A 57,671-nucleotide genomic window follows, 5' to 3' on the forward strand; every position below is an offset into this window, starting at 1 on the left:
GAATGTGTTGCTCAATCAGCAACTCAACGCCGATGCAGCGGGTCTGCTTGCACGTAACCTGCAGGGAAGGGGTCTCGAACTTCGACTCAATGCCGAAACCGTATCGCTCTACGGCAGCGAGCGCGTCGAAGGCGTGGTCTTGGCCGATGGCAGCCGCATCAAAGCAGACCTCGTGGTGATGGCAGTCGGCGTTCGCCCGGATATCGTTCTTGCGAAATCGAGCGGTCTGCATTGCGAAAGCGGCATCGTGGTCGACGATACCTTGCAAACCTACGATCCGCACATCTACGCCGTGGGCGAATGCGTACAGCATCGCCGCGTCACGTTCGGACTGGTGGCGCCGGTGTGGGAACAGGCACGCGTGTGCGCATCGCATCTTGCGCGCTTCGGTCATCGGCGTTATCGCTCATCGCAGACAGCTACCAAGCTCAAGGTCACGGGCATCGATCTGTATTCGGCGGGCGATTTCATCGGTGGTGCCGGCACGGACGACCTGGTGTTGCGCGATCCTCGCCGCGGTGTCTACAAGCGACTGGTGCTGAAGGGCAATCGGGTCGTCGGCGCGGTGCTGTACGGAGACGCCAAGGATGGCGGATGGTATTTCGAACTCATCCGCAGTGCAGCGGATATCACGCCGATTCGCGATCGCCTGTTGTTCGGCCAGGACTACTGCCAACCCGCTCTCGACCCGGCGAGGGCGACAGCATGAGCACCGCAACCACCTGTCCCTATTGCGGAGTGGGTTGTGGCGTACTTGCGCGTGTCGATGCCGACGGCGCGGTGCATGTGCAAGGTGATCCGACGCACGCCTCCAATTTCGGTCGTCTATGCGTGAAAGGGGCCGCGCTTGGCGAAACCGTCGACCTGCAAGGGCGATTGCTTCACCCCATGTTGCGCGGATCCGACGGCAGGTTGCAGCGCGTCGAATGGGGCGATGCGCTGGATCGGGTAGCCCGCGAATTTCGGCGGATCATCGACGAACACGGTCCGGACGCGGTGGCTTTCTACGTGTCCGGCCAGCTTCTCATCGAGGATTACTACGTCGTCAACAAGCTCGCCAAGGGTTATATCGGCACCGCCAATATCGATACCAACTCCCGCCTGTGCATGTCGTCCGCCGTGGCAGGCCACAAGCGTGCGTTTGGCGAAGATGTCGTGCCAGGCTGTTACGAGGACCTGGAGCAGGCCGAACTAGTCGTGCTGGTCGGTTCGAACACGGCCTGGTGCCATCCCATCGTGTTCCAGCGCATAGCCAAGACGCGAGAAGCCGGTGCGATCAAGCATGTCGTCGTGATCGACCCACGTCATACCGCCACGTGCGAATCAGCCGACCTGCATCTGCCGGTCAAGCCCGGGACCGACGTGTGGCTGTTCAACGGCCTGCTGGCATTCTTGTTCCAGCATGGGGCCATGGACGCACGCTTCGTCGATACGCATACCGAGGGATTTGCGAAGGCGTTGGCGGTGGCTGAAGCGGAGGCCGGCGATCCTGCGGAAGTGGCTCGCATCTGCGGCCTGCAGATGTCGGATCTGCTGACCTTCTATCGCTGGTTTGCGCGTTGCGAGCGAACGGTCAGCCTGTTTTCGCAGGGCGTGAATCAATCGTCGAGCGGCACCGACAAGGTCAACAGCATCATCAACTGTCATCTGCTGACCGGACGCATCGGCAAGCCCGGGATGGGACCCTTCTCGATCACCGGTCAACCCAATGCGATGGGAGGGCGTGAAGTCGGTGGGCTCGCCACTATGTTGGCGGCGCACATGGAGCTGGATAAACCGGTCCACCGCGACATCGTGCAGTCGTTCTGGGGCTCACCCTGTATGGCGCATCGTCCAGGCTTGAAAGCGGTCGATTTGTTCGACGCCATCGGCGAGGGCAGGGTGAAAGCCGTGTGGATCATGGCAACCAATCCGGTGGTCAGCATGCCGGATGCCGATTGCGTCAAGCATGCGTTGGCGCGCTGCGAGTGGGTGGTGAGTTCCGACATCATGACTCACACGGACACCAACGCGTATGCGCACGCATTGCTTCCCGCGCTGGGCTGGGGCGAGAAAGACGGCACGGTCACCAACTCGGAGCGGTGCATCTCGCGTCAACGTGCGTTTCTTCCGGCACCGGGCGAGGCGAGGGCGGACTGGCGTGTCGTGTGCGACGTCGCGCGGCGTATGGGATACGCACAGGGTTTTCAGTTCAGCGCGCCACACGAGATCTTTCTTGAACATGCGCGGCTGACGGCTTTCCGTAATGGTGATATCGAAGCGGACGGCGTGCCAGTCGCGCGTCGAATGCTCAATCTCGACGGATTGACCCATCTGAATCGCGAAGCCTACGACGCGATGACGCCCGTGCGATGGCCTGTGCTGGCTGATGGCCAGGGCACGACGCGGCTGTTTTCGGAAGGTCGCTATGCACACGCCGACGGCCGCGCGCGCTTCGTGACGGTTGCGAGTCGCATGCCTTTGCATGCAACGGATTGCGAATATCCGCTGGTTCTCAATACAGGCCGCGTGCGCGACCAGTGGCATACGATGACGCGCACCGGCAAGGCGCCACGATTGACCGGGCACACTCCCGAACCCTTCGTCGACATGCATCCGCACGATGCTTTGCGTTGTGGCGTGCGCGAAGGCGAACTCGCACGCGTATGTTCGCGTTGGGGTGCGATGGTGGCGCGTGTGACGCACGGCGGAGGCATTCTGGCCGGCAATGTGTTCGTGCCCATTCATTGGAACGATCAGTTTGCCTCCGATGCTCGGGTGGGTGGTGTGGTCAATCCGGTGGTAGACCCGATATCCGGCGAGCCCGAATTCAAGCACACGCCCGTAAGGGTGGAGCCGTTCCCGGTGCGCTGGTACGGCTTTTTGCTCAGCCGTCGCGCGCTGGCACCCATCGGAATCAGCTATTGGACATCCATTCAAGGAGACCGTTTTCGCCGTTACGAGATTGCCCATCGCGAACAACCTGCCGAATGCGGCGAGTGGGCGCGCAGGTGGCTTGGCGTGACAGATCCTGAAGCCGATTGGCTGGAATACGAGGACCGCAGTACGGGCGTTTACCGCGCCGCGCATCTCGTCGACGACCGCATCGAATCCTGCCTGTTCCTGGCTTCGCGTCCACACCTTCCATCAAGGCACTGGCTATCGAGCCTGTTTATGCAGGATCGACTCGAAGACGCCGATCGAATCGCGCTGCTGGTCGGCGAGCCCGCCGATCCCGAAGCGTCGACGGGCCACGTGGTCTGCTCGTGCTTCGGCGTGGGTCGCCGCACGATTTGCGACGCCATCCGCTCGCGCGACCTGGACACGCCGGCGAAGATCACCGCCCATTTACGCGCAGGCGGCAATTGCGGCTCATGCGTGCCGGAACTGCGGCAGCTCATCGCAGAGGTACGTTCGCAAGTGGAGGCTTCATGACACTCTATCCATTATTCGCAGATCTGACCGGCTTACCCGTCCTGGTAGTGGGCGGCGGTGCTGTCGCGGAACGCAAAATAGAGTCGCTGCTCGCAACCGGTGCACAAGTGCGGATAGGGGCGAAGGAACTTTGCGCAACGCTGAGGGAATGGGTTTCACAAGGGCGAATTGAACATATCGGCGAGTCATTCCAACCTGCCTGGCTGGACGATGCATGGCTGGTCATCGCCGCGACAGACGATACGGAACTCAACACCTGCATCGCTGCTCTGGCGTACGAACGACGCATCTTTGCGAATGTCGTGGACGATGCGACGCTTTCGCGCTTTCAGGTGCCAGCCGTGGTGGACCGTGCACCCTTGACCGTTGCCATCTCCACGGCAGGCGCTGCGCCTGCTTTGGCGCGCCGCGTACGCGAAATGCTGGAATCCCTGCTCGATCATGCGTGGGGATCGCTCATCGCGTTGGCTCAACGCCACCGTTCCCGCATCACCGCGCGCTGGCCGGATACGGCCGGGCGGCGCGCGTTCTACGACTGGCTGCACGATGGGCCGGTGATGTCGTTGCTGCGCACCGCGCAACCGGCCAAGGCCGAGCGAGCCATGCTGAATGCGTTGAACTCTCCGGCAGCGCCGTCGCGGAAAGGCTTGGTGCTACTGGTAGGTGCAGGCCCTGGAAATCCGGAATTGCTCACCTTGCGGGCGTTACGCGCCCTCAATCAGGCGGATGTGATTCTCTACGACCAACTGGTCGGCGCTGGCGTTCTGGCGCTTGCCCGTCGCGATGCGGAACGCATCGACGTAGGCAAACGTTGCGGCGGACGGCATACACAGCAGGAGCACATCCATCGACTCATGCTCGACCATGCGCGTGCCGGTCGTTGCGTCGTCCGGTTGAAGGGAGGCGATCCCTTTGTCTTTGGCCGCGGTGGTGAGGAAATGGCATTTCTGCGCAGACACGGCATCGCCTACGAAATCGTTCCAGGCATCACCGCAGCGCTGGCCTGTGCCGCCTATGCCGGGATTCCGTTGACGCATCGCGATCATGCACGTTCGGTGCACCTTCTCACCGGCCATGGCAAGGATTCGCTCGACGCGATGGACTGGCCGGCCCTGGCACAAGGCCGCCAGACCCTGGCGGTTTATATGAGCGTGTCCAGGCTCGATGAACTCACGCATCGGCTATTGGCGCACGGCCGGCATCCGGACACGCCATTTGCCATCGTGGAAAATGGCACGATGGCGCAACAGCGTGTATTGCACGGTGTCCTGCACAAGCTTCCGGAGAGCGCCAGACAACACGCCATACAGTCGCCGGCGTTGTTGATCATCGGAGAGGTAACGGCCATGGCCAGCGAGCACGCCTGGTTCGGCGAACGAATGCAGCGCGCGGAGGATGCCACCGAGCACGCGGCTTTGGAGCTCTGCGAACATGGTTGAAATCAGTGCCGATCATCCGTTGCGGGGAAAGTGCGTCGCACTTCCTGAGACGCGCGAACTGGATCTGTTCGCGGCGCTGCTCGAACGCCGCGGCGCTTCGGTGCTGCGTTGTCCATTGGTCGACATCCGCGATGCACCCGAGCCCGAAAAAGTACTGGCCTGGCTGCGCATGTTCTGCACCGAAGGATGCGACGATCTGCTCCTTTTTACCGGCGAAGGTTTGCGCAGGATGCTGAGTCTGCTCGAGCACCATCTGCCCGAATTGAGGCAAGGCTTTCTCGCACAACTTGCCAGCGTACGCATCATCGCGCGCGGCCCCAAGCCTGGACGCGTATTGCGCGAGCTTGGCATCAAGCCTGCACTGGTAGCCGATCCGGCCACCACGCCCGGCATGATTGCACTGCTGCGTACGCTGGACCTGAAGGGACGGCGGGTAGGTGTCCAGCTCTATGGCAGCGAACCCAACACACCGTTGATGGATTTCCTCGCCGAAGCCGGCGCGCAGGTACTGGCCGTGGCCCCTTATGTCTATGCCGATGCGGTCGCGGATGCCGACGTGCTGGCGTTGGTGGACACCATGCACCGTGGACTCGTCGATGCGATTGCTTTTACAAGCCTGCAGCAGGTGAGTCGCCTGTTTCGTCTTGCCGAAACATCACAAAAGCGCGATGTGCTGCTGCAGGCCCTGGCGCGCACGACGGTGGCGGCCATCGGCCCGGTCGTGGCGGAGGCACTGCGAGCTCACGGTGTAAAGCCACAGGTCGTTCCGGAAGGAAGTTTTCATTTGAAACCGCTGACGCAGGCCTTGATCGAAAAGCTGGTCGGTTGACCGCCATCCGATCTAATGATCAGCGCTGCGCAGGATGCCGCTCCACTGTCTGCTTTATGACTACGGAGCCGCGCTGTCAGGTGAAAGAGTGCCCGTAAATGTGGCATGGAAGAAGGTCGCGAGTGAACCGCCAGGCTTCGCGCCTGGCAGCTCACGAATCCGATCGCCGTTACTCCCGCGACATGGCGCCTTGCACTGTCACATGCGTCGGCATCATGTTGACATTGGCATTGTGCATGACCCATAGCGATCCTGCGACGACGATGGCTATGAGCAACCCCGTGCATGCGAAAACGGCGGTATTGGTGCGCTGGTCGGGATGGCTTCCAAGATGCAGGAAGTACACCAGTTGCACCAGCAGCTGCGCCACGCATAAGGCGACGATGCACACCAATCGCCACGGATGCGGTACGGCGTTCGACATGATGGTACCGAAGGCGGCTGCGGTGATGGCCAGGGAAAGCACGAAGCCAATCACATAGGACTTCATGCCGCTGTTCGTGTCTGGTTGCGTATGACTGGATGTGGCGCGCGGGAGAGATGTGTTCACAGAAATTCCCTCAAGTAGACGAATGTGAAAACACAGATCCAGACGAGATCGAGGAAATGCCAGAACAAGCTCAGGCAGTTCAGGCGCCGAAGCACGACCTCGTCCACCCCGTAATGGAACACCTGATGCATCATCACGCCGAGCCATAGGATGCCGAGCGTCACATGCAGGCCGTGCGTGCCCACCAGGGTGAAATACGCAGAGAGAAACGCGCTGACGCCGGGACCTGCGCCGTCATGGATCAGCGCGGCGAATTCATGCAGTTCCATGCCGACGAAGGCCGCGCCCAACAGCAAGGTCACGGCCAGCCACACAAGCAATGCATTGCGGCGGCCTGCCTTGGCGCTCAGCATGCCGGCGCCAAAAGTGAAGCTGCTGAGCAGCAGCAGAAGTGTCTCGCCAGCCACGTAACGCAGGTTGAAAATATCGCGACCTGCCGGGCCATCCGCCGTATTGCCGGCGAGCACGCCGAATGTCGCGAACAGCACGGCAAAGATGAGGCAATCGCTCATCAGGTAGATCCAGAACCCGAGCGTGGTCATGGATGACGTGTCATGCGAGGCATGATCGTGCATGACGGGAAGGGTGGTGCTGCTCATGGTCAGGCTGCTTCCTGATGACGGGACGATGGCTGGCTTATCCGCGTAACCGTGGCAAGACGCGCGTACCGTTCATTTTCGATGCGCGCCACTTCGTTGGCCGGTACGTAGTAGTCCGTGTCGCGGTTGTACGTACGCGCGATGAACGTCACCACGATGGCAGCCAGCGACACCAGGGCCAACGGCCAGATGTGCCACACCAGCGCGAAGCACAGCGGGAGAGACCACGCCGCCATGATGAAGCCGTCGCCGGTGTTGCGCGGCATGTGAATGGGCTCGTAGTGCTCCGGTTTCACATAGGCGCGACCGTGGACCTTGTTGTCCCAATGCTGTTCCAGCGACGTGATCGTCGGAATCGTCGCAAAGTTATAAAACGGCGCAGGCGAAGCGGTGGACCATTCAAGGCTGCGCGCGTTCCATGGATCGCCGGTGAGATCCCGGTTTTCATGACGATGACGAATGCTGACGAAGAACTGGATACCCGTGGAGAGGATGCCCATCGCGATCACCACCGCGCCAGCCAGCGCCACCACCAGCCAGGGATGCCAATCGGGATTGTCGTAGTGATTCATGCGACGCGTCATGCCATCGAAGCCAAGCACGTACAGCGGCATGAAGGCGAGATAGAACCCGATCTGCCAGCACCAGAACGAGACCTTGCCCCAGCGCTCGTCCAGCGTGAATCCGAACACCTTGGGGAACCAGAAATTGATGGCGGCCAGGCTGCCGAACACCACGCCGCCGATGATCACGTTGTGGAAATGCGCAACCAGAAACAGACTGTTGTGCAAGACGAAGTCGGCCCCCGGCACCGCCAGCAGCACACCCGTCATGCCGCCGACGGCGAAACACACCATGAAGCCCACTGTCCACAGCGCGGACGAGTGATAGCGCACGCGTCCGCGGAACATCGTGAACAGCCAGTTGAACAGCTTCACCCCCGTGGGGATCGAAATGATCGACGTCATGATGCCGAAGAAGGCATTGACGTTCGCGCCCGAACCCATGGTGAAGAAATGGTGCAGCCATACGAAGAACGACAACACGCCGATGGATGCCGTGGCGTACACCATCGACTTGTAGCCGAACAAAGGTTTGCCGGAAAAAGTCGGGATGATTTCCGAAAACGCACCAAAGCAGGGCAGGATCAGGATGTACACCTCCGGGTGGCCCCACACCCAGATCAGGTTGATGTACATCATCGCGTTGCCGCCCGCCTCGTTGGTGAAGAAGTGCATGCCGAGGTAGCGGTCGGCCGCGAGCATCGCCAGTGTGGCCGTAAGGACCGGGAACACGGCGACGATGAGCACGCAAGTGATCAGCGCCGTCCAGGTGAACACCGGCATCTTCATCAGGTTCATGCCCGGCGCACGCATGCGCAGGATGGTCACCATCAGGTTGACACCAGTAAGCAATGTGCCAAGACCCGATGCCTGTAACGACCATATGTAATAGTCCACGCCCACGGTCGGGCTGTAGCCCAGTTCGGATAGTGGTGGATACGCCACCCAACCCGTGGCGGCGAAATCACCCACGAACATCGACATCATGACCAGCACGACGCCCACGGCCGTGAGCCAGAAGCTGAATTGATTGAGGAATGGGAACGCCACGTCGCGCGCGCCGATCTGCAGCGGCACGATCACGTTCATCAGGCCGAGAATCAGCGGCGTGGCCACGAAGAAGATCATGATCACACCGTGGGCGGTGAAGATCTGGTCGTAATGATGAGGCGGCAGGTAGCCGGCGCTGCCGCTTGCGGCGATCGCCTGCTGCGCGCGCATCATGATGGCGTCGGCAAAGCCGCGCAGCAGCATGACCAAGGCGAGGATGATGTACATCACGCCGATGCGCTTGTGGTCCACCGACGTGAACCATTCGCTCCACAAATATCTCCACTTGCGGTAGTAAGTGATGGCGCCGAGCAAGGCCGCGCCAAGGAGGCACACCGCCAGCAGCGTGCCCATGATGATGGGCTCGTCGAAAGGAATGGCACTGAGGCTGAGTTTCCCGAACATGGTGATTACTCCTTGGCCCGGTTTGTCGCGTTGCGCATGCCCGGCATGCCGGACATCGATGGCATGTACTGATTCACCACTTCATCGAACAGGCCGCTGTCGACCGTCGCGTAGGTGGCAGGCGCGTTGTTGACGCTGGGGCGGGCAAGTGTCAGGTAGCTATCGTGAGTAAGCGTTCCGGAACCGTGCCTTGTGCTCGCGACCCAGGCGCGGAAATCCGCATCGCTGGTGGCTTTGACTTCGAAGCGCATGTCCGAAAAACCCGCGCCGCTGAAAGCGGACGACATGCCGCGATACGTGCCCGGTTCATCGGCGATCAGATGCAACTGCGTCTGCATGCCCGCCATGGCGTACACCTGACTGCCGAGGCTCGGTATGAAGAACGAGTTCATGATCGAGTCCGCCGTCAGCTGGAAATTGATCGGCGTCTTCGCAGGCACCACCAACTGGTTCACCGTGGCGATGCCGTAATCCGGGTAGATGAATAGCCACTTCCAGTTCAACGCAACCACCTGCACTCGAACGGGTTGCGCATTTGACGTCAGCGGGCGATAGGGATCGAGCGCATGCGTCGTTCCCCAGATCAACACGGAGAGGAAAACCACGATCACGCAAGGAATGCCCCACACCACGATCTCGATGCCGGTGGAGTGCGCCCACGTCGGGTCATAAGTCGCTTGCTTGTTGGTATCGCGATAGCGCCAGAAGAAAAACAGGGTCAATGCGATGACCGGAATCACCACGGCCAGCATGATTCCCAGCGCCACCACGATCAGGTGGCGTTCCTGCATGCCGATATCGCCGCGCGGGTCGAACAGGGCCAGATGGCAGCCGGCCAGCAGGACCGTGACTCCAAAGACGGCCAGCCGGGAAAGCATCCGCAGAGGGGAGCGCCTGCCTCGATGCGGCTGGTCTTCCATGATCCGTACAAGCTGGGTAACTCGATGGCGCATATGGCACACCTTGGGTAGGGAGTCGGTTACGCATCACCGCACCCGACCAGTCAGAGTTCCCTATGCATGGATCCATGTACGGTTTGCGCGCATACTAGGCTCAGACAAAATCCATACATTGACGGCAAAGTGACGCGGACAATATCCATACAAGAGGCCCCGCTCGAACTCTGGGCCGCTGCCACGGCCGGGCAGGGACCGCGGTATCTGCGCATCGTCGGCTTCATCGAGCGCGCCATCGCAGACGGTCGATTGCGGCCCGGCGATCGCGTGCCACCGCAACGGCAACTGGCCGGTTTGCTCGACATCGATCTCACCACCGTGACGCGTGCCTATGCGGAGGCGCAGGCGCGCCAACTCATTCATGCGCGTGGCGCTTATGGCACGTTCGTTTCGTCGCCCAAGGTGGAACTGGCACCGATCATCGACTTGGGGATGAACATTCCACCGCCACCCGGGCAGGTGGATTTGGGTGAGCTACTGAAACAATGCGTGGGGCAGGTGCTAACGCACACCGATGCCAACGCGCTCATGACGTATCACCCGAGTGGCGGGAGCAAGGCCGATCGGGTCGCCGGCACGCTTTGGCTCGCGCCGATGTTGGGCAAGGTGGACCCGCGTCTCGTTGCAACGTGTCCGGGTGCGCAATCGGCATTGACGGGTCTGATCCTCTCGCTCACGCAACCGGGCGATGGCATTGCCGTGGAACCGCTGGTGTATCCCGGCGTTTTAAGTGCCGCGCATCAACTCGGCCGCCATGTCGTGACAGTGGCCTGCGATGAACATGGCATGTTGCCCGACGCATTGATTCGCGCTTGCCGCGAGCAAGGCGCCAAGGTGATCTATCTCAATTCCACCTTGCAGAACCCGACGGCCCACACCATGCCCGCGCAGCGCCGCCGCGACATCGCCATGGCCGCACGCGAATGCAACGTGCATGTGATCGAAGACGATCCCTACTGGCGCCTGGCCCACAACGCGCCGCCACCGATCGCGCACTCCGCCCCCGAGCGCGTGCATTACGTATCCACGCTTTCCAAATGCCTGGCGCCCGGGCTGCGCACTGCCTATGTCGTGTCGCCCGACGAGAGCATGCAGTCGCGTTTTCTCAGCGCCTTGCATGCCATCACGCTGATGGCTGCGCCCCTGACGGCAGCGGTTACCACGCAATGGATGCACGACGGCACCGCTTTCCAATTGCTGGAAGAAGTCAAAGCCGAATCGCAGGCGCGACTACGGTTGGCGGAGCATCTGCTCGCGCGACGCGATCAAACGTGGCCAACGACCGGCATCCATGTCTGGTACACCTTGCCGGAGCCGTGGACGGCACGGCATTTGATGCGGGCTGCGCGTGCCGAAGGATTGGCCGTCACCGCATCGGATGCTTTTTCGGCGAGCGGCGAAGAGGTTCGCGCGATTCGTCTGTCATTGGGCGGCGCCAGGGAGCGCGCGCGGCTTACGCAAGGGTTGCAGAAGCTGGCCGCCGTTCTGGAGCGCGGCGAAGAGGAAGCGGGGCGGATCGTCGTGTGACGTCGTCACCCGATTGAAACGAGCACTTGCTGCCGGAACGGGGAAGGCCCGGACCGGGCGGGGACTTTAGAGCTTCCCGTATGCGGCCGATATCCGCTCATATGAATCAGGTCACCCGTACAACGGTTACATCCCACTTTCTTGGTGCACTGGCCGCCACCGTCAGCCATGCGCATACGCTGGAGGCGTTGACGCGGCCGCTCCTTGAGCTGCTGCAAACGGCCACCGGGATGGAATCGACGTATCTGGCCAGGCTGGACGAGCCGGCAGGTGTCCTGCACGTCCTGTATGCCCGCAATACCCATCGCCTGACTATTCCGGAAGGGTTGTCGGCACCTTGGGAGAGCAGCCTGGGCAAACGCGCGCTGGACGATGGCCGCCTCTATGCCGACGACATCGCGGGTCGCCCGGGCGACTGCGAAGTGGCCCGAACGCTGGGGCTGGCGACCTGCCGGGGCGCCCCGATCCGCGCCAAAGGCGGCGAGCTTTTCGGCACGCTTTGCGCGGCAAGCGACGAGCGCAAGCCACTCTTCGAAACGGCGACCCACGTCCTTGCGCTCTTTGCTCAATTGATCAGCCAGCAGGTCGAGAAGGAACGGCTGCTCGCAGCGTTGCACCAGGCCAACCATTCCCTGGCGATGACAGCCCTGACCGACACCATGACGCAATTACCCAACCGGCGGGCCTTGCTTGAAGAAATGCAGCGGCGTCTTGCATCCCATCAAGCCGATCAGGCACTGATCGTGGCGTTTATCGACCTGGATGACTTCAAGCCGATCAACGGCCGGTTTGGACACGAAGTAGGCGATCAGTTCCTGCAGACGGTGGCGAAGCGACTCGGACGGATGCTGCGCGACGGCGATATGGCCGCACGGATTGGCGGCGATGAATTCGTGGTGCTGGCCGTCGAACAGCGGGTGAAGGCCGACGAAGCCGCCGCCGCCTTGTCCCGGCGGTTGGAGAGCGCCACGCGGGGACGCTTCAGGCTGGACTCGGTGTTTATCGATTATGACGGCGCGAGCGTCGGTGTCGTCGTGGCCGAACCGGGTTGCTTCCACGCCCAGGCACTTCTGAATAGAGCCGATGCCGCGATGGACGCCATCAAGCGATCACGGAAGCACAATTTGGCATCATTGATGCCATCCGGCAGGAACATCGCTCGCTACGAATGGCCGGTCATCGACTGACTTTGCAAGAAATGTACGGCGCGCGCCCTATATTCGCCTTTCTCGCGATCTTGGGACAGCCGTGATGAGCCAACGATTCGATGCCGTAGTGGTAGGCGCAGGGCAGGCGGGACCTTCACTGGCCGCACGCCTGGGTGAGTCCGGCCGCAAGGTCGCCGTGATCGAGCGAAAATTCGTGGGCGGCACCTGCGTCAATACCGGCTGCATTCCCACCAAGGCCATGGTGGCGAGCGCATACGTCGCGCATATGTCACGACGCGCATCGGATTACGGTGTGGATAGCGGCGGTGACACAAAAGTGGATATAGACCGCGTGTGGAAACGCACGCGTGGCATTTCCGAGCGTTCGCGAAATAACGTGGAGAAATGGCTGGCGGGCATGCCGAATGTCAGCTTGATACGCGGACATGCCACCTTCGAATCGCCAAACACGTTGCGCGTGGGCGATATGCAAATCGAAGCCGGGGAGATCTTCCTCAACGTCGGAGGACGGGCCACCACGCCTGATTTCCCCGGCATCGACACCGTGCCGTATCTCACCAACGTCGGCATGATGGACTTGCGGGACATGCCGCGGCATCTGGTGATCGTCGGCGGCAGTTATATCGGCCTGGAATTCGGGCAGATGTTCCGCCGCTTCGGCGCACAGGTGAGCATTGTCGAGCGAAGCGAACGTCTGCTGCCGCGCGAGGATCCCGAAGTATCGGCCGCCGTGGTCGACATTCTCCAGGGCGAAGGCATTGCGTTTCACCTGGGTGCGGAATGCATTGAACTGAACGGCACGGCCGGCGACGTAGGTGTACTGGCACGATGCGCGCAACCGCGCATGGAGGTTCGCGGAACACATGTGTTGATAGCGGCCGGCCGTCGCCCCAACACCGACACGCTGGGCTTGGAAAAGGCGGGAGTCGCCACCGACAAACATGGCTACATCGTCGTCGACGACCAATGCCGCACGAACGTCGAAGGTATCTGGGCGATGGGCGATTGCAACGGCAAGGGTGCCTTTACCCATACCTCATATAACGACTACGAGATCGTTGCCGCGAATCTTCTGGACAGCGAACCCCGGCGCATCTCCGACCGCATCGAAGCCTACGCGCTCTTCATCGATCCTCCACTGGCACGCGTCGGACTCACCGAACAGGGTGCTTTGCAGAAAGGCTACAACGTACGTGTCGGCGTTCGCCCGATGGCGCGCGTTGGACGTGCCATCGAGCGCGGAGAAACCCACGGATTCATGAAAGTGATCGTCGACGGCGATACAGGGAAGCTGCTCGGTGCCGCGATCCTTGGCATCAACGGCGACGAAGCCATCCACAGTCTGCTGGACGTGATGTACGCCAAGGCGCCGTACAGCACCGTGACCCATGCCGTGCATATTCACCCAACCATCGCCGAGCTGCTGCCGACCACGCTGCAGGACCTTAAGGTCGCTGTGACGAGCTGAGACATAACAACGCGCGAACTTTGACTGCGGTTGTTGTCTCTGCTCAAGAGCTTCGTGGGCTTTCATAGCCAAGACGCTGCCGAAGCCGCGGCGTTACAAAGTCCAGGAAAGCACGCAGTTTCAACGGCACATGGCGCTGTCGCGGATACACCAGACTGGCGGGCATGGGCGTTGGTTCGAATGCTTGGAGTAGCCGAACCAACGCGCCCGATTCCAATGGCTCGACAACTTGGTCGGATAGGACGCGGGCAACGCCGGCGTCGGCGATGGCGGCGATGACTGCGGCTTCTGCCGAATTCACGATGAGGCGCGACGCCACTTGGACGACTTGAGAGTTACGCCCCAAGCCAAACTCCCATCTGTCTGCGGCGGAGTAGCCCTCGTACGTAATGCATTCGTGCGAGACAAGATCGTTTGGCTCTTTCGGCACACCGTGTGATGCGAGGTAGGCAGGGCTGGCACAAAGCACGCGGCTGATGAGTGCGATGCGTGTGGCGATGATCTCGCTATCCGGAAGTTCGCCCAGACGTACGGCGACATCCACCTGTTCTTCGAGCAAGTTGCTGACGCGATCGCTCAACTGAATGCGGGCACGGATTTTCGGATAAGCCTGCAGAAACTCGACCAGCACGGGGACGACATGATGGCGGCCGACGACCAGCGGTGCGCTGATGACGAGCTCTCCCTGAGGCGCACGATACTCGCCGGTTGCAGTGCGCTCGGCCTCCATGAGGTCTTCCAGGATGCGCCGGCACGAGGCGACGTAATCTCGACCCGCATCGGTCAGCGTTAGCTTTCGTGTGCCTCGCAGCAAAAGGCGGACACTGAGGTGTTCCTCCAATTCCAATACACGACGACTGACAGTGGCCAACGGAATGCGCAGTTGACGACTGGCTGCGGAAAGGCTGCCCGTATCCACCGCCGCGAGCAGGATTCTCATGGCTTCGAGTCGGTCCATGGCCTCTCATTTATGGAAGGGTTGCTACCAAATTTACCGGCTAGTCGGTGAATCTGGAAGGGTTTAATTTCTCCCGAGCCTGTTTTCCCCCAACCTTGGAGTCTCTTATGAAAATTGAGAACGCTACCGTCCTTGTCACCGGAGCCAATCGCGGGCTCGGTCTGGCATTCACACGCGAGTTGCTCGCCCGCGGCGCCCGCAAGGTTTACGCCGGTGCGCGCGACCCCGCCACCATCACGCAATCCGGTGTTGTGCCCCTGCGACTGGACGTCACCAACCCGGACGATGTGGCGGCAGCCGCAGAACTGGCGTCAGATGTGACACTTGTGATCAACAACGCCGGCATCGCTCAGACCGGGGGCTTTCTTGCACCGGACAGCGAAGACGTTACGCGACGCATTTTCGAGACCAACTTTTTCTCGATGTTGCGCATGAGCAAGGCCTTTGCGCCGATTCTCAAGGCCAACGGCGGTGGCGCGTTGCTCAATGTGTTGTCGGTCGTCTCATGGATAAACAGCGGTGCGATGGCCGCCTATGCGGCGAGCAAGTCCGCCGCGTGGTCGCTCACCAATGCCTTGCGCATCGAATTGGCGGCGCAGAAGACGCAGGTGCTGGCACTGCACATGGGCTTTGTCGATACCGACCTTGCGCGTGGATTCGATTCTCCGAAATCCAGCGCCGAGGAGATCGTCAAGCGCGCGCTCGACGGAGTCGAGTCGGGTCTGGATGAGGTGCTGGCCGATGAACGCAGCCTGCAAGTGAAGCAAGGCCTGACGGCAGCCAGACCCAGCTACCTGCCGCAGAACTCCTGAAGCCGGCATTCGATCGCACAAGTGCTGAAGATGCGCTCAAGGCAGGCCACGCCGATCTCATCGCTTTCGCGCGCTCGTTCCTCGCCAATCCCGACCTGGTGGAGCGCATGCGGACGAATGAGGTGCTCAATGCCGTAGACATGGCAACGTTCTACACCCCCGACCCAAAGGGTTACACCGACTATCCGACACGCGCGGCCTGATTGGCCGTTGCGTCGCGGAACGTCGCCCTTGCCAGGCGATTTATCGATCGATTCGCGTCACTATGAAGAGCCTGGTCCCTTTGCGAAAAGGCAGACTCCATGAGCCAAATTGGAAAACCTCCGTGCGAAGAAGGTGTCATCCTCAGCGGCCCGTCCGCAGTGCCTTGTGCGAGGTCATCGCGGCGTTGGACGCTCGTGGCAGCCATTCTTGGATCCAGCCTCGCCTTTATTGACGGCACCGTGGTCAATGTCGCGCTTCCTGCTATCCAGCGAGAGCTCGGTGCCACCACGTCCGATGCGCAGTGGGTGATGGAGTCCTATGCACTGTTCCTCGCTTCATTGCTTTTGGTAGGTGGCGCGCTGGGTGATCGCTTCGGTCGCAAACGCATTTTCATGATCGGTACCGGCATGTTCACGCTGGCTTCGATCGGTTGCTCTCTGTCGACGGCAGTCATGCCATTGATCGCAGCCCGGGCAGTGCAGGGCGTCGGCGCGGCGATGCTGATACCAGGCAGCCTGGCCTTGATCAGCGCGACCTTTCCAACCTCGGAGCGAGGTGGGGCCATTGGCACGTGGTCGGCATTCAGTGGCATCACGGCAGCCATCGGGCCAGTCATTGGAGGCTTTCTTGTAGAGCATTACTCATGGAATATGGCCTTTCTGGTCAATGCACCGATAGGTGTCGTGCTATGGGTGATATGCGCAGCCAAAGTGCCCGAGAGCAAAGGAGACCAGGGAACTGGTTCCTCCATCGATGTGCTCGGTGCCAGCTTGGTGACCGTCGGTTTGGCAGGGTTGGTATTCGCCTTCATCGAGGCGCCCGCGCGTGGCTGGAGCGCAACGCCTGTTTGGGTGGCTGTCGTTATCGGTCTCTTGGCGTTGGCGCTATTCGTGCGCGTCGAAGCACGCATCGCGTCTCCCATGCTGCCGTTGAAACTTTTTAGTGAGCGCGATTTTGCAGGCGCAAACATACTCACGGCGCTGCTTTACGCAGCACTGGGTGGCAGTCTGTTCTTTCTGCCGCTGAACCTGATTCAAGTGCAGGGGTATGGCGCTACCGTGGCGGGCGCTGCGTTGTTGCCGTTTATCGCGATCATGTTCGCGTTGTCGCGCTGGGCAGGGAGTCTGGTGGATCGATTTGGACCCCGGCTTCCGCTGGTAGTGGGGCCCTTCATCGCTTCGATCGGATTCGCCATGTTCGCTCTGGCATCTGCCGGTAGCGGTTACTGGACAGCGTTCTTCCCTGCCATTTGCGTTCTCGGGTTGGGCATGAGCATCACGGTGGCACCTCTCACCACCACCGTCATGAACAGTGTGGATAAGCAACTGGCAGGCACCGCGTCGGGCATCAATAACGCGGTGTCGCGCGCGGCGGCTCTGCTGGCCATCGCGTTGTTCGGCTTCTTGCTGACGTCGGTGTTCAATGCGATATTGAACGGCGAACTGGCTCGCCTGCATGCACCACCGGGGCTCGTTACGTCAGTCATCGTACAACGCGAGAAACTAGCGGGCATTGTGATTCCCGGAGGCTATGAGGAAGCGACCACAACGGTGCTAAGACATGCGATCAAAATGTCGTTTGTCGCCGGGTTCCGCTGGGTGATGGTCGTTGCGTCAGGGCTGGCGTTATTGAGTGCCATCAGTGCAGGGATCTTCATTCAAGAAAAGCTTGTAGTGCGGGCTCCGTCTGCAGAACGGCCTTAAGCGACAAGTGGCGTGTCGGTCGTCAAAACGGTAGCTGGCATTCTTTGTGCCATCTTCTCTTATCGACCAAAAAGGTGTGGGCCATTCGGCCAAACAGACCTAAATACCAGCTCACCTTTTCTGACCGACCCCAAAGCTCGGGCTACATTGCCAGGTTTTAGGACGCCTTTGTCGGCGTATAGTCGAACCGCTGCGCACAGCGAAGGCATCGAACGAGTTCTGCTTCTTGCAAAGGCTCTTCGATGTAACCAGGGCCCCACGCTCAATATCTGTTTCGGCCAACCGTTGATAGAGCTCTATAGCTGTCATGGAAGGCATATGGACGTCCGCGATCAGACAGGACGTGACCACAGACGCATTCGATGCAAGGAAGTCAGCGGCCGGAGAAAAAGCTTCGGTGGCTTGGCCATCGATCTGAGCAACCTTCGCATGGAGTCAAGGAATGCGCGGTCATCATCAACGATGGAGAGGAAAGCTCGTATAGCCAACACACAACCTCGGGAGGACGTATGGCAACGACCACTTACCAGAACTCCTACATCTCGGCGTGCTTGTGCTTCATGCTTCTCACGGTAGCTTCTCTGTTTCCGCTCGTGGCCACTGCTCAAGAGTGCCGGGGCAACTTAAATACTGGTTGCACATCCCCCGGTGCGCAATGCAGCGGCAATGGTGTTGCGCACGGTATTTGCACAACCTCCCCGCTCCCGAAAGGCGAGAAGGAGTGTTTGTGCAAAGGTGCGGTGACGTCTTTGCCTCCGGTTGTATTACACCCGAGGTACGTGATTGCCGCGCTTGTTTACGCACCGCCCGGATGTGCGGGTGCGACGCCTGGTACGAAGTGTCAGCAAACCGGGCTGGTCGACTATGTGTCCGGTAGCTCGATGGGCACGAAGCTCAGCGTATCCAACTCGTTCAAGGCTGCCACGCAAATCACACTTAGCACCGGAACGCAGAGCGAGGGTGCGCAGCTGGGGTTCGGGTTCTCAAATACCTCCAGCGATACACAAAGCACCACGCTTACGAAATCGGCCAGTTACGAGGTGAAAGATCCCGGCCCGAACGAAGATGGCATCGACCACGACCAGGACATGTTCATCATCCTGATCAACCCGACTGTGACTGTTTCGCAGAAGTCCGATGGAAGCATCGACTGGTCGCCGGGATTCTCCGGGAGTGGTGCCGCGCCCCAGAACATATGGGTGAGCGAGCTACGCAACCCCGCCACGATGAACCCGGACAAAGCGAAGCTTCTGCAACAACTGGGCTTTACGGCCGCGGACTTTAAAACCATCCGTTGCATGGATCCGTTCGCCGGACCCGGCGTAAGAAACGGCCCCGGGGGAGCCGTGCCGGACCCATGCCAGGAGTTGGTGAACGGGAACAATTCCTCGGCTGTCGGGTTGGATACGAACCGCTACCGCGCTACTACGGAAATCATTCCGTATGACGCGCCACCGCCGAACGGCGGGTGTCCGAATGAAATCTATACGATAAAAAACGACTACCAGACCGAAAACGCAAACTCCTCGCAACAAGACTACTCGGTATCGCTTCAAGTGCAGGGTGGCATACCTGTCTTCGACAATTTGAAGGTAAAGAACACACTGACTTGGACAACCGGTAATACGGACACCACCACGAAAGACTCCAGCCAGTCGTTGTCGTATACGGCGGCGTGCCCCTCCGTTAACTACACAGGAGCACTCGATTTCACCGTGTACGTGGACCAACTCTACGGCACCTTCGCGTTCGTGCCCTTCGATGCGGCGACCATGGAAGTAGTTCACCAAGGAACAGTGACGCATGGCGGCAAGCCGGCCGTCGGTCAACTTGTGACGCTCCAATACGGCGGCCACACGTATAGCACCCACTCGTCCGCGCGTGGCAGCTATCGATTTACGCGCACGAAGCAACCACCACTCAAGGCGCAAACGAAAGGAACGCTCACTGTTGGCAAACACAAAAAGACAGTGTCACTCGGAGCGAACAGCACTAGTACCGTTCAATTGTAATGGCGTTTGCTTGACTGAAAGATCGCCCGGAACGTCGCGGCGCTCCCGCGCCGACCGGGCGATTGGAGGAGGGGTGCTTCAGCCATCCTATCTTTGCGTCAGCTGCCTCAAGCGCTTTAGTTGACGCAAGACCTACAAGCGCTCCAAAACAGCCATGACGTTGGCGTTCAGTGGAACCGTAGGCCGATCGGCTCGCGCCATTTACATCAACGTGATCGTGATTCGCCCGACGGTTCAGGATTTTTAAGTAAAGTTAGCCCGTGTTATCGCAGGTAGTCGCATTAGCGCGCTTTCGGTAAGCAATCAGTGAGCCGGAGTGTGGCGGCGAAACTGTCCGGACCAGTCCATCCGTGCCGAACGGAACTCGGCGATTACGTCATTCGGTGAATGCGGGTGGATCACGATTTCCCCATCGACCAGTTCATCGCAGAAGCGCCCGCCCTGAGGTGGTTCGATGGCATAACGGCTGGTATGCGGATCCCCGTGTACGAGGTGCGCATGCAAAACGCACATGTGCGGCGCATGCACCTGCGCTATCAGGCGATGCGGCGCGAACCGGATTTCGGTGTAAACGCCATGAGGGCCTCGCGCGTGGAGAACCCCTTGAAATAGAGGGCTCGGCGGGCGAGGGGCGCACAGTGCAGTAGAGCTGATGCCCATAAGCAGAATGATGACCCACGTCTTGGGTTGAAACCACGCGCCAAACGCATCGCAAGCGAAACGGGGCGCTGTCGGGTCAATGTGGGTGGGGAGAGGGCTGGGCAGGGAATCCATCGGTGCATCTCAAAAATAAGGTGCCGATTAGAGCATCCGCGGGTCGCACATGCTGAGACCTAACCTGCATCGCCGTGGTTCGACGTAAAGTCCCCCTTTGTGCTCTCGCCAATATTGGGAAACCTGTTTCAGCCCGAGGCCAGCCGCAACTCCTTCACCAGTTCGATCAGCGCGCGCAGCCGCGCGGGCACGAAACGGCGACCCGGGTAGTAAAGCCTCAGGCCGCCGAAGGGCAGGCACCACGGAACCAACACGGGCACCAGAGCGCCGGCTTGTAGTTCCTCCGCGATGAGCCATTCGGAAATGAAGCCGATGCCCAGTCCAAGCAGCACCGCCTGCTTGATTGCGGCAAGCTCGTTGAGTGCCATGCGCACGGGCAGGTCCATCTGCAGCTTGCGGCCGTTCTTCTCCAGTTCCCAGCGATAGATGCCACCGTGCGACATGTTCATGCCGATGCTCTGGTGTTTGAGCAGGTCGCGCGGATGCCTGGGCGTGCCGTGGCGTTCCAGATATTCGGGCGTCGCCACCACCAACATGCGCAGGTCGCGGGAGAGCGGCACGGCGATCATGTCCTGCGGCACTGATTCGGCGAGGCGGATGCCGGCGTCGAAGCCTTCGGCCACGATGTCGATCATGCGCGACTCACTCACCAGGTCGATGCGCACCTCGGGGTAGCGTTGCGCATAGGGGCCGAACAGAGGTTCCAGCAGCAGCGATGCCGCTCCCTGCGGCGCATTGATCCGCAGCGTGCCGCTGGGCGTGTCGGGTCCGCTGCCGGCTTCCTCGCCGGCGCTGTGGATTTCGGCGAGTGCCGGGGCGATACGCTCCACGTAGCGCTGCCCCGCATCGGTGAGTGCCACGCTGCGCGTCGAGCGGTTGAACAGGCGCACCTTGAGGCGCGCCTCCAGCCCGGCCACGGCGCCGCTCACCGCCGTGGTCGACATGCCCAGCTCCTGTGCCGCGCCGCGAAAGCTGTGGCGACGCGCGACGGCAAGGATCACTTCGAGTTCGGTCATTCCCGTGCGATGCATGGATTGTCCTGATATTCGGAATATGCCATTCACTATAAATCGGATTATCAGAACAATGATCCCTCCCTAGACTGCGTTGTGCAACGCCCCAGTGCCGGCTCTCCCAGCTTGGCGGGGCACCTTCACCTTTCCAGAGGAAGTCGACATGCGACGCATCGAACACATCTACATCAACGGCGAATTCGTCGTGCCACACGGCCAGGAATGGTTCGACCTGCACAACCCCAGCACCGAGGAAGTCATCGGCCAGGTTCGGCTGGGCGACGAGCAGGATGCGCAGCGCGCGATCGCTGCGGCGAAGGCGGCGTTTCCAGCATGGTCGCGCACCACGCGCGAGGAGCGAATCGATGCGCTTCAGCGCATGCATAAAGCCATCGCGGCGCGCGAGGATGCGCTGATGGAAGCCGTCGTCACCGAATACGGCGCGCCGCACGCGCGTGGTCGCTGGATGGCGACCTATCCGGCCGACGTCGTCATGCAGGCCATCGACGCGCTGCGATCCTTCCAGTTCGAGGAACAAGCCGGCAGCGCGCGCGTGATCCTGACACCGGTCGGCGTGGCCGGCCTGATCACACCGTGGAACAGTGATGCCGGCTTCATCTGCAACAAGCTGGCGACGGCACTGGCGGCCGGCTGCACCGCTGTTATCAAGCCCAGCGAAATGAGCGCGATGCAGACGCAGGTCGTCATCGAGGCGCTGCATGAAGCGGGTCTCCCCAAAGGCGTGTTCAACATCGTCAATGGCCGCGGCGACGTGGTCGGCGAAACCATCGCGCGCCATCCCGACATCGCCAAGATCTCGTTCACCGGTTCGTCCGCGGTTGGCCAGCATCTGGTCGGCGCCGGTGCCGAGACGATGAAGCGCGTAACGCTGGAGCTGGGCGGCAAGTCGCCGACCGTGGTGCTTGACGACGCGGACTTCGCCGCCGTCATGCCGCTGGTGCTGCAGGCGGGATTCGCCAACAGCGGCCAGGCCTGTATCGCAGGCACGCGCATCCTGGTGCCACGGCAACGGCTCGCGGAATTCGAGCAGGTCGCGAAGGCAGCTGTCGCACAGGTCAAGTCCGGCGATCCGCGCGATGCTACGACCGACATCGGCCCGATGGTCAGCGCGAAGCAGTGGGAACGCGTACAGAGCTACATCCGCCTCGGCATCGAGGAGGGCGCACAAGTGCTCGCCGGCGGGGAGGGCCGGCCCGATGGTCTGCGCGTCGGCTGGTTCGTAAAGCCGACGATCTTCACCGGCGCGAACAACCGCATGCGCATTGCGCGCGAGGAAATCTTCGGCCCCGTGCTCACGATTATTCCCTACGACGGCGAGGTCGACGCCATCGCCATTGCCAATGACACGCGCTACGGCCTCAGCGCCGTCGTACTAGGCAAAAGCCTCGAACGGTGCGAGCGCGTGGCGCGCCAGATCGACTCCGGCCGCGTACTCGTCAACACGCTCGCACACGAACCACGCGCACCGTTCGGTGGTTTCAAGCACTCCGGGCTCGGCCGCGAGATGGGCCGATGGGGCATGAGCGCGTACCTTGAACCCAAGACCTTGCTGATGGCGGCGGGATAATCCCTCTGCTCCGTCGCGGCGCTCACATTGTCCCTGACACGTTTCATGACGGGCATCTTTTGTTGGGCAACTGCGCATAACAATCGCCGCCACCGCAGTTGCGCGATGAATGCGTAACCGACGGGGCCGGGCGGGATATCCTTTCGATGGATCGCGAGCACGGATTCATAGCGTGATCCGCACCGACATGCGTTCGGCCCATGACGACAGCCATGGTGATTAGAAGGGGTTATCGTGGGCAGGGAAGGGGCTGCTAACGATCCAGAACAGACATGCTCATGCGGAAAGCTTCCCTCAAGGTTGCCGCTGGGTTGCCGACAGGACTGTTAATCCCACGCAGGGGCAAGGTGGGGCGGATTTACGATACGGCTATTGGGCTGGTGAAGTTTGCCGATGGCTTCCATATCAACGTTGGAAAGCTCGAAGTCAAAGATGCGCGTGTTGTCAGGAATTCTCTCGGCCTTTTCTGTGCGGGAAAGGGCAACAACGTTCGGTTGCTGAATAAGCCAGCGCAAAACGATCTGCGCGATTGTTCGGCCGTTTCGTTGGGCAATTTCCGTCAAGGCGGGATCGCCAAAGACTCGACCGACAGCCATGCCGCAATAAGCCATCAAGCTTGTGTTGCGAGCATTGACCTCCCGAACGAGAACGGTTTGATCAAGGAATGGGTGATATTCCACTTGATTGGTGACGATGGGATGCTTGGAGAGCTTGAGCGCAGTCCGTAGCATGTCTGCGTTGAAGTTACTGACACCGATATGGCGAACCTTACCCGCATCGACCGCTTTATTTAGCCCTTCGATTTGCTCATCGATGCCAACGCCGCCGCGCGGCCAATGCACCAAAAGCAGATCGATGTAGTCCGATTGCAGATGGCGAAGACTTTCATCGACCGACGCCATGAAGCGAGATGTCGGGTAGTTGGCGACCCAAATTTTGGTCGTCACAAAGATATCGTTGCGCGCTACGCCGCTCTTGCGCATGGCTTCGCCGACATCCGCCTCGTTTTGATACATTTGCGCAGTATCGATGTGCCGAAAACCGGCTTGAAGCGCGGATACGAGAATCTTCTGAAGACCTGATCCCGACATCCCGTAAGTTCCAAATCCAAGACGAGGGATACGAGCCTCGCCAACGGCCAGGGTTTCCGTTGCGATCTGCGAATTATTTTCTTCGGTGGACATCAACTCACTCCCAAGCCGTCGTTGTGATCGTCACTTGGCAACAACAAGAACAATCTCGGCGTCTTCCTCTGCCTTGATCCGAAGGTGCGCCTCATCGGACGCCCCTATGCCATCGCCGACGCCGATGCGTTGATCGTTCACGCGCACCGTTCCGCGCGCGGGTGCCAGATACGCGTATCGGAAGCCGCCGAGTGTGTACTTGATCTCCGAGCCCGCGAGTAAGGTCGCACCCAGTACGTGCGCATCGGCCTGGATCGGCAACGCGTCGGAATCCTCGGGAAATCCGCTGGCCAGCAAGGTGAATTTGTTGCCGCGATCGGCTTTGGGGAAGCGACGAGTATTCCAGCGCGGCTTGTTGCCCTCACGGCTTGGACGTAGCCAGATCTGGAACAGTCGCAAGGGCTCTTGTCCCAGATTGTGCTCCGAATGCCTGATCCCCGTGCCGGCGCTCATGACCTGAACGTCGCCCGCAGACGTGATCCCGACATTGCCGGTGCTGTCCCGATGCGTGACGGCCCCTTCACGGACATATGTCACGATTTCCATGTTGGCATGTCCATGGAGGCCGAAACCGGTTCCTGGCGCGATCTCATCATCGTTCCACACGATGAGTGGACCGAGGGGCGCATTCGCAGGATTGCCCTCGGGCGTCACCCTGAAATGATGCCTGGCTTTGAGCCAACCGAAGTCGCCACCATCCAGGGTATTGGCGAGTCGAACTTGCAGCATGTTGAAAATCCTCCGAGGATCCGTTCAAGCGGACGTCGATCGTCCGAGCTTATTTGAGCCGTCCCTGCGTGCGGAGCTCGTTCCCTAATTCCTGGATACGCGTCTCGCCGCGAAGCAGGGTCTGGGGACTGGTGTGAACCGAGTAGTAGCCCAGCACCAACTCGTGCGGATGTTTTGCGCCCGAACCGAAGACGAATTCGGTGTCCTGCACCGCGTGAAATTCGATCGCTTTTTCACCTTCTTCGAAGACCGCCATGACACCGGCCTCGATCGCCGTCGGCGCTCGCAATTCGCCGATGCTCACGGCGGTCCAGGCGACTACATGCCCGACCGGTGGCTGATAGCGCCAGGTCTCGCCGGCCTTGAGCTTGACCGAGAAATAATTGATGGACGATGGCGCTTCGATGGGCGCTTTGGCTTGTCCATACTGTCCCAGCAGAACCGTCACGGGTCCTTCGCTCATCAGTGAATCGGGACCGATGTATCGACTGTAGGGCGCCGCAAGCTCCGCAGACGGCGGCAGCGCCAACCACAGCTGGAAACCGCGCAAGCGGTCGGACTTGCCAAACCCACCGCCGTGCCACGCGCCGCTGCCGGCATGCATGAATTCCATCCATCCGCGCTCAATCTGCCCTTTGCGCCCAAGGTCGTCCTCATAGTCGACCGAACCTTCGAGCAGCCACGTCAATGTCACGATGCCCGAATGCGGATGCAGGCCCATGCGTGGCACTTCGGTGTTCGACAAATCCTTGGCATCGATCCGATCCAGGAATACGAACGGCTTGAGCTCTTCGCCGAGATCGGAAGGACTCATCAGGCGCGTGATCGGGCCGCCATGCGAATGGCCATGGGTCCGGTAGATGATCGCGCGATCGCGGCTCTCGTCCGCAGCGTCTTGGGTTTTGCGAAAAGATGGGGTCTTGATCATGTTCGTAGACTTCCTGGAGGGGTTGTCGGGATGTGGGGTAGGGGCTTCTCTGACCTGACGGCGATGCATGCCGCGCATATCGCGTTTGATATCCAGGCAGGGACGTCCTGTAATGACAATGTGGATCACAGGGGCTGCGGGGACTAGCCGTCGCAATCGGATTTCATTCGTCCATCAATGGTGGGAATGAGCCATATGGGAGCGTTTGCGAGCGTGCCGATGACAGCGTGTCGCTTCGGACGCAGCGATACGTGCCGCGAGCACGACGCGGCCATCGACGTGGAAGTCGGACGTTCGACTTGAAGGGATGGCGATCTAGTCGGCGCTAACCAGCCCGGCCGTCACCATTCGTGTCATCGCAAAGTCGATGAATACATTGAGCGCACGCGGCATCTGGTGACGGCTCTGGTATACGAGAAACAATTCCAGACCGCCGATGCCGTAATCGGGCAACACGCGAACCAACTCGCCATCGTGTACGTATTGCGACGTCATCACATCAGGAAGGAGCGCTATGCCCATATCGGCAATGCTGGCTTTGAGCAGCGCGAGTGCCGTGTTGGCGTAGAAGCGTCCGCGTACCTCCACGTCGGCGAGCCCATCCGGACCATTGAGGTGCCAAACCACGCGACCCGAGGCGGGTGGGAAAGCAAGGCAATCGTGCGTCGCCAAGGCTTCCAGTGATTGCGGTGTGCCTCGCGCAGCAAGATAGGCTGGGCTCGCCACCAGAGTGGCGCGGTTGCTGCCGACGCGACGGGCGATCAGGGTCGGCTCGGTAATGGCTCCCGTGCGAATGGCGACATCGATGCCTGCAGCGACGAGGTCGGCACGGGCATCGCTAAGCGCGAACTCCAGACGGACCTTGGGGAAGGTCGCAAGAAACTCGTTGACCCACTCGAGTCGAAACCAGTTGAAGAAATCCGCCGGCGCGGCCACGCGCACCTTGCCACTGGGCACTTGGCCACCTTCTGCAAGTTCCAGCGCGGCTTCCGACAGGGCTTCGATCTGATCCGCGCTGCGCGCATAGAGCGACTCGCCGGCATCGGTTAGCGTCAGCCGCCGCGTGGATCGGTGCAGCAGACGCAATCCAAATTCTTCTTCCAACTGCTGAATGCGCCGGCTGGCGGTATTCGACGGGATGCCGATCCGGCGCGCGGCTTCGGCAAAACTTCCCGCCTTCACCACTTGCACAAACAGAGCGACATCGTTGAGATCGACCATGAGCTGCCTCCGGGCTGGAGCCTCCGTCGTCCCGGAGACACTTGCATTGTCTCCGAGACGAAGGCTTGTCGCACCAGGCACCCGTCGGTAGCGCCGCCAAGTCTTGGCCGGCTCCACGGTCTCGCCAGAAGGGACGTGGTCACGCATGTGCGAATTACTCGGTTCCGCGCCCATCCAGGCTGTAGCGACCAGCGCCATGCGAAGCGAGCATCAGGAACGCGCCGGCGATGGAGATGTTCTTCATGAACATGATCATCTGGACTTGATCGGCGAACTGGGTGTGGAACAAGAAGGCCGTCAGGAGGGTGAAGCCGGCCAATGCAAGCGAGACAATTCGAGTTTTCCAGCCCGCGATGACGGCGAGAGCGCCGCCCACCTCCGTCAGGATGACCAACGGCAACAGCACGCCGGGAACACCGACGGAATGCATGTAGCCAGCCGTCGCCGTATACGCGGCCACCTTGCCGAGACCCGACATCAGGAACAGGACCGCAAGCATGACGCGCCCCAGCAGCTCACCCGTATTGCGCAGCGAGGCCGATTCTCCGGTAGCGACTAGTGTTTGGGTATGCGTGGACATATCAGTACTCCTTGGGAGTTGAGAGTTTGGACAGAAGGAAAAGCGTGGCGGAATCGGTGCGATAACGCGGAGCGATTCGCGTGGAAGAACTTTAGGAGCGGGGCGATTGGCCCACTAGACGGCGCAATGGGATTTCACCCGTCCACGAATGGACGCAATCCGGTGCAAGGCGAAGCCAATCGCTGCAGCGGTAGGCTACAAGCGGATCAATAACGCAAGCCGATTTCCCGACTTTCACGGCGGCGATGCGGATGGTAACTACGCCTATTGCCTGCTTGGTGACTATCAGTTGATTCAAACCGACACGGCGCAATCGTTTCGCGTTTTTTACGTCAACGTAAAGACCGACTAAGTGCCATCCGATCGCAACGTCTACACAGGCCTTGGCTTGGGCGACGTCGCTTTCGTTGTCCTGCTGAGTTCGAAGAGGCAGTCGGCTATTCGAATGTGGCTCAACCGAAGTTTCCCGCAAAACGCTCGGCGTAGCGATGGTGCTGAAACTCCTCGACAACATGATCGATAAAGACGCGTGTCTTGACCGGCAGGGCCATGCGTGTGGAGTAATAGATCGAAATCGATCCCGCATCGACATACCAGCGAGGCAGCAGGCGTATCAGCGCGCCACTTTCCAGATGCGGCAGTACATCGGGTATCGCGAGCATGGCAACCCCTAATCCTTGAACGGCGGCCTCGGTCATGACACCCGGATCATTGAGGATCACATCCGCGTTGAGCGGTGCGGGAGCTTCCTCGCCACGCGCGTTGCGCAATGTCCAGGTGCGGATGCGGCCAGTAGTGCCCCAGCGCATAACGATGCCGCGCCATTCGCTGAGATCATCGGGTGAGACGGGTTTCTTCTTTCCCTTCATGAAGGAGGGGGACGCCACGGCGACGATGTGTGCCGGCGCCAAGGGGCGTGACACCACGCCCGGCGAAAGCTCAAAGCCACCGCCCACCGCGGCATCGAATCCGTCGGCGACAAGATCGACTTGGCGGCTATCGAATTGCCAATCAATGTTCACGTCGGGATAGCGACGCAGAAACTCTGGCAACATCGGGAGCAAGTAGCGCATACCGAACGACATGGGAACACTGACCTTCAAGGTTCCGACGGGGGCTTCTTTGTCGGCGCTCGCCTCGGCAATAGCCGACTGCAGTGCGTCCAAATTTCCGCGAATGGAGAGAAGAAGGCGCTCGCCGGCCTCGGTCAGGATGAGTTTGCGCGTATTGCGATGAAACAAACGCACGCCGAGGTTGCGTTCCAAGAGCGCGATGTTGCGGCTGATGGCAGCGGGTGTCAGGCCGATGTGCCGGGCGGCCGCCGAAAAGCCTCCTAACTCGGCACTTCTGACAAAGGCTTCCAGGTTGGCGAGGGTTTCCATGGTCACCTTCAAATTGGAGTTGAAAATGATTCCAGCAACTTGAGACTACCGATAGAGGATGCCGAATTCCATAGTGATGGCCAGGCAATCGTGCCCTTTTGGAGATTTCGTCATGAATACCCCGGCTTCCCCGTCCCGTTCCAATCATTCCGTCCCGGCCGATGGCGCCCGCAGCATCGGCATTATTGGCGCAGGCCAGATCGGCTCCGCCTTCGCTCGGGCACTGGCCCGTCGCGGCATCCCGGCCGTCATCGCCAACAGTCGCGGCCCAGCATCCCTGCACGCACTCACCACCGAGCTCGGCCCGTCCATTCGAGCCGTGCCATCCGAGGAAGCCGCGAAGGCCGACATCGTTCTCGTGGCGGTGAATTGGTCGAAATTGAGCGATGCGCTGGGTGGACTGGATTTGCGCGGCCGCATTGTCATTGACGCCAACAATCCGATTGAGCCACCTACATTCCAGCCTGCGGATTTGAAAGGCCGCACGTCGAGTGAAGTGTTCGCTGATCTGGTTCCCGGCGCGCGCGTCGTCAAGGCGTTCAATCATCTGCCGGCGCAGTGGCTGTCGAACGATCCTCATGCGGAAGGCGGCCAGCGGGTGCTGTTCTTCGCCGGTGACGATACGCAGGCCAAGCGCGAAGTGGCATCGCTCATTGAATCGCTGGGTTTCTTCGGCGTCGATTTGGGGCCACTCGTTGCAGGCGGTCGCCTGACGGAGATTCCTGGCGGCGCCTTGCCCATCCACAACCTTGTCAAATTTGCCTGAGCCATTCGGCGGCCATTTGGCCTCGCGGCCATTCCCTCGAACCAGAAGGGCGACGTTCGAGGGAGTAGCCGCGTTGTGGTATCGGTGCACAGATGGATAACACCTTAGACAGGGGGGCGTGTTCAAAATTTTGTGCGGGTGGACTCAAGTGAACTTCCACCGGCGCAAACCGCATCGGTGATCTTTGGGTGAAGGCGATTAGCCGGTGTTGTCGGGGTATTGGCTACATCCGCAGTGCCTGCGTAAGTTCGCTCTGAAATGAACTTCGCTGAATCCAATCCGTGGAGTCGCTGCATCTAAGGGATCAATACCGCCATGACGGCCGGTGACCCAGAGAGCATCCTCCATGATCGAACGCACCTTCATCGTCCGGGCTACGAACCACGCGCTCCGAATCGCTCCCTTGTGGGCGTCCATCTTGCTGTTTTGCGTTGCCGCTCCATGCATGGGCGCGACGTCCACGCACGCGAAGCTGCCCGATACACCGGTGGGCCACCTCGCCGGCGAGCTGATCCAACATGCCAATAACGACGGCCCTGCACAGATCACGCAATGGGCGCCCAATGTTCTGTCGGCGTCCATGGCTTCCGACGACAAAGCGGCGTTCGTCACGAACCTGGCTTCGGCGGCACGCGATAGCGGCGGCGTGGACGTGTTTGATGTGCGCACGGATTCGCACCAGCCCGGATTGCTCGAAGTCGCCGTCAAGGGGCGGCGCAACGGGCAGGCCGCTCTGTTCTGGCTGACCGCCGATCCGGCGCATCCGGATCGGCTTGCGCAAGCGATGCTAGTCTCGATGGACAATCCGCTTTATGACGGCTGGCCCAAGAGTTCGGTATCGCATGCGGAGCTGGGAAAACAGATACACGCTGTACTGGACAAACTAGTAAGCGTGTCCGACTTCTCCGGCTGCGTGACCGTTTTCGATGGCGGCGAGACCGTTTTCGACGAGTGCCGTGGCCTGGCCGACCGCAGTTTCAACGTGCCGATCGATCACCCGACGAAGTTCCGCGTCGGCTCGATCGGCAAGATGTTCACCGCGGTCGCCATCGCGCAATTGGTCGAGGCCGGCAAACTCTCGTGGAACGACACGCTAGCGAAACGGGTTCCGGAATATCCCGACCAGGCAGCGGCGAAGAAGATCACGGTGTGGGAACTTCTGCATCACACCTCGGGCCTGGGCGATTTCATGGTGCCGGACTATTTCGAGCACGCCGAACGCTACGTCAACCCGGTGGACTATCTGGGGCTGATCGCCCGCCAACCCAAAGTGGGCGAGCCGGGCAAGGGGTTGAGTTACAGCAACGCCGGCTACGTGCTGCTCGGTCGCATCATCGAGAACGTCTCCGGCGAAAGCTACTTCGACTATATCCAGCACCACGTCTTCGAACCCGCGCAGATGACATCCAGCGGCTTCGATAGCGAGGACGAAATCGTGCCCGGGCTTGCGGTCGGCTACTACCACGACGATGGCGTGTTCTCCCGAACGTGGAAGGCAAACTGGGTGCAAGGCATCTACAAGGGCAGCCCCGCAGGTGGCGGTTATTCCACCAATGCCGATCTGCTGCGGTTCGCTAAAGCCTTGCACGAAGGCAAACTGGTCACGTCCACAACGCTGGCGAAGATGTTCGATGGCGAAGTGCCGGCCGGCCCCGGTGCCATCGGAGCCGGAATCGACGAACGGCTCTCGCACGGTCGCCACATCCGTGGTCATCAGGGGGGCATCGAAGGCACGACGGCAAACCTGGAGATGGTCTGGGAAACCGGCGCGGCGGTGGCGCTGACCAGCAACGAAGGGCCGTCGCAACACTGGTTGCTGGCCGAGCAGATTGCCGACTTGCTTGCCGCCGAAGGCGCAAAAAACTGAGTTCCGAAAACGGAAAGCGCGTCGCCTCATCATCTGTTACTAAAGCCTTCGGGCTCGATACACCATCTGGAGCAAGACCATGGATTACTTTTTGATTCCTCTCGTCGTGATGTCGGCCCCTGTGCTCATCATCCTGATCGTGCTGCGCTACCGTTATCTGCAGACGCAGGCGCGTTACCGCACCCTGCTGCAGCTGGCCGACAAAGGCGCGCAATTGCCGTCGCAACTGCTGCTGGAACCGCAAGTGGCCTATTGCGAGCGGCGACGGGCGCTGGTGCTGATCGGTGGCGGCCTGGGACTCATGACCATGTTCCTGGCCTTGCCAGGTCAGCTCGACAACGGTTTGGGCATCGATCGCCTGTGGGGCATCGGCTTGCTGCCGTTGATGACCGGCTTGGGTTACCTCGCCAGTTGGTGGTTGAACCGGCGAGGAGATGTGCGTGGCTGATAGCGCCGCCGAGGCGCGCATCGATCAGGCCCTGGTCACACGCATACGGCTGAACGGCGACCGTCGCGCATTCGAGCAACTGGTACGCCGGCATCAAGGCATGGTGCGTGCGCAATTGCGCCGGCTGTTGCGTGGCGACGAGGCTGCGGCGGACGATCTGGCGCAGGAAACCTTTGTGCTGGCGTGGCGCAAGTTGGATCAGTTCCGCGGCGACGCACGGTTTTCCACCTGGCTTTATCGCATTGCCTATACCTGTTTCCTGCAGGCACGCCGAATTCCCGCACAACACGACGGCGTCGACGACGAAGCGATGGAGCAGCTGCAGGCGCCAACGCGCGCGATGGATCTACAGCTCGACCTGCAGCGCGCCATGCAGCGCTTGTCCGCAGCCGAGCAGGCGGTGCTGCTGCATTGCGTGCAATTGGGCCTCAGTCATGAAGAGGCCTCCTATGTACTGGCGATGCCGCTCGGCACCGTGAAGACCCATGCGACGCGCGGCAAGGCAAAATTGAAGACATGGCTGGCGGACTGGCGCGATGCCAGCACGGAGGAAGCATCATGAACGAATTGCACGACGACACCATCGAAGCGCTGCTGCGCAGGCAATTCGAGGGGCCCGTTGCAGACAACGGTTTCAGCGAGCGGGTGATGCAGCATTTGCCATCGCGTCGCCGTCGCACTTCATGGCCGCTGTGGCTGGGCGTGCTGATGGGAGGCGCCGCGTGCTGGCTCTGCCTGGCTAATGTGCCGCTGTTCCATATCGGCTGGCGGGACTGGCTGTCCGGAGAGTTATCGACCTCCGCCATCGGCATGTGGCTGGCGATGGCTGCCATGTCGTTGCTGGCTTTGGGATGGAGCTTGACGGAGAGCAGGAATCGCTGAAGAACACCTCTGCCATCGAACACGGGGCAGCATGATAAACCCGTGTCATCAGGGGTAGGGCAGGCCGAGCCTTCGACCCTTGAAGAACATTATTTGATGTCTACGGGAAGCCCACATTTGAACCCTTGCGAATACAGATTGTCAGGTCTATAGTTAGCCATATGGCTAACAATGCAGCAGCGTTGGATTCGATCTTCTATGCGCTTGCCGACCCGACGCGCCGGGCTGTTATTCAACGGCTCGGCAGAGGGTCCGCAACGGTGGGCGAACTGGCGGAACCGTTCGCCATGGCGCTGCCGTCCTTCATGAAGCACGTGGGGATATTGGAAAGGACCGGACTGATCCGTTCCAGGAAGCGCGGCCGTATCCGGACGTGCACGCTCGAACAAAAGAACTTGGCAGCCGCCGAGCGCTGGTTCGCAGAACAGCGCTCGATGTGGGCAAGTAGATACCAGAATCTCGATAGCCTCTTGGAATCACTCAATGGAGAAAAACGTGACAGCTGAACTTCGATTCGATTTCATCGTCGACAAAGAAAAAAACAGCATCATCGTAAAAAGGGAGTTTGCGGCGGGGCGCCAACTTGTGTGGGATTGCCATACGAAACGCGAATTGCTCGATCGATGGTTTGCTCCCAAGCCCCTTACCACGAAGACAAAGCACATGGAGTTCAAGCAAGGCGGGTATTGGCACTACGCCATGATCACACCCGATGGGCAGGCTTTCTGGAATCGCCTTGACTATCAAGCGATAAACCCGATCGACAGCTACGCGGCCCTGGATGGTTTTTGTGACGAGGCAGGGATCGTGAATCCCGATATGCCCAGGGCGCGCTGGGACGTCGCTTTCACCGATGCGAAGGAGCGAACCCTGGTCACGACTGTCGTGCTGTATAACTCGGCGGATGATGTGCAGAAAGCCATCGACATGGGACTGAAGGATGGCCTGGCCTCCACCCTCGAACGACTCGATGAGCTGTTGCTCACCATGGGCGAAACGGCAGAGCGCGTCTAAGAGGCAAGGTAGGAAAGGGCTGCTCTGCACGCCTGTCGTGTTCCCTCAGGCAAGGGAGCAGCCCTGCGTTCCAAACCAGATAGCAGGCAAATTGTATGCGCGCCTTGGCTGGTCGGTCGTCGCGCCTTTCGCTACGGCGGCAATCCCGGGCATGAATTCTTGAGGCTTGCTAGCGATCTTCACCAAACCAGTCCGCCTGGTTCGGTCAGCGCTGTATCGGCAACCCATAATGGACATGGCAGTGCGTGCCGCCAGTGTTAATAGTTAGGCGACACCAAGTCACTCGCCTTGACGTGCTTGCACTTTGTAGCACAGCGCCACCATGCCGCTTTTGTAGGCTTTGACCTCAGTCAAATGCAACGGAATATCTCTGTCGAGCCTCTCAAAGAATGCGATGCCGTCTCCAATCAAGATAGGCAGGATTGAATAACGCACTTCGTCGGCCAGCCCGAGGCGGAGACATTCACCGGAAACCGAACCACCTCCGGCAAACCAGATGGAACGGAATCTGGGGCGCAAACGCTCATTCACGAGTCGCGCAAGATCGCCCGAGTAGAACTCGATGGCATGTCGGGTTCGTGGCAGGTCGCGCGTGGTGAGGACAAAAGTGGGTTTGTCGCCATAGGCCCACCCGAAGCCTTTGGCTTCAAAATCCAACGCGGTTTCATAAGTACGCGCACCCATGACGTAACAATCGATGGTGCTCAGAAACGTTTTCACGAATTCCGGGTCCATAGTGTCACCGCCCGCAAATTCGTCCGAAGTTTCGAGCCAATCAACACGTCCGTCCTTGCGCGCGATGAATCCGTCAAGGCTTGCCGCCATATGAATCGTCACGCGCGAATCGAGTTTTGTCATGATGGGACCTCGCGTATTTGCATGTGAAGGCACCAAAGTAAGCTGCTCGGATATCTTCTACGCTCAGCCGGCGTGGGCTGTCTTCAACCGCGGAGCAATAACAGAGTTTCTCTACGTGAGGCGCCTTCCGCGGTGGGCCAAACGGTCATAACACAAAGCCAGGACCAGAAAAAAGCAGGTATGCGCGAAGGCGAAATAGGTTTGGCCAATACCCGACAAAATGCGGCTTCCCGCAATACCTTCGCCCAAGAGTGGAAATACAACCAAGGCGTTCGCCGCATACACGAGAAGGGCATAAACGAGGCCCTTGACCCAAGGTTTCCATTGGACAAGACGTTCGCCATAGGCATATGCCCAGGCCATCAACATGCCGATGAAGATATGAAATCCCGTCATGAATGCATGGGATTGGGTTCCTGGAAGGCCAGTAGTCATCCACGCATGTGCCAATCCGGTACGGTCGAGCAGGGGGGCTGTCCATGGTCGGATGAGCCGCAGCAAGACGCCGTTGCCGGTATCCAATCTCCATAGCGCGGCAAGGTTCAGCATCACTGTATTGATGGCGATGGCTACGATGCCCGCGAGTAACCACGCCTGAGTGTTAATCGAACGTTTTAACATTGTCTTGCCTTTGGCCTCTCTCATATGTTGTTTTCTTGCGATTGGTGTCGGTCCGCAACGCTCACGAGCGGGCAACGATGGTCAGGCGCTTGATAACCCGGCCTTGGCACCTTCTCGCGCTTGCGACGGCGCATTCCTCGCTTCAGGCATCGCCCGCGTTCCTTCTGTTCCGGGCTAAGCTCATGTCGTGTGCCCTAAAGACGCTCAAGTTCCTGCCTTTATTCCTCACGGGAAGGGGATTTAACAAATCGATGGAATAAATCGGCGTAGCGAGCGTCTTACACGATATGCTGGTAGCCAGCAGGACCTTGCACATGCATGACATCGATGACGATGAGCTGCGAACACTGCTGCCCCAATTGCGGCGCTTCGCGCTCGGATTGACCCGGGACGCCCATGCCGCGGACGACCTGGTGCAGTCCTGCATGGAAAAGGCGTTAGTGAAATGGCACTCGCGTATGGTTGGCGGCAACCTCTATGGTTGGCTTTGCTCGATCCTTTATCGGCAATTTATCGACGGCAAGCGACATTCCGCGCGTCTGAACCGCTGGCTCGATTGCCTGCATGAGGAGCCCGAACTGGCGCCTTCGCCAGAAGACACATGGCAGGCGCGCACGTCACTCTCCGCTCTCGAAGAATTGCCGCCCGATCAACGTGCCGTGCTTTTGCTCGTGTCGGTCGATGGCATGAGCTACCAGGACATTGCGGCCACGCTTGATGTGCCTATAGGTACCGTCATGTCACGGCTTTCGCGCGCACGCAAAGCCTTTCGCTCGTTAACCGACGGTGGTGTCTCCCAGCCTGCATTGCGGATAGCCCGATGAATAACCTACCTGTTCCGCCGACTGAAAATGAACTGCACGCGTATGTGGACGGGGCGCTGGATGCCTCGCGCCGCGCCGAAATCGAGGCGTATCTTGCGAGTAATCCCGATGTGGCGGGACAGGTCGCTCGCTGGCGGCGCGATGCCGATTTTCTGCGCACCGAGCTTGCAGGGACCGTGACTCGGCCACCCCAGCCACGTCTTGATCCGGCGTCGGTACGACACCGCTTGCGCGCCCGTTCGCGCGTGCGCAGGGCAGCGGCTGCGGCCTTTTTCCTGGCGATAGGTGCAGGAGGGTTGAGTGGCTGGCAACTTCGTAGCATGAATTTGGCGCCGGTACCTATGGCCGACGCGGTCGAGGCCTATCGCGTGTTTGCCATCGACCGCAATCGTCCTGTCGAAATGGATGCCCAGAACGTCGACCACCTCCAGAAATGGCTATCGAATCGATTGGGTACGCCTGTTTCATTTCCCGATCTGCGTTCGGATGGCTTTGATTTGCTGGGCGGACGATTGCTTTCCACCACGGACGGACCTGCTGCCTTGATTTTCTATCAGGACCATGACGGTGAGCGGGTGAGTCTCTACATTCGGCCAAACAACCACTTTCCGGAAGGCACTCGTGGCACGCGCAACGATGGTGGCCTGCTCGCCAAGTACTGGTACAAGAAAGGCTATGGCTACGCCGTGGTCGCAAAGGCCAGTGATCCACGGATAGAAGAGCTGGAAGCTGCTATCCGGCTCGGTAGTTAACTTTCGACGTAAGCGGACGAACGTATCTCAAGGCGATCAAATTCTCATCGCAGGATGAACGCACACAAAGGGATCAGACTTTGAGTCTGCGGCATCATTTTTTGGTTTGCCTCGTTAACCCTTTTTTGTCGACGCGTTTTCGAGGTTTTATCTAAAAGCTCGCGAGGGACGCCCAGTTCAGGCGTCCCTTCTCACGGACTGTCTGGTCAACACGCCGGGAGTGGCGCGAGTGTCATGACGACGTGCAGGACAGGGCGAACGTGCCTTATCAGCGCACTGCATGATTTCCGATGGTTGTGACGCGCTGCAATTGATTTCCATGCGGCGGGAATAATCCGATGCGGTCATGCGTCTTATCAGGGACAGACAAGCTCGCTGTCACCCTTGGCTTCTGCTGTAAGTAAGGCAGTTCTCATCCTATTCCTTAAGGTAACGTTGTCTATGTCTTGCAAGAACACTTGCCGAGCGCTGCTCGGCCTGTCGCTAATTACACTGGCATGTTCATCCGCTTTCGCCGGCGACCTCCCCGTTGATGGCGTCGGCCGCGCTACGCTTGTTCGCCTTCTCGACGACAGTCAGGTGCAATCCGCGAACGACCTTCCGCCGATCGTCCGGATTGTGTCGCCATTGGCCGATTCCTCTATCGCCGGTGGAACATCGACCCACAAGGTGGGTAGCTTCAACGGAACCAATATGGCTGTTAACGTTGAAGTCGTCACCCGCGACAACGTTCCACTTGTTGTGCGCGAAGCGACTGAAGCGCCGCCCGTATTCGGCATACGTCACGTCAATGACTTGCTGGCTGATAAGCCCAATCCCGATGCGCCGGGTCTGTACGTGTTTTTTGACCAGCCGCTGATCATGCCCGACGGCACGGTAATGCCGGCCTTCAGCAATTTCGCATCGGCATTCAATGTAAGCGGATCGGATGACACTCCGGGTCCCGGACGCACGACCTGGTTTGGATGGCATGTACTTGAGTCGCTTCCGGCCGGCACCCAGGAAGTGACGATGACCGTGGCCTTTGTCGATTCGGCACATAGGGTGGCTTTCGATCAGGTGCACCTCAACGTGGACAGAACGAAGTCTTCGGGGCAGGCGTTGACGCCTGCACCGCAGACCTTTGCGGGCCCGGCCAGCGTTATCGACGACGGGCAGGGGCCGGAAGTTTCCATGATCGCGCCGCGAGTGCCGACGTCGATCGCTATCGGTCCAACCGATTCGAGTTTGAATGCGACCAACGGCTCGCTGTTCTTCATTCAAGTATCGAGCCTGGATCGCAATCGCCACGGTATTGCAGTCAGTGCGAACGGTTTGACATCGGCCGGCGCGCCGTTGAACGCGGCGATTCCTGCCGGGCTGATCTTTGATCCCAGCGTTATACCGAGCGCAGGTCATCCGGGTGGCCCGAACCGGAACTTTCCTGGCCTGACCGTCACGTTTGATGTGCCTTTGCGTCAGCCGAATGGCAACATCGTTCCGGCTGGCGCCAACCTTGCGGGATTATTCGATGTTGCAGGCAACGAAGTCGATGCGAGCGGCGCTATTCGCACGACGGCCGATTGGGTTGTCGGTGGCTCGCTCATGCTTCCGCCCGGCAAACAAAACGTCACCGTCAATGCAAGCGTGACGGACAATGCCGGGCACACCGGCTCGACCAAAAATATTTTCTCGATTAGCAAATCGGTAAGCGGGCAACAGCTGACCTTGGATCCGCCGCCAAGCAATTAAGTGCCATGCATCCCCTTTCGGCGGCGTTTAGGTACATGCCGAACGCCGCCGAATCATCGCGAACGCCCAGTTCGACCCGCTCAAGCAGATCAACGCCGGGATTAGCAGCGCGCTGCGTTTCGTGTATCTGTCGGCAGCTCCGATAGACCCTCCTTGTCGCGATTGGATTGAGTTATCGGGGTAAGGGGTGACTTCCAACTTTCGTTCGGACTCTCCATCACACTCACCACGTCTCATTTCGCACGATGAGAACGTAGGGTTCAGGTCCGAGCGTGAACGGCCCAATGGGTTTCTCCTGACGAAGCCACCTGGCATTTATGTGGTCTGGGTAATGACGGTGTAAAGCCCGGGACCGCCCTTCGCCATCCAAACTGATTATTCATTTTTAGAATAGTACCGACTAAGTAATCGGGCTTGAGATGGTTGCTGTCTGAAAACACACTTCGTCGGCACCTTTCACATTCGTTTTTCTCTCGGCTTCTGCCTAAGACGGCTAGGTTGTGGCGGGAGAAAAGGCCTTGACGATCACGGAGAATGAAATGAAATTTGCAGTGAGTCCCGCCCCCATCTACGCATTGGCCATTGCTGGCCAACCCGAAAAATTTCCGGTAAACCGAGTCTTCTGTGTTGGGCGTAACTACGCTGCGCACGCTCGCGAGATGGGAAAAGATCCTGAGCGAGAAGCACCATTTTTCTTTATGAAGCCGGCAAATGCCGTTGTCCAGGCTGGACATGTCGAGACCCGCATTCCCTTTCCGCCTCAAACGACGAACTTTCACCACGAAATCGAACTGGTTGTCGCCATTGGCAAAGGTGGCGCCGATATTTCGGTCGAGCGGGCGCTTGACCATGTGTACGGCTATGCGGTTGGCCTGGACATGACTCGCCGCGACCTCCAGCTCGAAGCGCGCGATAAGGGACGTCCCTGGGAATTTGGGAAGTCGTTCCCCAAATCGGCGCCCATTGGGTCGATTCACCGCGCAGTAGATCTAGGTTCTTTCTCTTCGGCGGCCATTGCACTGACCGTCAACGGAAAGCTGCGCCAGTCGTCGGACATCTCCAAGCTCATCTGGTCTGTGGCTGAAGCCATTGCGTATCTTTCGCAATACGACACGCTCGAGGCAGGCGACATCATCATGACCGGTACGCCGGAAGGCGTGAACGCCGTCAACGAGGGCGACGTCATGCGCGGCACCATCGATCGTCTGGGCGAGATTGTCGTGCGAGTCGGGCAGTAGGCGCACCTGGTAAGCGAACAAGGGAGACGCAACGGGACAAGAAACGAGGAAGCGCTCCTGGCTGAAGGCAACGATGATCGAGGAATTCAGGCGCAAGCCACTTTCTTTCCGCTGCCCGGGCGAACGGCCTGGATAGCCAAGCGCAGGTCCACGGGTATTCAAGATGGCGGATCGACATGAAACTTTATAGCTACTTCCGCAGTTCGTCGGCGTATCGCGTGCGCATTGCGTGCAATCTCAAGAACCTGCCCTACGACTATGCCGCCATTCATCTGAGCCGCAATGGTGGCGAACAGTATTCGGACAGCTTCCTCGAGGTTAACCCACAGCAAACCGTGCCGGTGTTGCAAGACGATGGGCTCGCGCTGTCGCAGTCGCTTGCGATCATTGAGTACCTGGACGAACGCTATCGTGACCGTCCGCTGCTACCGGACTCCATCGAGGGGCGCGCGCGAGTTAGGGCGCTCTCGCAGTACATTGCATGTGAGATTCATCCGCTCAACAACCTGCGTGTCCTGAAATTTCTGATCGGTCCGATGGGGTTGTCCGATGAGAAGAAGCTGTCCTGGATTCGTCACTGGCTTGAGACCGGGCTTACCGCGCTTGAAAGGGAACTCGCGGCGGGGGAGGGCAGCTTCTGTTATCGCGATACACCAACAATGGCCGACTGTTGCCTGGTGCCACAGCTCTACAACGCGCGGCGCTTCGGCGTCGACGTGGCCCGTTTTCCGCGGCTTCAAGCGATCGATGAGCGCTGCCAGTTGATCGAGGCCTTCCACGCCGCACATCCTGACCGGCAACCTGATTCCGAATAGAGAGCCGCCAGATCAGATTTCCCTTGCGCGTACGCTATGGAGCGCTACGTGTTTCGCGAAGATCCGTCTCGCGACGCGGTCTTCGTGTTGTGACCTGGGATCACTCTGAAGCGTGACCGAACCCGCTGAAGCCGGAAGCGAAGATGGGCTGCATCGCGCGAGGCAGGAGCTCGCGCAGCCAGCGTGCAGCCATGTCATCGTGTAGTCGCTCATGCCATAAGAGATCAATGGTCAACTTCGGCAGGCGAATGGGTGTTGGAAAAATCTTCACCGGTGCGACACCGAGCATCACCTCAGCCAGCGGTCGTGGGATGGTCGCGATCATGTCGCTCGAACTAATGATGAACGGCAGTGCGAGGAAATGCGGCACCCTGGCCCCGATCTGATGGACCAGACCGAGGCGCTGTAGCGTCGATTCGACCACGTGGTGGCCGGTTCCCTGTGCCTGGGCCACTGCGTGTCGTTCCCGCATGAAGTCACTGCGCGAAAGCCGGCGTCCAATGCGCGGATGTTTCGAGCTGACGATGCACACGTATTCGCTCTTAAATAGCGGCTTGTGAAGCAGGCTCGTGTGAAGCGCTGGGTTGAACTCGACGGCGAGGTCGGCCGTGCCGTCACGCAGCGTCGACAGCACCGATTCGATTGGCAGCTCAATCGCCTGGAAGCTGATGAAGGGGGCTTCTTCACGGCAGATGTCGATGATCCGGGGCAGGATGATCGCGGTGGCGATGTCCGTCATGACGATCGTGAACTGCTTGCGGCTCGTGCGCGAATCAAACTGGTCGCGCATCTCAAGTCCCTGCTCAAGCGCGACCAGTGCCTGCGCGATCCGATTGGACAGTGATTGGGCCAGTGGCGTCGGCATCACTCCACCGGCACATCGAACGAATAGCCGGTCATTGAAGTGTTCTCGCAGCGTGCGTAAAGCGTGACTGACGGTCGGCTGTGACACACCGAGAGCTTCTGCGGCCCGGGAGACATTCCGGTGATCCCATATCGCACGGAATACGACGAGCAGGTTTAAGTCCAGGGATGTTGGACGCTCATTCATTTCTTGAATAGTGAGAACTAAGTTATATGCATTGTGCCACGAGGTCGCTCCAGGGACACTTTAGACCACCGAGACGAGGATAAGTATCCCCATGAACAGCAGCGATATTGAGCGGGTTTCGTTTCCAAATGGCGCGTCATGCCTCCTTCTGCGGCCTGTCCAGGCCACGCAGATTGCGCCTGCGTTCGTTGTGATGATGGGGGCAATTGCGGGCGTTAACGACTACCTCGTCGCTCGGGCGAGAGCCCTCTGTGCGAATGGTTACACCGTCGCGGTGCTCGATTACTTCGGACGGGAAGGCGCGGCTCCGGATATTTCCACGCCGGAGCGGATTGGTGTGGCTGTGGCCGCGCTGGACGATCGACGTGTGCTCGCCGACCTTGGTGAAATCCTGGAGTGGGCGCGTACCCAGGGCTTTCCGCTTTCGAAAGTGGGTCTGTTTGGTTTCTGTATCGGCGGAACCTACGCCGCGCTGGCGAGTGCACAACACGCAGTCGGTTGCGCAGTCGACTACTACGGTCAGCTCAACTATGCATCGCGCACCGAGCGCAAGCCCTTGGCGCCGGTTGATGTTGCCGAATCTCTTAAAACGCCGTTGTTGTGCCACTACGGCGACTGGGATCGGCTGGTCAGCCGCGAGGAAATTGACGGATTTACTAGCAAGCTGCGTACAGCCCAGAAGCCGTACGAGCTTTTCATTTACAACGGCGCGCCGCACGCGTTCGACGAGTGGTTTCGGCCCGCAATTTTTCGGCCGGCGGCGTCGAGCGCCGCCTGGCAGCGCACATTGAATTTCCTGAACTGGCACCTGCGCGGCGACATCGGCACGCACTAGGCCAACCCCTTTCACTTTACCTAAGGTAAGGAGAGCAACATGAGTGAGGGCAACGCAGTGAAACACGAAACGTCGCCGGTGACGGAAGTTGTCGACCGGACCGAATGGGCTCAGATGATGACGGACGACGAGTACTATCCGTTCCTCGTCAAGAAGGACCTGCGTCCCGCCATCTGGCGCTGGCAGGACGTGGCGGAGCGGTTTGATGCGGTGTTGAAAGATCCGTTGCGCAATGCGGATCGACGGTTCATTTCGTTGGTCCACGGCGATACCGGCGAAGCGGGTGGCGTGTTCCCGTCAATCTTTCTGGGCATTCAAGGGCTCAACCCCGGCGAGCACATCGTCGCGCATCGTCACAACTCCTACGCGCTGTACCACATCTTGCAGGGAGAGGGCTATTCGGTCCTGAATGGCAAGCGCTTCGATTGGAAGCGTGGCGATACGTTCGCCTGCCCACCGATGGCCTTCCACGAGCACATCAACACCGGCACCGAGGTCGCGATCCAATACGTGATTCAAGACATGCCTGCACGTGCGATGGAGCGGAACCTGATCTGGGAAGAACCCGTGGGCAATGTCTTCCACATGGTCGAGGGCAATCGCCCGCAAGACTTGTGATGTGGCACGGCATCTCTTTGGAGATGCCGTTTTCATTCAATGGTCGTTTGCTCCGTACGTGCGTGCCGCCAAGTGGTAACCCGAAGCGGAGCGACCACCGCTTCCAGCCCAATCAAGGGTGACCCAGGAGCCCGGGGTATTCCTCTGTGGAATGGGTCTTATCGCCGAGTTTGGGCTGCTTTTATCGGCGTCCAATGGCGAAAATCTTCAATGCCGGGCATCCGGCACTGATATAGCCAGGAAGACCATGTTGAATCTATACGCATTCGCGACACCCAACTCCATCAAAGCAGTGATAGCACTAGAGGAGATCAGTGCTCCCTATCACTTGCACGCCGTGAACGTTCGTGCCGGTGAGCAGAAGATGTCGAGGTTTCTGGCACTAAATCCGAACGGAAAGATACCCGTGCTTGTTGATGACTCGGCGACGGAGGGCGAGTTCGTTCTTACGGAGTCAGCCGCGATCCTTGTCCACCTCGCAGAACGTTACGGAAAGCTGCTACCGACCAGTAGCCCTGAACGCGCGCGCGTATTCGAACAGCTGTTCTTTCACGCATCAGGGTTGAGTCCAGCATTCGGGCAATCGGGCTACTTTCAGAAACTCGCTCCCGAGCCAGCTCCGCATGCCGTTCAACGTTTCCATGGCGAGGCGATGCGCACTGCTCGGCTTTTAGACAGTCTTCTCGCTCGGCACGAGTTTGTCGCTGGCAACACCTACACCATTGCAGATATCGCCCATTTTGGCTGGCTATGGCGGCGGGCGTTTGCTAACGTCGACCTCGCTGAAATGCCAAACTTGGCTCGTTGGTACGACACGATGTCGCAAAGACCCGCCGTCATTCGAGCCATGAATGCCGTGGAATCTCTCATTCCAGTCCAGCAGTGAGTGGAGAGTTAGCGAGAAGATTTTAACGATCACCCATGCGATCGCCGGCATCCTCTGCTATCGATAGATGGGGTTATCGGGGGTAGGGTGGGCTCTCTTTTTCGAAACTTGCACCGCAACGCCGTCAGCGGTGTCGCGACTACCCGTTCTGGATTTACGCCGCGCACTACCGCATCAGGCAGTCGATAAATTCTTAAAAGCTGTCGCCAAGGTACCCAGTGCCTGGCGTGAACGGCGGTCATTGAGCGCCGAATACAACACGACTTGTTGCGTTGGAAGTGCGGGTAATGAAAGGGCCTTTCCGATGTCGATAGTGCCCGCCGGTGCCGTCCTTCTCGCCAACACCGCAACAGCCCATCCCATGCTAGCCGCGGCGCCCACGAGCGCCGCGCCTTTTCCGATAAAGACTTCTGTCCATGCGATGCCCGCATTGTCGAGTGCCTTGACGGCGGCTGCGCGGATGCTGCACGTCTCGCCTTGTGTGGACAATGGAAGTGGATGGCCTGCGCGAGGCTCCCAGTGCGTGGCGGCTATCCATGCAAAAGACTCGTCGAATAACACCTCGCCATTGCGCCGGTGGTCTTCCGACTGGAGCACCAAGGCGGCATCCAACGCACCATCGTCATAGCTCTGCATGACGTCGCGTGAGCCTGCCACGCGAAGCTCAATGACAAGGTTGGGATCGTTCTGATTCATCCATCGCAACAGACCCGGCAACTCGCTGCCCACGAGTTGATGGCTGATGCCGATAACCAGTCGACGCTGCTTCACCTCGAAAGAAGTCAGCGCGCGCTCATGTGCTTGCACCAACTGACGCGCCGCCTCGACAAAGGCCGCCCCTTCAGCCGAAAGCCTTACTTGGCGCGGAGTTCGCTCCAGGAGGCGACGCCCTAGCTGTTCCTCGAGTCGCCGCAACTTCAGGCTGATGGCCGATTGCGTACTGCCCAGCGCATCGGCCGCCCGCGTAAAGCTTTGCAGTTCGGCCGTCAACACGAACGCCCTTACAGCATCCAGGTCCAGAGACTTCATAGGCTAACCATTGCATTTTGTAATGGCTGAAATACTTATTTATACGCTTTTCTAATAGATAGTACATCACTACGCTGTCTTACATCCCGCGCCGATGGTGCGGCGATGCCGCCACCTCGCTCCCCACATCGAATGCAATGGCCTGTTTATGTGGTCGCCCCTGACTAACCTGCTCGCGCTTCGCGGACACATCATCCAAAGGCGAGATGCCCTGCCATGGCGCAAGGCACCGGTGCTTTGGCCACTGCGCCAACCAGAAAAAGCCAAGAGTGCGGCGAAGAACGCTGCTGCCGACAAGGTCAGCCGTAACGACTATCCCACGTCACAGACCCACAAGGACCAAGACCCATGAAGTTACCGACAACGCTTTGGCTCGCCGCCTCGATGTTTTTACTGACGCATGCCGCCACTGCTTCGGAGACCGTCTCCATGCAAGCCCCCATCACCACCCTCGAAGGCACTTGGACACTCGCCTTTGCCGACGTTCAACATCCCGATGGCACACGCGGACATGACTATGGTGACTCCCCCAAGGGTGTGCTCCAGGTCGACCATGCCGGGCATTACGCCATGTTTATCTTCAACAGTGCGCGTCCCAAGTTCGCCGCCAATGACCGAAGCAAAGGCACGCCCGAAGAATTTCGTGCCGCCCTCATGGGAACAAGCTCCCACTTTGGGACGGTGATGATTGACCCTGCGACGCACACGCTGACGTTCCATATAGAAGGGGCGACTTATCCCAATTGGGAAGGAACCACACAGGTACGCCATTACCAGATGAGCGGTGGCGTGCTGAGCTACCAAGTCGCTGCACGTCCGAATGGCGATATTCCCCTGACAGGATGGAAGCGAGTAACGCCGTAGCCGACGGTTACGCAGCATCCGCGCTCGCCCGACGCATCCAGCCGGGCGCTTTCTCGTCATTCATATTTACCAATTAGTGTTTGTCGACTTTGGTGGCGGTCGACGGTTGCAAAGGAGCGGCGCCTTCTTTGCGGGGAAGGAAATGCTCCGCCAGCAATGCATCCGCTTTGTTTGGCTGACCGTTCTCTTCATAGGCATCGACAAAAGCACGGACAAGCTCTGCGGGCATATCCGCATGTGCGGGAAAGCGTTCGAACATGGCAACTCTTTCCGCTGGAGATTTTCCAAGCTGCTTCATCGCCCGGCCCATGCCTACGTAAAGCGCTGGATTGGAAGCGTCGACCGAAAAGCCGTGCGTGAAGACTTGAGCGGCCTCTTCGGGGTCGTGCTTAATGTCGAGCAGCGCCCGACCTAAATTCGCATCGAGCGTCGGGATGTCCGACCGGAGCGATGCGGCGCGACGCCATTCTTCTATCGCTGGATCTACGATGCCTTTCGAGAACCAGAGCGTCCCGAGAAGAAAATGGGCCGAGGCATCCGAAGCATTGGCGGCAAGCGCTGCCTGCAAAACGGGAATGGTTTCGGCCTGGCCGGGGAAGATAAAGCGCAGCGACATGTGGGAAGCGGCTTCATCGTCCTGCTTTCCCGATTTTCCGAGTTGCTCGCGGCAGAAACCCCTGTAATAAGCCAATAACGGGTTTTTCCCTGGTGGCGCCGTCCCGGGTTCGCTTTCCAGAGCAGGGGCCTGAGGGTAACTGCGCGAGAGCAGAGCGAGTGAATCGCTGTAGAGGCCCAGGCGGTTGTACTGAACCACGAGACCAAGAATTCGGTTGGGGTCGGCCGACAAATACTCGTCGAAACCTTGCGTCGGTGAGCCAAGGATCGAAAGCTCGTTCTTCAGAAATGCGTTTGTGGGATATGTGGCAAGCGATGCCAATGCGAGTTTCCGCGCATGATCTGAATTGCCGCTGGCCCGCTCAAGTGCGACGTTGTCTTCGACGCATCGCTGCGTACTAAAAGAAACCGCTACGTCGGGGCAGGCTTTTGCAAGAACTGTCAGCGCTTCGTTGACATCGTGTTCGCTGGCCAGAAGCTCCGCGAGCAGCAGGCCTCCCGCCGTTCGATAGGATGGATCTCGATAAGCCGCCTCAAACTCGATACGCGCTTCGCGTGAATGGCCGAGTTGTTCTTCCGCAATGCCACGGTAATACCGCGTCTCGGCATCCCAGGTTGCGCGGTCCTCAACGCTTTTCAGCAGCTTAGAGGCTTCGTCGAATCGAAAGAGATTCACGTCGAGCCTGCCTTGTGCTTTCAGGAGGTCGAAGCTCGCGGGCGTTGCGGCGAACCCTTCGTTGTAGTCGTTCCAGGCCGCGATCAAATTACCCTGCAATTCATCATTGCGACCGCGCTCGAGCACATCGCTCGTGTCGTGTGGATTCGTGGAAGGGGCGGTCGTCGACTGGGGCCCTACATGGACTTGATCGCGTGGCGTCCAGTCGTATTCGCCTTCGGTATGTTTCAAGAGGACCCGGTGGTTGCTGTCCTCAACAACGAACGTATATTTCCCACTGGAGGGAATGTCGTTGATTTGGTGCGACCATGCCTTCGCTGGGCTGAGGGACGCTTTTTCTTCGTAGACGGGATTATTTCCGTTGAGAATCCTTATGTGCGCATTCGGTATGTCCGAATTTGCATTGAAGGCGGCCGTTAACGCTGTCTTTCCATCCGCGCCGGGCTTTCTGGCGATCCACACGATGCCATTCAGATTTGCCCGCGAAATACCGCCGATATCTCTGACGGGCATCCAAAACTCGGAGAATCGAATGACTTGTTGGGGCTGTAGAAAACCGTAGGTCTCCTGATTTCGAAACAATCCAGCCTGTACCTCTGCATAAGCACTGTCGTTGTCGGAGAGGACCTTGCGCCATGCGAGGCCATCCGCATCGGTTCCCCAGCTCCAGATCTTCTTCGCAGGCAGGTCCTCGTACTCGGCGTAGTGCACAACGCCAGCGTTGGTGTGCGGGTTGTAGATACCCATGAAAGGTTCGCGGCTGCCATAAATGAATCGCGATACGGGACCATCTTTGTGGTTCGCGATAACGCTGAGATCCATGCCTTTCGAGTTCACCGGCCACGTGTCGATATTCGTGAAACCATGGCTGGCCGTGAATTGCATGGGATACCAGATTTTTGAGTCGTCCCAGACGCGAACGCCAGCGTTGTTCCACCAATAGAACCTGTGCCTTACGTTGCTTGGGTTTGCGAGCGTGACGCGTTCTTCAAGAACTGTGCTTCCGGGACGCAGCGTGAGCTGCACGGTCCATTCCATGCCGTAGACGCGATCGCGATTGCCCACGGTGATCGAAGCGCTTCCGTCTGGCGCGCTCGTGTACGCATAGTCCACGGGGGAAAGAGAAACCCAGTTGTGAGAAACCGGGAAATTGAATTCGATGCCGAACGCCGCCCATGCGCCGCGATATCCGATCAGGGCCTTTTTCAAGGTTGGATTCGCATAGAACATCGGCTGGCCGTTGATCTTGTCGATACATGTATAGACATGACCGCCAAGGTCCGGAAGCACGATGCATTTCAAATACTCGTTTTCGAGAAACACGGCGCGCCACGCCTGAACGCTCTCGGTTCCATGCACGTTTTCCCGAACGGTGTACGGGTAGTTGAATCGGTCTTTCGCGTAGATGTCGAAAGGGGGATTCGCATCAGGCGATCCCTCATCGGAGGTGGGGATCGATAGATGTCCTTCCCAAACCCTGACTTGGGCATGCAGTTCGGATACGAACAAACACAATAAGAGTTCTGCAAGAAAACGCATGATGGCCCTCTTTGAACGCCTCAAGGAGCCTGCGGCCCCTCCCGGGTTCGAGTATGCCATCTCCTTATTTCGTTTGCTTGTGTTTACCTTCGATTATTCGTTTGAAGGTAGTAGATTGCCCGTGCTTTTCCCGGGTTTTTCTTGAAGTGTGGCAAAAGATACGCATGAATTATGCGCAATTCTCACATTCTTGGCTCTCTTCCGAGATGCTCAGCGACGCTTAGGCCCCAGTGGAACGTTATTTTACGTTTGTTTACTTTTTCCTTCGATAGTCTTTATGATTCCTGCCACTCACTGATCCCGGTGAGAAAAAGCTGCGGCAACGGAGAAAACGATGCACAAGCGGTTCGTATCTTGCGTGTTGGCACTGGCTGCATGGGGCGCTGTTGTAAGTCTCAGAGCGGAGATTCAGCCTGTGCCGTTGCGCTGGAATGCGGACCGCTTCGGCAATCATCGCTATATCGTGCAAGTCGACAAGCCTGCCACGGCCGTGCGTGCCGTGCTGCCATGGCATCGGCGCGATGCGCATCCCGATCAGGTCGCGACCATTGTTGTCGATCCTGACGGGAACATCGTCGACAACGTCGCGCGTGTGCATATCGATCAAACGTCGGGCGAACTGGTATTCGAAGCGAAAGAGGCGGGTGTCTATGCGATCTATTACCAGCCTTACATCGCGAACGGTCGTTCAAATTATCCGACCGTAACCTATCAGGCGCCGCGCGATACCGCCGATGCAGCGTGGCTGAAATCCAGTGGCGCCAACAATCCTTCGCGCGAAGCAAAACTGCCGCACGCCAAGCTGCTCGGTTATCAGGCGGTGGACGACTTCGATGCGTATACCGACATGGAGCGTTCGGCTGCGCCGCAGGAAATCACAGCCTTGCTTGCAGCACATCCGGATGCGCCTTGGTTGTTGTTTCCGGAGACGCGCGAACATCCGGTGCGGATGTTCGATCAGATTCCCGAGCGTTGGGCGCAGCGTGGCGCGGGCGGCAGTTTCGCCGATAGCGCACAGCGTGGCGAATACTTGAGCTATCAGGTTGGCGCATGGGCAGCGCGGCGTGACATCCAGAACGTGCAGGTGAGTTTTTCCGATTTAAAAGGTCCGGATGGCGCCGTCATTTCAGCATCGGCGTTTACATGCTTCAACTTGGGTGGCACGGATTACACCGATAAAACGTTTGTCGCACACGTCAACATTCCGCAAGGTCGTGTGCAGCCGTTATGGATGGGTCTGGATATCCCCGCAACCGCGAAACCCGGTATCTATCGCGGCAGCGTAACGCTCAGTGCCGATGACGTGCCTGCGCAAGCGATACCGCTAGTCGTTACCGTGGGTAGCGGGGAAGCCGTCGCACATGGCGATGATGATCCCTTCAAGCTCACTCGTCTGCGCTGGCTCAACTCCACGCTTGCGCAGGACGACAACCTCGTCAAGCCATTCACCTCGGTGACAGTGCAGGGCAGCAAACTTGGCATACTCGGGCGAGACATCACGCTGGCTCGCAACGGCCTGCCGGCGCAAATCGATAGCCATTTCGACGAGCGCATGACCGGCTTCAGCAAAACACCGCTGCAGCTGCTTGCCGCCCCGATGCAACTGCTGGTGCAGGATGCCGGCGGTACACATGCGCTTTCCTCATCTGCTGCGCCGAATGTGCAGATCGATGGCCCGGCCAAGGTCCATTGGCAAGCCACAGGTGCTGTGGGGCCGTTGAAGAGTGTCGTCAACGCTAGCCTAGAAGCTGATGGCACGCTGATTTATTCGGTTGTGCTGACTGCAACCAAGTCCATAGCGCTGAATGACATCCGCCTGGAAATTCCCTTGCGCAACGATGTGGCCCAGTACGAGCTCGGCCTTGGCCGAGCGGGCGATCACGCCCCGGGCGACTTCAGCTGGCACTGGAACGTGCAGAACAATCAGGATGGTGCATGGATCGGCGCCGTAAACGGCGGGCTCGAATTCCATCTTCGCGACGAACACTACCGTCGACCGCTCAATACCAACTTCTACCATGACCAGCCGCTGGTGATGCCCACCTCTTGGGATAATCAAGGGCAGGGTGGTGTGACGTTCAAGCGTGACGGAACACGCTATCTGGTCACGGCATTCAGTGGTCCGCGCATCATGTCTGCCGGACAGGCATTGCATTACGACGTCGTCATGCGCGTCACGCCGTTCAAGACGATTCATCCGGCTGAGCATTTTGCGGAGCGTTATTTCCACGCCTACGGAGATCTGGACACCATCAAGGGCGAGGGCGCCAACGTGGTGAACATTCATCACGCCACGCCGATCAATCCCTGGATCAACTATCCGTTCCTCGAGCCCGCGAAGATGCGCGCCTATGTGGACGCGGCGCATCAACGCGGCATGGAAGTAAAGATCTACGACACCATTCGCGAACTATCCGATCGCGCACCGGAACTGCCGGTGCTGGAAAGCCTGGGCCACGAGATCATCAGCACCGGTGCGGGCGGCGGCTTTTCCTGGCTGCAGGAACACCTGGATGGCGATTACATCGCGGCCTGGCATGTGCCGGAAAACCGCGACGCCGCCGTGGTCGACGCGGGGCAAAGCCGTTGGCACAACTACTACATCGAAGGGCTGGACTGGCTGGCACGCAACATCGGCATCGATGGTCTCTACCTCGACGATGTCGCGTACGACCGCATCACGATGAAGCGCGTACGCAAGGTGTTGCAAGCGCGGCGCCCGCATCCCTTGATCGATCTTCATTCGGCCAACCAATTCAACCCACGCGACGGCCATATCAATAGCGCGCTGCTTTATATGGAGCTGTTTCCATATATCGATCGACTCTGGTTTGGCGAGGAATTCGATTACCAGCACACATCGCCTTCGTACTGGCTCACCGAGATTTCCGGCATTCCATATGGTCTGATGGGGGAGATGCTGCAAGGTGGCGGCAACCCTTGGCGCGGCATGCTATTTGGCATGACCAATCGTTTGCCATGGACGGGTGGCGATCCACGCGAACTGTGGAAGCTGTGGGACAGCTTCGGCATCGAGCAAGCCGATATGATCGGCTGGTGGGTGCACGACACGCCCGTGCAAACCCGCCGTGACGATGTGCTCGCCACCAGCTATGTGCGCAACGGCAAAACGCTCATCGCCTTGGCTTCATGGGCGCCGGATGAAACCCGCGTCAACCTGCATATCGACTGGAAAGCGCTTGGTATCGAGCCGGCTGCTGCAACGCTGGTCGCACCAGCCATCGCCGGTTTTCAGCCTGCGGCGACATTCAAGCCGGGCGATGCCATTCCTGTCGAACCGGGTAAAGGGTGGTTGCTGATTCTGCAATGAAACCAATGCAGATTTCCGTTAGGGTATTGGGGCAGAGTAAGAAGTGTCGGAATATCGTTGACTGAGTCTTCTCATACGGAGATGCCTCTCATGCTTCCATTACTTCAAAAAGCCATCAATGCCCACGGCGGTGCAGAGCGCTGGGCTGACATCAAGGAACTCCATCTTGGATTCAAAATTTCTGGTGCCATCTGGCATGTGAAAGGGCAGCCGGACATCTTGTCACGCTTCTCGGCCTCGATTGACACCAGAACACAAACCGTAAGAATGCAGTTTCCTGACGCGGATGATCACAGGTCAGAGTTCACCCCTGACCTGACGGTATTGCACACTCCGCCCGGCATCGTTGAGCGACGCCAACAGCCGCGCGATCGTTTTGACGGCCATTTCATCGCGACCCCATGGGATGCCGCGGATGCGGTCTACTTTTGCAGCTACGCGTTGTGGACTTACTACAACAGCCCATTCCTCTTTTCTCGTCCGGGAGTCACCGTCCGCACCGTGTCCACTCCCTGGAATGAAGGGAGTGAAAGTTGGGAAAGGCTGCATATCACCTACCCAGACAGCCTGACGACGCATGGCCGGGAGGCTGTGGCATACATCGACAAAGATGGTCTGGTGCGCAGATACGACTACGTCGTGGACATCATGGGTGGCGCCGTGGGCGCGAACTACGCGGACGACTATGAAAACTACGACGGCATACTCCTTCCGAGGCGTCGCCGTGTATATGCTTACGACGCAACCGGGCGCCCTCAAGAGCCAATTCTGGTGGATATCGAGCTCACGGATGCCCGCCTGTCTTAAGGTGGGCGCATCGAGGCAGGAGGGCAGGTCCAGGGCGATGCCTATCTGCACAGTGCGAGGTCGAGTACAAGCCAGACCGTGTTCCGACGCATGTCACAAGTCGATATGGTCGATACAGCTACCCGAAAGCTACTGCTTCACCGGGCGGAAGAATGGTGGTCCGTTCGTTGGAGTTCGGGTAGATCCTGTGCCGCTCAGCTGAGACGTGTCCTCGCGACGCGCGACTAGATTCACGCTGCGCGCCTAACGCATTCATCGCCATGTCGCGTGCGACGCGATCAAGAAAGGCGATCACCTGGGCGTGTCTACCCTGTAATACGAGGTGCATGGCTGTTCCGCCGAGTTCATCGATGAAGTCGTTCTCGAACCAATCCAGAACCATCTCCAGGTCAGCATCGATGTTCAGCGCTGCCTTGACGACCTGCGCCGAATGAGCGATGACAAGGCAAGACCGCCGCGCCGATTCAATGGAGGTGGAGTAGTCCGCGTCGTTTTTTGCCACGGCGAGCATGTATTTTGTTTTCATGTTTAGACTCTTCCATGCGTGACGGAAATCGATTGAATTTGTGCGGCTTGCAGCTCGTCCACGCATCGGCGAACGTACTGAAGCGGAGTCATGCCGACGGTGCGGCGGAAGTGCCGCGTCAAGTGACTCTGGTCGGCAAAGCCAGTCTCGACGGCAATGTCGCTGATAGGCATGGCGCGCTGGCGAAGTAAGGCCTTCGCCTGCTCAAGTCGAGCGTGCAGCAGATACTTCATAGGACTGTAGCCAGTGCTTCGACGGAAGAGTCGCGCAAAGTGAAAGCGACTCATGCAAGCGGCATCCGCGATGTCCTGCAGCACCATCTTTTCGCCAAGCCGCCTATGTATGGCATCGATGGCCCGGCGCAGTGCAATACGTGGCAGGCCGCGCTGTCGGACGGCAGCTAGTCCTGCCGGAATAGGGTCGCCGGCTTCGCTCCACGCACCAGAGTCTTCAAGATGCTTGCTCCGGACGTCGTTGCGTTGGTCATCCAGCTGAGCCGCGATTCCTGTCTGGTGGCGATCGGTACGAGACTGTGTCTTTGTTTTGTTCGAAATCCCTGCGGCTGTAATTACAAATCGCGTCGAACCTTCCCTCAACTTTACGTTGTGAAAAATGTCACTGGCGGGCAATTTCCATAGTTCTGTCATGTCGTCTCGAGACTGATCGCCTGGCCCTGGTGGCGAGCCGCTGGTCGGTGTGCCTAGGAGAACGTCTTGACGTATCCCGGATATGTCGTCGCAGGCGATAAAGCGCATTCAAACGTGTAGGAGGGGGCGACAGATACGGTCTGATACAAAAAAAGACCGGCCAAGGCGCGTTCTTTGCGTCCGCTGGGAGATCCAGGCGAACGCGAAGTCGTGCCGGCGCCGTGGCACAGGCATCATTGATGATCACAATTGCTCGTTGATCGTTCTGGCACGCACGATGTGGATACGTCGCCGCTCCGTGTTCGTTGCGCTTGCGCACTGGCGTTCTATAGCGCCTGGCTAACCGACTATATGTTGTGCCACTGACGACAACACGCGGGACTATCCCAATGAGCAGCAAGATCATTCACACCGACCATGCGCCTGCCGCGATCGGTCCATACAGTCAGGCCGTGCGCACTGGTAACACGGTATATCTTTCCGGCCAGTTGCCCATTTGTCCCGAGACGCAGCGTCCGGTGAACGATACGGCCGAGGCGGAAATCCACCAGGTATTCCGCAACCTGAGAGCCGTGGCGGAAGCCGCAGGCGGTGATCTGGCGCACATGGTCAAGCTCAATGTCTATCTTACCGACCTTGCCGACGCGCCCAAGCTCAACGCCATCATGGGTGAATACTTCACGGCCCCATATCCCGCGCGCGCCGCCGTGCGCATTGCTGGCTTGCCACAGGGCTTCCGCATCGAGGTCGAAGGGATCCTGGTGCTGGACTGATGTCGCAAGCTTCCCTTTAACGCGAACACCAACCCACCATGGCGGCGAACCATGAGCTATGGCCTGGCATTCGCGCATCCCTTCACATACCACGGCAACGTCACGCCGGCTGCTCGGCGGACGTGCCGCGTCAAATAGCCCTGGTTGGCAGAGTCCTGCTGCGTGATCTTCTCGCTCGACCATTGGTCGACGGCGTCGGAAATCCCGATAACCGAGCGTCTCGTCGGATTATGACGGCGATGATTCGTATCTTGCGTTGAAGTGCCTCTCGCAACCTGCCGAGGCGCACCCATTTCGATTGAGCGGAATTAGCGCCAAGATGCCTGCGCCTGGTGCCTTGCCGCTGGCACCCCAATAATCAACGGATACGGTCCAAGCTGCGATCGGCACGTGAGCGTGTCGGGCAGAACCTCGTCGGTCTTTTACGTGGTGTGTTACAGCACATGGCCATGCATCGCCGCGAATGCATGGCCACGATGACAATAGGGTGGCAACGTCAGACTGGATCTATCGCGACGACGCGCTCGCCACGCGCCTCGATATCCGCGCCGGCCCGCAGGCACAGGTCTTCCCTAAAGCGCGCGGAGACAATTTGTACGCCTACGGGCGTGCCGTTCACGCTACCGGTGGCGACTGACAATCCGGGCAGGCCCACCGCTGGAAATGCGCGCAACAGCAGTTGCGCGTCCCATACACGCTGGAAGCCTTCGCGCCCCTGGAGATCCAGGTCATCCGGGAAGGGGAGTTCCGCAGACACGGGCACCAGCAGGACTGGGTGGCGCGCGAAGAACAACTGCCATTCGCGGACGGCCGTAGCGCGACGCACGAGCGCCCTCGCCACCGCGTCGGGTGTCAGCGCCGCCACGCGGTCACGCACGCCGTCAACGACGGCTCGCGCGCCAGGGTCGCCATCGCGTTCCACCGAAGCGATGAGATTGGCGAAGCCGTCTCCGAGCCACAACTGCTCCTGGATTTCGGCGGCCTCGGTTACCGACGGCGTGTCATCGATTTCCTCGACCTGCCAACCCGCATCCACCAGCCGGTCACGTGCGTCCCACAGGGCCGCCTCTACCTCCGGAGCGATGGACATGCCACCGGGACGCAGGCATAGCGCGGCGCGACGCGGCATGACCGGACCATCGAGCGGCAGGGGTACGTACCAGGGATCGCGCAGATCGGCGCCCGACATAACGGAGAGACCGAGCGTAATGTCTTGTATCGTGCGAGCCATTGGGCCGCTGGCGGACATCAGTTGCGGGCCGATGCCGCGTTCGGGCGAAGAGGCGTTGTAAGCGGGCACGCGGCCAAAGCTGGGGCGCAGCCCATGGATGCCGCACGCGTAGGCGGGATGGCGCAGCGAGCCGCCGATGTCGGTGCCCAGCGCGATACTGCCGATGCCCGCCGCAATCGCTGCGGCGCCACCGCCCGACGAGCCGCCCGGGGTGAGTCGTGCATCGCGCGGATTGAACGTCTTGCCGTGCACGAGGTTGCTGGTGAACCAGCGCAATGCGAACGTCGGCGAGTTGCTGCGACCAAGCATCACCGCACCGGCGCGCAGCAGGTTGTCGACCGCTGGACTGTTGGAGCTGGCAACCAGCTGCTCCTGAAGTCTCGTGCCGTTGGTGGTGGCGTAACCTTCCACGTCGGTGTTGATCTTTACCGTTACCGGCACGCCTGCGAGCGGTCCGGGATCGGTTCCACGGGAAAGCGCGGCGTCGACCTGATCCGCTTGGCGCCGCACCTCGTCCGGGCGGCACTCAACAATGGCGTTGATGCGTGGATTGACCGCATCGAGCCGTCGTAATGCATTTTCAGCCACCTCGCGTGCAGACACCTCGCGCGAGCGGACCAGTGCGGCGAGTTCGCTCGCTGACATGCTCCAAAGTTCAGTCATATGGCCTCCAAGATTGGCTAAATCAAAAGAATGAAAGCAGGCGATCAACCATAGGAGGCCTTCAACGACGGTCATAGAACGCGAGTGCGCAACCGTTGCGGCGAATCATCCGCAAATGACCGTGTTTGCGTGTTGCTGGGCTGCCGATGCCCATGCGCATCCACTGGAGTGCGCGCGTTATGCGACCGTTTGCGGAATCGTGATGGTCGCTGCCAGACCGCCGCCGTCGCGATTGGACAAAACCAGATTGCCCTCTATGGAGCGGATCAATGGGGCAACGATGGCGAGTCCAAGACCAGTTCCACCGATCGCCTTGCTATTCGCGCGTTAGCGATGGATGCGCACTCGCGTTCTATAGCGTCTTCCCAACCGCGTCTACGCTGCGCCGATGACAACGTATGGGAGCAGCCCAATGGATGCCAAGACCATTCACAACGGCAATGCGCCCGCCGCTATCGGTTCACGCAGTAAGGCCAGTCTTTCGACTCTGTGCCACAGACAAAGGAAATCACCATGACATCTCTAGCTAAAGCCGAATGGGGAAGGGACGGCATCCTTCTCGTTTCCCGAGTTCTCTTGATGCTGTTGTTCCTCATATTCGGCTTAACGAAGCTCACGGGTTTCGATGAGACAGTCACCCTGTTTGCTCATATGGATGTTCCATTTCCTACGCTCGCCACCCTGATTGCCATTGCGGCAGAGGTGGG

Annotated in this window: 52 protein-coding genes (2 of these 52 cut by a window edge); 32 read left to right on the forward strand and 20 right to left on the reverse strand. The window is 59.4% G+C overall.

Annotated features, from left to right (window positions below):
* The 4 genes in view from DWU99_RS01925 to DWU99_RS01940 are tightly spaced (each overlapping or abutting the next) and all read left to right on the forward strand, a layout consistent with a single transcriptional unit that may run on beyond the window.
* Positions 1-709: the 3' portion of an NAD(P)/FAD-dependent oxidoreductase gene (locus DWU99_RS01925; protein WP_115476304.1), read on the forward strand. The gene continues 536 nt to the left of window position 1, outside the view; only the last 709 of its 1,245 coding nucleotides appear in the window; its start codon lies beyond the left edge, outside the window; the stop codon is at positions 707-709.
* The gene (locus tag DWU99_RS01930) at positions 706-3,414 is read left to right on the forward strand and encodes a nitrate reductase (RefSeq protein WP_115476305.1); all 2,709 of its coding nucleotides are present in this window, start codon (positions 706-708) and stop codon (positions 3,412-3,414) included. The genes DWU99_RS01925 and DWU99_RS01930 overlap by 4 nt, the downstream gene beginning before the upstream one ends.
* Positions 3,411-4,853 (forward strand): siroheme synthase CysG, encoded by a 1,443-nt coding sequence (gene cysG / locus DWU99_RS01935; RefSeq protein WP_115476306.1) that lies wholly within the window; start codon positions 3,411-3,413, stop codon positions 4,851-4,853. The genes DWU99_RS01930 and cysG overlap by 4 nt, the downstream gene beginning before the upstream one ends.
* The gene (locus DWU99_RS01940) at positions 4,846-5,682 is read left to right on the forward strand and encodes a uroporphyrinogen-III synthase (protein ID WP_199535668.1); all 837 of its coding nucleotides are present in this window, start codon (positions 4,846-4,848) and stop codon (positions 5,680-5,682) included. Before cysG ends, DWU99_RS01940 begins: the two co-directional genes overlap by 8 nt.
* Positions 5,683-5,851: 169 nt before the next feature.
* Here DWU99_RS01940 and cyoD read toward each other — a convergent pair whose 3' ends face one another.
* The 4 genes from cyoD to cyoA are packed head-to-tail and all read right to left on the reverse strand — an operon-like array spanning position 5,852 to position 9,802.
* Positions 5,852-6,172 carry a cytochrome o ubiquinol oxidase subunit IV gene (cyoD, locus tag DWU99_RS01945; protein WP_115476308.1) on the reverse strand — a complete coding sequence of 107 codons (321 nt, stop codon included), beginning with the start codon at positions 6,170-6,172 and terminating at the stop codon, positions 5,852-5,854.
* A gap of 56 nt (positions 6,173-6,228) precedes the next feature.
* The gene (cyoC, locus tag DWU99_RS01950; RefSeq protein ID WP_115476309.1) at positions 6,229-6,831 is read right to left on the reverse strand and encodes a cytochrome o ubiquinol oxidase subunit III; all 603 of its coding nucleotides are present in this window, start codon (positions 6,829-6,831) and stop codon (positions 6,229-6,231) included.
* A 2-nt stretch (positions 6,832-6,833) separates the two neighbouring features.
* Positions 6,834-8,849 (reverse strand): cytochrome o ubiquinol oxidase subunit I, encoded by a 2,016-nt coding sequence (gene cyoB, locus DWU99_RS01955; RefSeq protein ID WP_115476310.1) that lies wholly within the window; start codon positions 8,847-8,849, stop codon positions 6,834-6,836.
* Between the two features lie 5 nt (positions 8,850-8,854).
* Positions 8,855-9,802 (reverse strand): ubiquinol oxidase subunit II, encoded by a 948-nt coding sequence (gene cyoA, locus DWU99_RS01960; protein WP_199535669.1) that lies wholly within the window; start codon positions 9,800-9,802, stop codon positions 8,855-8,857.
* 129 nt (positions 9,803-9,931) lie between these two features.
* Here cyoA and DWU99_RS01965 point away from each other — a divergent pair, with 129 nt between their 5' ends.
* The 3 genes from DWU99_RS01965 to DWU99_RS01975 all read left to right on the forward strand — a co-directional run bounded on the left by DWU99_RS01965 (position 9,932) and on the right by DWU99_RS01975 (position 13,969).
* Positions 9,932-11,332, forward strand: coding sequence for an aminotransferase-like domain-containing protein (locus DWU99_RS01965; RefSeq protein WP_233510815.1), 1,401 nt, complete (start codon positions 9,932-9,934; stop codon positions 11,330-11,332).
* 26 nt (positions 11,333-11,358) lie between these two features.
* Entirely contained in the window at positions 11,359-12,519 is a 1,161-nt protein-coding gene (locus DWU99_RS21390; RefSeq protein WP_325048456.1) for a GGDEF domain-containing protein, read from the forward strand.
* 64 nt (positions 12,520-12,583) lie between these two features.
* Positions 12,584-13,969, forward strand: a complete 1,386-nt coding sequence (locus DWU99_RS01975) for an FAD-containing oxidoreductase (protein WP_115476314.1) — start codon at positions 12,584-12,586, stop codon at positions 13,967-13,969.
* Between the two features lie 43 nt (positions 13,970-14,012).
* On the opposite strand, the gene DWU99_RS01980 is transcribed toward DWU99_RS01975, so the two are convergent.
* Positions 14,013-14,927, reverse strand: coding sequence for a LysR family transcriptional regulator (locus DWU99_RS01980; RefSeq protein WP_115476315.1), 915 nt, complete (start codon positions 14,925-14,927; stop codon positions 14,013-14,015).
* 107 nt (positions 14,928-15,034) lie between these two features.
* Between DWU99_RS01980 and DWU99_RS01985 the strand changes: the two genes are divergently transcribed.
* The 4 genes from DWU99_RS01985 (at position 15,035) to DWU99_RS02005 (ending at position 20,270) form a co-directional block, all read left to right on the forward strand.
* Entirely contained in the window at positions 15,035-15,739 is a 705-nt protein-coding gene (locus DWU99_RS01985) for an SDR family oxidoreductase (RefSeq protein WP_115476316.1), read from the forward strand.
* A 302-nt stretch (positions 15,740-16,041) separates the two neighbouring features.
* Positions 16,042-17,646 (forward strand): MFS transporter, encoded by a 1,605-nt coding sequence (locus tag DWU99_RS01995; protein WP_115476318.1) that lies wholly within the window; start codon positions 16,042-16,044, stop codon positions 17,644-17,646.
* A gap of 779 nt (positions 17,647-18,425) precedes the next feature.
* Positions 18,426-19,658, forward strand: coding sequence for a hypothetical protein (locus tag DWU99_RS02000; RefSeq protein WP_147292871.1), 1,233 nt, complete (start codon positions 18,426-18,428; stop codon positions 19,656-19,658).
* 393 nt (positions 19,659-20,051) lie between these two features.
* On the forward strand, positions 20,052-20,270 hold the full coding sequence (locus DWU99_RS02005; RefSeq protein ID WP_147292872.1) for a hypothetical protein: 219 nt from the start codon (positions 20,052-20,054) through the stop codon (positions 20,268-20,270).
* Between the two features lie 290 nt (positions 20,271-20,560).
* Here the strand turns inward: DWU99_RS02005 and DWU99_RS02010 are convergent, their stop codons facing one another.
* Positions 20,561-21,463: a LysR family transcriptional regulator gene (locus tag DWU99_RS02010; RefSeq protein ID WP_199535671.1), complete on the reverse strand. Its 903-nt coding sequence runs from the start codon at positions 21,461-21,463 to the stop codon at positions 20,561-20,563.
* Positions 21,464-21,608: 145 nt separating this feature from the next.
* Between DWU99_RS02010 and DWU99_RS02015 the strand changes: the two genes are divergently transcribed.
* A complete protein-coding gene (locus tag DWU99_RS02015; protein ID WP_115476322.1) occupies positions 21,609-23,033 on the forward strand; it encodes an aldehyde dehydrogenase family protein in 1,425 nt (474 codons plus the stop codon).
* Positions 23,034-23,359: 326 nt separating this feature from the next.
* Here the strand turns inward: DWU99_RS02015 and DWU99_RS02020 are convergent, their stop codons facing one another.
* From DWU99_RS02020 to DWU99_RS02050, 6 genes are all read right to left on the reverse strand, one after another.
* Entirely contained in the window at positions 23,360-24,217 is an 858-nt protein-coding gene (locus DWU99_RS02020; protein ID WP_115476323.1) for an aldo/keto reductase, read from the reverse strand.
* Positions 24,218-24,247: 30 nt separating this feature from the next.
* The gene (locus DWU99_RS02025; RefSeq protein WP_115476324.1) at positions 24,248-24,946 is read right to left on the reverse strand and encodes a pirin family protein; all 699 of its coding nucleotides are present in this window, start codon (positions 24,944-24,946) and stop codon (positions 24,248-24,250) included.
* A gap of 49 nt (positions 24,947-24,995) precedes the next feature.
* Positions 24,996-25,874, reverse strand: a complete 879-nt coding sequence (locus DWU99_RS02030; RefSeq protein WP_115476325.1) for a pirin family protein — start codon at positions 25,872-25,874, stop codon at positions 24,996-24,998.
* Between the two features lie 315 nt (positions 25,875-26,189).
* Positions 26,190-27,095 carry a LysR family transcriptional regulator gene (locus DWU99_RS02035; protein WP_115476326.1) on the reverse strand — a complete coding sequence of 302 codons (906 nt, stop codon included), beginning with the start codon at positions 27,093-27,095 and terminating at the stop codon, positions 26,190-26,192.
* Between the two features lie 154 nt (positions 27,096-27,249).
* Positions 27,250-27,675: a DoxX family protein gene (locus DWU99_RS02040; protein ID WP_115476327.1), complete on the reverse strand. Its 426-nt coding sequence runs from the start codon at positions 27,673-27,675 to the stop codon at positions 27,250-27,252.
* A gap of 452 nt (positions 27,676-28,127) precedes the next feature.
* The gene (locus tag DWU99_RS02050; protein ID WP_115476329.1) at positions 28,128-29,057 is read right to left on the reverse strand and encodes a LysR family transcriptional regulator; all 930 of its coding nucleotides are present in this window, start codon (positions 29,055-29,057) and stop codon (positions 28,128-28,130) included.
* A gap of 112 nt (positions 29,058-29,169) precedes the next feature.
* Here DWU99_RS02050 and DWU99_RS02055 point away from each other — a divergent pair, with 112 nt between their 5' ends.
* From DWU99_RS02055 to DWU99_RS02085, 7 genes are all read left to right on the forward strand, one after another.
* Positions 29,170-29,823, forward strand: a complete 654-nt coding sequence (locus tag DWU99_RS02055) for an NADPH-dependent F420 reductase (protein WP_115476330.1) — start codon at positions 29,170-29,172, stop codon at positions 29,821-29,823.
* Between the two features lie 346 nt (positions 29,824-30,169).
* The gene (locus DWU99_RS02060) at positions 30,170-31,690 is read left to right on the forward strand and encodes a serine hydrolase domain-containing protein (protein ID WP_233510817.1); all 1,521 of its coding nucleotides are present in this window, start codon (positions 30,170-30,172) and stop codon (positions 31,688-31,690) included.
* 79 nt (positions 31,691-31,769) lie between these two features.
* Complete coding sequence (locus DWU99_RS02065; RefSeq protein ID WP_115476331.1) at positions 31,770-32,138, forward strand: DUF6249 domain-containing protein; 369 nt, start codon at positions 31,770-31,772, stop codon at positions 32,136-32,138.
* Complete coding sequence (locus tag DWU99_RS02070) at positions 32,131-32,700, forward strand: RNA polymerase sigma factor (protein ID WP_158543207.1); 570 nt, start codon at positions 32,131-32,133, stop codon at positions 32,698-32,700. The genes DWU99_RS02065 and DWU99_RS02070 overlap by 8 nt, the downstream gene beginning before the upstream one ends.
* Positions 32,697-33,020 (forward strand): DUF5056 domain-containing protein, encoded by a 324-nt coding sequence (locus DWU99_RS02075; RefSeq protein WP_158543208.1) that lies wholly within the window; start codon positions 32,697-32,699, stop codon positions 33,018-33,020. The genes DWU99_RS02070 and DWU99_RS02075 overlap by 4 nt, the downstream gene beginning before the upstream one ends.
* A 161-nt stretch (positions 33,021-33,181) precedes the next feature.
* Complete coding sequence (locus DWU99_RS02080; protein WP_115476334.1) at positions 33,182-33,526, forward strand: ArsR/SmtB family transcription factor; 345 nt, start codon at positions 33,182-33,184, stop codon at positions 33,524-33,526.
* A complete protein-coding gene (locus DWU99_RS02085) occupies positions 33,504-34,034 on the forward strand; it encodes an SRPBCC family protein (RefSeq protein WP_233510818.1) in 531 nt (176 codons plus the stop codon). The genes DWU99_RS02080 and DWU99_RS02085 overlap by 23 nt, the downstream gene beginning before the upstream one ends.
* A gap of 279 nt (positions 34,035-34,313) precedes the next feature.
* Here the strand turns inward: DWU99_RS02085 and DWU99_RS02090 are convergent, their stop codons facing one another.
* Together DWU99_RS02090 and DWU99_RS02095 are read right to left on the reverse strand one after the other, a co-directional pair.
* Positions 34,314-34,892 (reverse strand): dihydrofolate reductase family protein, encoded by a 579-nt coding sequence (locus DWU99_RS02090; RefSeq protein ID WP_115476335.1) that lies wholly within the window; start codon positions 34,890-34,892, stop codon positions 34,314-34,316.
* 111 nt (positions 34,893-35,003) lie between these two features.
* Positions 35,004-35,537, reverse strand: coding sequence for a hypothetical protein (locus DWU99_RS02095; RefSeq protein WP_115476336.1), 534 nt, complete (start codon positions 35,535-35,537; stop codon positions 35,004-35,006).
* Between the two features lie 290 nt (positions 35,538-35,827).
* Here DWU99_RS02095 and DWU99_RS02105 point away from each other — a divergent pair, with 290 nt between their 5' ends.
* From DWU99_RS02105 to maiA, 5 genes are all read left to right on the forward strand, one after another.
* Positions 35,828-36,337 (forward strand): sigma-70 family RNA polymerase sigma factor, encoded by a 510-nt coding sequence (locus DWU99_RS02105; protein WP_115477143.1) that lies wholly within the window; start codon positions 35,828-35,830, stop codon positions 36,335-36,337.
* On the forward strand, positions 36,334-37,089 hold the full coding sequence (locus DWU99_RS02110; RefSeq protein WP_115476338.1) for an anti-sigma factor family protein: 756 nt from the start codon (positions 36,334-36,336) through the stop codon (positions 37,087-37,089). The genes DWU99_RS02105 and DWU99_RS02110 overlap by 4 nt, the downstream gene beginning before the upstream one ends.
* 441 nt (positions 37,090-37,530) lie before the next feature.
* Complete coding sequence (locus DWU99_RS02115; RefSeq protein WP_115476339.1) at positions 37,531-38,820, forward strand: hypothetical protein; 1,290 nt, start codon at positions 37,531-37,533, stop codon at positions 38,818-38,820.
* Positions 38,821-39,359: 539 nt separating this feature from the next.
* On the forward strand, positions 39,360-40,058 hold the full coding sequence (locus DWU99_RS02120) for a fumarylacetoacetate hydrolase family protein (RefSeq protein ID WP_115476340.1): 699 nt from the start codon (positions 39,360-39,362) through the stop codon (positions 40,056-40,058).
* Between the two features lie 176 nt (positions 40,059-40,234).
* A complete protein-coding gene (maiA, locus tag DWU99_RS02125) occupies positions 40,235-40,873 on the forward strand; it encodes a maleylacetoacetate isomerase (protein ID WP_115476341.1) in 639 nt (212 codons plus the stop codon).
* 100 nt (positions 40,874-40,973) lie between these two features.
* Here the strand turns inward: maiA and DWU99_RS02130 are convergent, their stop codons facing one another.
* The gene (locus DWU99_RS02130) at positions 40,974-41,924 is read right to left on the reverse strand and encodes a LysR family transcriptional regulator (RefSeq protein ID WP_115476342.1); all 951 of its coding nucleotides are present in this window, start codon (positions 41,922-41,924) and stop codon (positions 40,974-40,976) included.
* 91 nt (positions 41,925-42,015) lie between these two features.
* On the opposite strand from DWU99_RS02130, the gene DWU99_RS02135 reads away from it, so the two are divergent.
* The 3 genes from DWU99_RS02135 (at position 42,016) to DWU99_RS02145 (ending at position 44,263) form a co-directional block, all read left to right on the forward strand.
* On the forward strand, positions 42,016-42,759 hold the full coding sequence (locus tag DWU99_RS02135; protein ID WP_115476343.1) for a dienelactone hydrolase family protein: 744 nt from the start codon (positions 42,016-42,018) through the stop codon (positions 42,757-42,759).
* 39 nt (positions 42,760-42,798) lie between these two features.
* Positions 42,799-43,377 carry a cupin domain-containing protein gene (locus tag DWU99_RS02140; RefSeq protein ID WP_115476344.1) on the forward strand — a complete coding sequence of 193 codons (579 nt, stop codon included), beginning with the start codon at positions 42,799-42,801 and terminating at the stop codon, positions 43,375-43,377.
* Between the two features lie 151 nt (positions 43,378-43,528).
* On the forward strand, positions 43,529-44,263 hold the full coding sequence (locus tag DWU99_RS02145; RefSeq protein ID WP_233510821.1) for a glutathione S-transferase family protein: 735 nt from the start codon (positions 43,529-43,531) through the stop codon (positions 44,261-44,263).
* 174 nt (positions 44,264-44,437) lie between these two features.
* Here the strand turns inward: DWU99_RS02145 and DWU99_RS02150 are convergent, their stop codons facing one another.
* Positions 44,438-45,292, reverse strand: coding sequence for a LysR family transcriptional regulator (locus DWU99_RS02150; protein WP_115476345.1), 855 nt, complete (start codon positions 45,290-45,292; stop codon positions 44,438-44,440).
* Positions 45,293-45,640: 348 nt separating this feature from the next.
* On the opposite strand from DWU99_RS02150, the gene DWU99_RS02155 reads away from it, so the two are divergent.
* Positions 45,641-46,156 (forward strand): lipocalin-like domain-containing protein, encoded by a 516-nt coding sequence (locus tag DWU99_RS02155; protein WP_233510823.1) that lies wholly within the window; start codon positions 45,641-45,643, stop codon positions 46,154-46,156.
* A 73-nt stretch (positions 46,157-46,229) separates the two neighbouring features.
* Here DWU99_RS02155 and DWU99_RS02160 read toward each other — a convergent pair whose 3' ends face one another.
* A complete protein-coding gene (locus DWU99_RS02160) occupies positions 46,230-48,986 on the reverse strand; it encodes a DUF5107 domain-containing protein (protein WP_158543209.1) in 2,757 nt (918 codons plus the stop codon).
* Between the two features lie 334 nt (positions 48,987-49,320).
* Here DWU99_RS02160 and DWU99_RS02165 point away from each other — a divergent pair, with 334 nt between their 5' ends.
* Together DWU99_RS02165 and DWU99_RS02170 are read left to right on the forward strand one after the other, a co-directional pair.
* On the forward strand, positions 49,321-52,317 hold the full coding sequence (locus DWU99_RS02165) for a glycoside hydrolase domain-containing protein (RefSeq protein WP_147292873.1): 2,997 nt from the start codon (positions 49,321-49,323) through the stop codon (positions 52,315-52,317).
* Between the two features lie 90 nt (positions 52,318-52,407).
* Positions 52,408-53,124: a hypothetical protein gene (locus DWU99_RS02170; protein ID WP_115476348.1), complete on the forward strand. Its 717-nt coding sequence runs from the start codon at positions 52,408-52,410 to the stop codon at positions 53,122-53,124.
* Between the two features lie 118 nt (positions 53,125-53,242).
* Here DWU99_RS02170 and DWU99_RS02175 read toward each other — a convergent pair whose 3' ends face one another.
* Positions 53,243-53,650, reverse strand: coding sequence for a hypothetical protein (locus DWU99_RS02175; RefSeq protein WP_115476349.1), 408 nt, complete (start codon positions 53,648-53,650; stop codon positions 53,243-53,245).
* Positions 53,651-53,652: 2 nt separating this feature from the next.
* Positions 53,653-54,297, reverse strand: a complete 645-nt coding sequence (locus DWU99_RS02180) for a helix-turn-helix domain-containing protein (protein ID WP_158543210.1) — start codon at positions 54,295-54,297, stop codon at positions 53,653-53,655.
* 389 nt (positions 54,298-54,686) lie between these two features.
* On the opposite strand from DWU99_RS02180, the gene DWU99_RS02185 reads away from it, so the two are divergent.
* A complete protein-coding gene (locus DWU99_RS02185; protein WP_115476351.1) occupies positions 54,687-55,070 on the forward strand; it encodes a RidA family protein in 384 nt (127 codons plus the stop codon).
* 496 nt (positions 55,071-55,566) lie between these two features.
* On the opposite strand, the gene DWU99_RS02190 is transcribed toward DWU99_RS02185, so the two are convergent.
* On the reverse strand, positions 55,567-56,964 hold the full coding sequence (locus DWU99_RS02190) for an amidase family protein (RefSeq protein ID WP_115476352.1): 1,398 nt from the start codon (positions 56,962-56,964) through the stop codon (positions 55,567-55,569).
* A gap of 513 nt (positions 56,965-57,477) precedes the next feature.
* Here DWU99_RS02190 and DWU99_RS02195 point away from each other — a divergent pair.
* Positions 57,478-57,671, forward strand: the 5' end (the start) of a protein-coding gene (locus DWU99_RS02195; protein WP_115476353.1) for a DoxX family protein. The gene runs 235 nt beyond the window's last position; the window shows 194 of its 429 coding nt (coding positions 1-194); it begins with the start codon at positions 57,478-57,480; its stop codon lies off the right edge, out of view.

Origin of the sequence: Dyella psychrodurans, assembly GCF_003363265.1 — a bacterium.
Lineage (GTDB): Bacteria > Pseudomonadota > Gammaproteobacteria > Xanthomonadales > Rhodanobacteraceae > Dyella_B > Dyella_B psychrodurans.

What these genes read in the sequence shown, in the direction of transcription:
- DWU99_RS02150 (WP_115476345.1), bottom strand. Translation starts at nt 45,292, where the DNA reads ATGAAGTCTCTGGACCTGGATGCTGTAAGGGCGTTCGTGTTGACGGCC.
- DWU99_RS02110 (WP_115476338.1), top strand. Translation starts at nt 36,334, where the DNA reads ATGAATAACCTACCTGTTCCGCCGACTGAAAATGAACTGCACGCGTAT.
- cyoC (WP_115476309.1), bottom strand. Translation starts at nt 6,831, where the DNA reads ATGAGCAGCACCACCCTTCCCGTCATGCACGATCATGCCTCGCATGAC.
- DWU99_RS02085 (WP_233510818.1), top strand. Translation starts at nt 33,504, where the DNA reads ATGGAGAAAAACGTGACAGCTGAACTTCGATTCGATTTCATCGTCGAC.
- DWU99_RS02140 (WP_115476344.1), top strand. Translation starts at nt 42,799, where the DNA reads ATGAGTGAGGGCAACGCAGTGAAACACGAAACGTCGCCGGTGACGGAA.
- DWU99_RS02075 (WP_158543208.1), top strand. Translation starts at nt 32,697, where the DNA reads ATGAACGAATTGCACGACGACACCATCGAAGCGCTGCTGCGCAGGCAA.
- DWU99_RS02015 (WP_115476322.1), top strand. Translation starts at nt 21,609, where the DNA reads ATGCGACGCATCGAACACATCTACATCAACGGCGAATTCGTCGTGCCA.
- DWU99_RS02170 (WP_115476348.1), top strand. Translation starts at nt 52,408, where the DNA reads ATGCTTCCATTACTTCAAAAAGCCATCAATGCCCACGGCGGTGCAGAG.
- DWU99_RS02175 (WP_115476349.1), bottom strand. Translation starts at nt 53,650, where the DNA reads ATGAAAACAAAATACATGCTCGCCGTGGCAAAAAACGACGCGGACTAC.
- DWU99_RS02040 (WP_115476327.1), bottom strand. Translation starts at nt 27,675, where the DNA reads ATGTCCACGCATACCCAAACACTAGTCGCTACCGGAGAATCGGCCTCG.
- DWU99_RS02050 (WP_115476329.1), bottom strand. Translation starts at nt 29,057, where the DNA reads ATGGAAACCCTCGCCAACCTGGAAGCCTTTGTCAGAAGTGCCGAGTTA.
- DWU99_RS02160 (WP_158543209.1), bottom strand. Translation starts at nt 48,986, where the DNA reads ATGCGTTTTCTTGCAGAACTCTTATTGTGTTTGTTCGTATCCGAACTG.
- DWU99_RS02025 (WP_115476324.1), bottom strand. Translation starts at nt 24,946, where the DNA reads ATGCTGCAAGTTCGACTCGCCAATACCCTGGATGGTGGCGACTTCGGT.
- DWU99_RS02035 (WP_115476326.1), bottom strand. Translation starts at nt 27,095, where the DNA reads ATGGTCGATCTCAACGATGTCGCTCTGTTTGTGCAAGTGGTGAAGGCG.
- DWU99_RS02030 (WP_115476325.1), bottom strand. Translation starts at nt 25,874, where the DNA reads ATGATCAAGACCCCATCTTTTCGCAAAACCCAAGACGCTGCGGACGAG.
- DWU99_RS02080 (WP_115476334.1), top strand. Translation starts at nt 33,182, where the DNA reads ATGGCTAACAATGCAGCAGCGTTGGATTCGATCTTCTATGCGCTTGCC.
- DWU99_RS02145 (WP_233510821.1), top strand. Translation starts at nt 43,529, where the DNA reads ATGGGTCTTATCGCCGAGTTTGGGCTGCTTTTATCGGCGTCCAATGGC.
- DWU99_RS02120 (WP_115476340.1), top strand. Translation starts at nt 39,360, where the DNA reads ATGAAATTTGCAGTGAGTCCCGCCCCCATCTACGCATTGGCCATTGCT.
- DWU99_RS02130 (WP_115476342.1), bottom strand. Translation starts at nt 41,924, where the DNA reads ATGAATGAGCGTCCAACATCCCTGGACTTAAACCTGCTCGTCGTATTC.
- DWU99_RS01980 (WP_115476315.1), bottom strand. Translation starts at nt 14,927, where the DNA reads ATGGACCGACTCGAAGCCATGAGAATCCTGCTCGCGGCGGTGGATACG.
- DWU99_RS02135 (WP_115476343.1), top strand. Translation starts at nt 42,016, where the DNA reads ATGAACAGCAGCGATATTGAGCGGGTTTCGTTTCCAAATGGCGCGTCA.
- DWU99_RS02115 (WP_115476339.1), top strand. Translation starts at nt 37,531, where the DNA reads ATGTCTTGCAAGAACACTTGCCGAGCGCTGCTCGGCCTGTCGCTAATT.
- DWU99_RS01975 (WP_115476314.1), top strand. Translation starts at nt 12,584, where the DNA reads ATGAGCCAACGATTCGATGCCGTAGTGGTAGGCGCAGGGCAGGCGGGA.
- cyoA (WP_199535669.1), bottom strand. Translation starts at nt 9,802, where the DNA reads ATGCGCCATCGAGTTACCCAGCTTGTACGGATCATGGAAGACCAGCCG.
- DWU99_RS02185 (WP_115476351.1), top strand. Translation starts at nt 54,687, where the DNA reads ATGAGCAGCAAGATCATTCACACCGACCATGCGCCTGCCGCGATCGGT.
- DWU99_RS01930 (WP_115476305.1), top strand. Translation starts at nt 706, where the DNA reads ATGAGCACCGCAACCACCTGTCCCTATTGCGGAGTGGGTTGTGGCGTA.
- DWU99_RS02055 (WP_115476330.1), top strand. Translation starts at nt 29,170, where the DNA reads ATGAATACCCCGGCTTCCCCGTCCCGTTCCAATCATTCCGTCCCGGCC.
- DWU99_RS02020 (WP_115476323.1), bottom strand. Translation starts at nt 24,217, where the DNA reads ATGTCCACCGAAGAAAATAATTCGCAGATCGCAACGGAAACCCTGGCC.
- DWU99_RS02065 (WP_115476331.1), top strand. Translation starts at nt 31,770, where the DNA reads ATGGATTACTTTTTGATTCCTCTCGTCGTGATGTCGGCCCCTGTGCTC.
- DWU99_RS02090 (WP_115476335.1), bottom strand. Translation starts at nt 34,892, where the DNA reads ATGACAAAACTCGATTCGCGCGTGACGATTCATATGGCGGCAAGCCTT.
- DWU99_RS02105 (WP_115477143.1), top strand. Translation starts at nt 35,828, where the DNA reads ATGCATGACATCGATGACGATGAGCTGCGAACACTGCTGCCCCAATTG.
- DWU99_RS02060 (WP_233510817.1), top strand. Translation starts at nt 30,170, where the DNA reads ATGATCGAACGCACCTTCATCGTCCGGGCTACGAACCACGCGCTCCGA.
- DWU99_RS02190 (WP_115476352.1), bottom strand. Translation starts at nt 56,964, where the DNA reads ATGACTGAACTTTGGAGCATGTCAGCGAGCGAACTCGCCGCACTGGTC.
- DWU99_RS02010 (WP_199535671.1), bottom strand. Translation starts at nt 21,463, where the DNA reads ATGCATCGCACGGGAATGACCGAACTCGAAGTGATCCTTGCCGTCGCG.
- DWU99_RS01985 (WP_115476316.1), top strand. Translation starts at nt 15,035, where the DNA reads ATGAAAATTGAGAACGCTACCGTCCTTGTCACCGGAGCCAATCGCGGG.
- cyoB (WP_115476310.1), bottom strand. Translation starts at nt 8,849, where the DNA reads ATGTTCGGGAAACTCAGCCTCAGTGCCATTCCTTTCGACGAGCCCATC.
- DWU99_RS02095 (WP_115476336.1), bottom strand. Translation starts at nt 35,537, where the DNA reads ATGAGAGAGGCCAAAGGCAAGACAATGTTAAAACGTTCGATTAACACT.
- cyoD (WP_115476308.1), bottom strand. Translation starts at nt 6,172, where the DNA reads ATGAAGTCCTATGTGATTGGCTTCGTGCTTTCCCTGGCCATCACCGCA.
- DWU99_RS02165 (WP_147292873.1), top strand. Translation starts at nt 49,321, where the DNA reads ATGCACAAGCGGTTCGTATCTTGCGTGTTGGCACTGGCTGCATGGGGC.
- DWU99_RS02155 (WP_233510823.1), top strand. Translation starts at nt 45,641, where the DNA reads ATGAAGTTACCGACAACGCTTTGGCTCGCCGCCTCGATGTTTTTACTG.
- DWU99_RS02180 (WP_158543210.1), bottom strand. Translation starts at nt 54,297, where the DNA reads ATGACAGAACTATGGAAATTGCCCGCCAGTGACATTTTTCACAACGTA.
- DWU99_RS01995 (WP_115476318.1), top strand. Translation starts at nt 16,042, where the DNA reads ATGAGCCAAATTGGAAAACCTCCGTGCGAAGAAGGTGTCATCCTCAGC.
- DWU99_RS01940 (WP_199535668.1), top strand. Translation starts at nt 4,846, where the DNA reads ATGGTTGAAATCAGTGCCGATCATCCGTTGCGGGGAAAGTGCGTCGCA.
- maiA (WP_115476341.1), top strand. Translation starts at nt 40,235, where the DNA reads ATGAAACTTTATAGCTACTTCCGCAGTTCGTCGGCGTATCGCGTGCGC.
- cysG (WP_115476306.1), top strand. Translation starts at nt 3,411, where the DNA reads ATGACACTCTATCCATTATTCGCAGATCTGACCGGCTTACCCGTCCTG.